We start from the raw sequence: 57,671 nt of genomic DNA on the forward strand, positions 1-57,671 counted from the left end.
CAGACTCTCGGTATATAGGACAAACATTAAGTGAAATATCGTTCCGAAATAATCACAACGTCTCCGTACTTGGTCTACGGCGCAAAGGGAAAGTCCTTTCATCTGAGCTGACAAAAATTAAGTTAAGCCACGGCGATGCCCTGTTGGTTTGTGGAAGTTGGGAAGATATCCATCAATTGAAGCAAGAGCGTGTACATTTCCTGCTTTTGACACTTCCGGAAGAGAGTTGTGAGGTTTTTCCTGCCAGACGGAAGGCTCCTTTGGCCCTCCTCATACTTATTGCCATGGTGACGGCAATGGCATTTGAAATCTTGCCACCTCCAACGATAGCCCTTCTGACAGCTCTTTGCCTTGTGTTTGCTAAATGCGTCGAGCTTACGACGATTTATCGAAGAATCAGTTGGCCTACAATCGTGCTCGTTGGCGGTATGCTACCGATGGCGACGGCCCTGACAAAATCAGGAGCATCTGATTACATCGCAGTGCATTGGGTCAGTCTACTGGGCCAATTGGCACCGATGAACATGTTGGGAGTGCTATTCTTTTCAACAGCCATGGTTGGCTGGTTCTTACCAAGTGCGGCCACCGCCGTACTGATGTTGCCCATCGCTATCGAAGTTGCCACGGAGCTAGGGATGCCTCCACATGCTTTTGCAATGACTTCCGCGATTGCAATAGGATGCGCTTTTGTTTCGCCAATATCATCCCCGACCAACCTGCTAACAATGGAAGCAGGTGATTATAGTCCCACAGACTTCATCAAAACAGGCTTCCCGCTTCTTTGCCTTGCGTCCGTCATCACGGTTTCACTCATGAGTTTGATTTATTTATGAGCCCAACAGTTCAAAACTGCTCGTGACTACCAAATAAAAGGACTTAAGAATAAATTCTTAAGTCCTTTTTACCTTTATGTTTTAGGGATGGAAAGCTAATCCATAGCAAGCTTATACCAGACGTTCATTGACTCAAGGCGCCCGCTGATATTCGTATTATTAAGCAGTCTACCCGAAAACTCATAGCCCCCCTTTGAGAACAAAGAATTAATTCCATAAGAGCAGGCCCGGGCAATGGTAAAAAAGCACCTGATTCCGGACTTAAAACAATCTTCTTCAAGGGAAGACAAAAGGACTCCTGCAATTCCGGCTTTGCGATACTCTGGATTGACCGCGAAATCAGTCATTTCTGCACTGTTTCCGTCAGCAGCCACTTCAGCAGAAGCAGCCCCCACGAGGATATCCCCATCATATACGCCTATAAAACGCACATCATCACCCATTTCCTGACAGATAAAATCAGGGTCAGTGATGGGGAACGGATAAGTTTGAAATGTCTGACCGTAAAGATGCGCAAGCGTGTGCGCATCTTCCGGTCCTAGCCTGCGCATCAGAAAACGACTTGGCAGACTCGAAGGGTTACCCTTCCCCTTTTTGCCGCCGGCAACGGCAAGGACCTGATCAAGCTCTTCCCTATCGCTCTGCTCCTTACGCCAAAGATGGCGATAAAAGCTCAGAAAAACACCATCGTCATCATCAAACATATTCGGAACTTGCGCCTCTTTCTCAAAACCGCAAGACAAAAAATCCAGAGACTGCGACTTAGGAACCTTGGCAAAAATTTTCGAAAGATCCTCAGACACGGCCATGTTGATAATTTCATCAACAATATCCGGACCGTCTTCTGCTGATAGGGACATCAAATAAATGCGGTCATTGTATGGCCCCATCTGTATCGTGCTGTTCCCCACAGTCAGAATGGAATCATGCAACATGCGAATTACGCTCCGCCCTTTCGTTATCTTCAGGGGTCAGGCTGAGAGTATCATCCCAGTCGGAAATAAGCTTCTCAATACCGATAGCTTTTTCCTCAGCTCCGTCTTCCTTAAGCTGAAGATTACATTCAGCGCAATTCCGGTCACAGGAGTTGCATTCGTATGAATCAGGCTCGGTGTAAGTGGTGATCACCCCTTCATAATTTCGCAGTACGACCTTATTGGTAGCCCATGAAACAATGTAATTGGGCATGACCGGAATCTTACCGCCTCCACCCGGAGCATCCACAACGTAAGTCGGCACAGCAAAACCACTGGTATGCCCACGCAGGCTTTCAAGGATTTCAATCCCCTTGCCCACAGGAGTGCGAAAATGACTCAAACCCTCAGACAGGTCACACTGATAAAGGTAGTATGGGCGAACCCTGTTCTTGACCAGTTTCTGATTCAAAGTCTTGATCAAGCGCGGGCAATCATTAACCCCTGCCAGTAGCACACTCTGGTTACCAAGAGGAATTCCGGCATCGGCAAGCTTGGCAAGAGCGCGGCGAGATGAATCAGTCACTTCCCTTGGATGGTTGAAATGGGTGTTGATCCAGAGTGGATGATGCTTCTTGAGCATATTCACCAGATTGTCGGTGATGCGGTAAGGCAAGACAACCGGCATACGGGTCCCAATGCGGACAACCTCTACATGCTCGATTTCACCGAGTTTGGTCAGTATCCAATCCAACTTCTCATCTGAAAGCATAAACGGATCACCGCCGGAAAGAAGCACATCACGCACCTGCGGGGTATTGCGGATGTATTCAATTCCCTGCTCCAGCTGGCTGCGGGAGGGGATCGAATCTTGATCCCCAACCTTACGTTTGCGGGTGCAATGCCTGCAATACATGGAGCAGAGATTACTGATATGGAAAAGTACCCGGTCCGGATAACGATGAGTAAGTCCGGGAACAGGACTATCTTCATCCTCATGCAACGGATCGGTCATATCACAACGTTCAATCTTCAACTCTTCAGGACTGGGAAAAGATTGTAAAAAAACTGGATCGTTCTCGTAATCTTCCACATCAATAAGCGAAAGATAATAAGGAGTAATGGCCAGTGGAAACTTTCGCAGGGTCAGCTCATGTTTTTTACGCTCAGTATCACTAAATTTAATGCCTAAAACTTTTTCAAAGCCGGAGACAGTCCTGATTGCATTGCGGATGTGCCACTTCCAATCAGTCCAGTCAGACCTTGAAGAGTCGTCATCAATCACACATGCCAATGCTTCCTGTCGCTCTGTGTAAACAGTCATAATTTCCTGTATCTTTTTATAAAAGTTTAGAGAGACTCGCTCACAATCAGGAAATCCATAACGATTAAGAGCGTGAACTCTATAAGGTATAAGGCGATAAAGAACCGAAAAAAATCACTCTACATACACGTATTATCTTTCTGGGTAGGCACTCTTATATATCATTATATAAGGTGATGAAGTCATTTTTTTAATCTCACTGCGATGCACATACGAAAACAAGAGAAAGAAGAACAATGCAACAATCGAGAAAACAATAGCGACGATTGCGTATCGCAAGTTATCATTTGCTATATCATCAGGTTTCATTTGCGTGTAGATAGGTTGAAAAGTAAATTAAAGTTCTCTGTCGTTGCTCCGGACAATACAGACTTACCTTCTACCCACAAGGCGATCAATTGGGTACTCATTGGGTATAGAGTATACCCAATACTTTTAAGAACTAAGTTGGTGCTTGAGATAAGAAATCAATGAAATATTCTTTCCCTGAATGCCAAGTTTACGGCGAATATTTTTCCGGTGGGTGCGAACAGTATCGGCAGTAATTGAGAGGAGTTCGCCAATTCGCTCAGTACTTTTACCGGCCTCGATATACCGGCATATCTCCACTTCTCGGGGGGTAAGCTTCAGAAGCAATTCTTCAAACTGATCCCCGGTCTCCCCGGCCAGCGCGGAAAGCCTTTCTTTGATAAATCTTCCAAAACTCCTGCGCATTTGCGGGACAGGTTCTTTAATCATCCGATCAAGGGCGGGCATAATCTGCTCGCGAACCTGTATGGCGAAATCCTCATGCATGTCCTTTTTTTCTTCTTCAACAGATTCAATAACCGTACGCAAAGCCACATTCATGCCGTCAACCTGCTCGCGGGTCTCTTCCAGACCGGTTTCAAGCCGCTGGATGTCAGTCATATCCCGTAATCCAATATGAAATACAGTGCCGGACTGAAGACGCACTTTGTGCATGGTCAGCTCAACAGGAATTTCTTTTCCAAAACAATTTCGTGCCGTAAGTAATTCATCAAAAGGGACAGGAATATCGGTGGTGCAAGTCTCAAAATGGTCCCGGACTATCTTGGATGATTCCGCACTGAAAATACTCAGGCAACTATTACCTGAAAGAGTGCAGCTTCGTCCGAAAAGCCTTTCTGCTGCGGGATTGGAAGTAAGAATACGAAAAGCTGAATCAGCCAAAATAGTCGGGTCCTGCGCGGCCTCAAACAAGGCATTAAAAAGGGCAACACTATCATCAAGGGCAGCAATATTGTCCTCAATGCGCTCCTCATAAGATTCATGCAATTCTACAAAAGGAGCGTTATTAGTGACTACGGCAACATAACCTTCAGAACAATAAGGCCCCGCAAGGGGAATCAATCGCAGAGAATAACTCCCCCCGCTCTCACCGTAAGGAATTTCATGTACCCCAGCCACAGGATAAGCTGAAATAAATTCATCAATACCGGAAGCTTCTACACCTAGAATATCCCAAAGCTGTCGCCCTTTCAGAGGGCAGCCAAAGAAATCAACTACCCGGGCACTGGCCGAACAGATACAACCGCCACCGTCAGTAAAGAGGATAAAATCGGAAAAGGATTCAAAAACTTCGGAAATGGGTTCAGGGAGACGTTCAAAATTGTCGTCTGTATTTGAGCTCACGAGGGAGTTCCTATGCTTAATGATTAATTCAATAGGAAATGATCATTAACAGGCATTTTAAATGAGTTCAAATCTGCGGCGATAAAAAAGGATTTACATCTACAAACAACATTTTTTGTTATTTAGAACCAACCAGTCTGTTCAAAGTCTCATTCATCGTTTCCTGACCGAATTTCATTTCAAAACGAATCATGATGCCGGGATTTGTACGCCAGTCATACTCTTTTTCCCAAGTTACCTGCGGGACAATTTCGCAGAACAACCACTCCTTGAGGAATCTACTCCGAAATTTGGTAGATAATTTCATTGAAGAAAAACTGCTGGAATCATTAGAGTATTCAAAACCATTCTCCCACCTGTACTCAATGGCCTGATCTTCATTCAATGGCTGGAACAAACGCAGATTGATGTTGCTGTTGAATTCACTATTTCGATCCTCGTAATAATTTTCCAAGTCTGTAGTGAAAAAAAGGTGCCCAACCTGTCGTTCAAAACTCAACCCAACTTTTGTTTCATATCCTCTGGCTGTATATTGCCTGAAACGAGCTGAAAATTTGCTCGCCCAATCATCGGTAATATCGAATTTGTAGCGGTAGCGGATTTGCCCCATCAGCTCGAGGTTATTCTCATGAAAGGACACCCCCGCATGAAGCCCAAGGTTGTTTTGAACCCCTTGAACCAAAAAATATCGTAACCCTACCGTACTTTCCCCGCTATTTTGGGTTTCGAAATCACGAACGGCTTTATCTACTCCGGTAAGGCCGTCATCATCAGCATCAAGCATACTAGTGACAACAAGCTGCATGCGGTCTTCAGTATTAGGCAAATTCAAAAACAGGGACAAATCTGACCTTGACTCCGGCACAGGATTTTCAAACTCAGTGAACATGCCCAAACGAAGACGGAGAAAAGTTTTATTAATCTCCTCAGTATAATCCTCATCTGCCAAAAAAGCGTCCATCCATTTGGCTGAAGCCATAAGTGGCTTACTCAATTGTACTTGAACGGTATCCAGCAAATCCGCATCGCTATCCTTCAGAGTCTCTTCGATTTCCTCGTCCGACAACTGCGGTGAAGGCAAAGTGGAATTGGATTCCTTTTCAGGTTGTATTATTTCCTGCTGGGCCAGGACAGGCAGGCCGGAGCAGCACAACAACAAAAGAGCGAGAACTGCTAAAACGTAAAAGGACTTATGCAATCGGTTTATCATTATTCTTTTCAGATAGAAGATTCAGTCGAAATATTTCGCAAGTCCATATCACGCAGCATTGATTTTTAATATTCTGCCTCGGGATCACCGGGAGTATATTTGGAAAGTTCTACAGAAAAATGACCGACTGACACTTCACTTTGCACCTTTACGGGAATGCGCAATTCATCAGCTGTAAACCACATCTTAAGTGTAGCATCCGGGCTTTTCTTAAAAACACCGCCAAGATCCTTGATTTCAGGCTCAACCACAAAAGTATCGTACTCTTTACCCCCAACTTTGATGGTTTCCCTTCCCGAAACCATAGCCCTGCCGATAACCGATTTTTTGCCATCTGTTATCGGGCAGACAAATTCATACCCTTCTTCCAATGGCTGGGTTCGGAATGAAAAAAGAATGGATAAAGGATCAAACTCACCGGGATAGATGGGTAATTTCTGGCGGAAAGTCCCGTCAGAACCATATCTGGTGACCGAAAAAGTATTCCAGTCAAAGCGCAAAGTTATGTCCCTATGATAGTCGCCTTCGCGTTGTTTCTTGAAATAATACAGTGCAGAGTCCATCCCCGGAGTTGTGATCGATTCGATACGATTTCTCACCTTGTAAAACACATCTACAAAATCATTTGTGCGGGCAGTAGCATTGAATATGGGGCCGGATGTTCCATTGCCAGTAGATGTGGTCAGTTCCGCGTATCCGGCATGAAACACAGTCCAGTAAAGATTATATTCTATTTTTTCTCCGGGACGGAACGGAAGCTTCGACTCCGCAAATGCTGAACAGGAAAGGATAAAAGTAAATGAAACACCTAAAATCAAGGTGATTAGCAAATGCCTGACCATGTGATTGTAAAAATATTTTACCATGTTTAAAAATCACATTTGAGTCCAGTGATGTCAATGCAAGAATCAGATATGCAAGTCTTTCTTATACTGGCTGGGAGAAAATCCGTGAATGGCTTTAAAGCTGCGGGAGAAATGAGCCTGATCAGCAAAACCTGCCTGCAGGGCGGCATCGACAAGAGAGCACCCTTGATCCACAGCCCTGCGGGCCAGATAAACACGACACTGCATAAGGTAGGCATGAGGCGGAAGCCCGGTTATGGCCTTGAACTGTCTCAGAAAATAATATGGGGAAAGCCCTGCCACAGCAGCAATATCATTTACAGTAATGTTCTCAGACGCATTCTGCCGGATATATTGTACAGCTTTCTTAACAGCATCTTTGTTCCGTACAACCGGACAGGGTGATCGCCGTTCATCGCCATGGCGCAAAAAGACCTCCGCAACAACCTGCATCATCAAGCTCTCGGCTGCCAACATATTCTTTTGCGTCCCTTCCATAAATTGATGGGCATGAAGCAAGGCTGAAGATACATCACTATCGAAAAGAACCGGGGATTTAAAATAAGCAACCCGCTGCCTGTCGCCATAAAGCCCGAAAAAAATGTCGCTGAGCAACTCATCATTGAAATAAGCGACCCGGTAACGGCATCCGTCCGGGACTGCTGATTCACCGTCATGGACTTCACCGGGATTGATGGCAATCATTGCTGAAGACGGAGCAACGCGTTTGGCTCCACCTAGGCGGAACTGCTGAACGCCATCTTCGATAACACCCAGTGCATAATTTTCATGACTGTGCTTCTTAAATGAGAATTGCTTAAATTGAGCCTTGTAAAGTGACACCCTGCTTTCTTTTACAGGCTTCCACAATCTGGCCCAATCTTTCTTACTTTTCTCCATTATCTTCAATGCCAAACTATCGGTCCATTTCCGGTTAATTTAAGATAAAATTTGCCCCAAAATCAGAAGCAAATATATTCAGTACTATTATGACACGCAAGGACCAGTTCTGTTCTATCAAAACCAGCCTTCTCCCCAAACCTTGCGAAAATTACCGTTTACTGCTATTTAGCCCTACTCTTTTCCGGATTTCTCTTAAAATCCCACATATTTTTTCGATAAATGTAATTTTATTTATCTGAAAATTCTTTTTGAGCACATTCTTAACTTACATCAGGAGGGAAGATGTTTTCTTGGTACTTCAAAAGTAACTTGTTAATTCGAATCATTATCGGTCTGGTATTAGGGGCCATTGCAGGACTTATTTTAGGCCCTGAAGCAAAAGTACTGTCTCCGCTGGGAGATATATTGGTCCGTTCGCTGAAGATGATCGTAATGCCTGTAATCGTCTCCACTATCATCGTGGGCGCAGGCAGTGTAAAACCCAGCCAGCTCGGTAAAGTGGGCGCTAAGTGTATGGGCTTTTACATGCTGACCACCGGATTCGCGGTTGCAATCGGCCTCTTTTTCGGAAACATCCTCCAGCCCGGTAACGGTCTTGAACTGGCAGCAGAAGGCGCTACCCTCAAAGTAGCAGCTCCCAAGGCAACATCCTTTCTCGATATCCTGATCAACATCATTCCCAAAAACCCGTTTGCCGCAATCACTACCGGTGATGTTCTCTCCACCATCTTCTTCTGCATCATCACAGGTATCGCTATTTCCATGCTGCGCCACAGTGAAGACGCACGCATCAAGAATGCCGGGGATTCCCTCTTCTATCTCTTCGAAGGTCTTGCTGAAGTAATGTACATCATCATCGACTGGGTTCTTCAGTATGTACCCATCGGTGTTTTCGCGCTTATCGCCGTTGTTTTCGGTGCTCAGGGTTCCAAAGCCGCAGGCCCTCTGGGTGTAGTTGTAATTGCTACCTATCTTGCTTTTGCCTGCCACATCTTCCTCATTTACGGTGGTGGCCTGCTGCTCTTTAAGATCAACCCCATCAACTTTTTCAAAAAAGTTAAGACCGCTTCCATTGCCGCATTTGTAACCCGCTCCAGCAGCGGAGTGCTGCCCATCAGCATGGAAGTAGCTGATAAGGAGCTGGGCGTAGACAAAAGCATCTACTCCTTCTCCCTGCCCCTCGGTGCAACCATCAACATGGACGGTACCGCAATCTATCAGGGTGTATGCGCCCTGTTCATCGGTTACGCCATCGGTGAACCCCTGACCGCCAGCCAGCAGATGACCGTCATCGGAACCACTGTTCTGGCTTCCCTCGGTACCGCAGGTATTCCCGGCGCAGGCGCAATCATGCTCATGATCGTGCTCAACTCCGTAGGTCTGGAAATCACCGCCGGTTCTCCCACCGCACTGGCCTATGCCATGATCTTCGGTATTGACGCCCTGCTCGACATGGGCCGCACCTGTACCAACGTTACCGGTGACCTCGCTGTTACCTGCGCAGTAGCCAACAGCGAAAATGAAATTAATCAGGAATGCTGGGAAGCCCGCGAGGCAACACAGCAATAGAATCCTGTTTCCCATATTACAAAAAAGAAGGCCGATTCCATTTGGAATCGGCCTTCTTTTTTTGCTTAATAGTCTTAAATACCAGTCATGCATTCTGCGGATAATCGGTAACCAGTCCGGTCACGCCCCACTTAGTGAGCCGCTTCATGTCTTCCACTTCATTGACGGTGTAGGGGGTAACAGCCAGTCCAGCTTCCCGTGCAGCCTGAACCTTCTCTTCGGTCAGAAAACGGAATCCCGGATGCCAAGCGTCAGCGTTAGCAATGCGGGCCGCTTCTAGCGGGTCTCCGGCATATTTATGCTCGGTCAGCACTCCGGTGAGGATGTGGGGAGCGACTTCTTTACTCCTGCGCACGTAATCGTGTTTAAAAGAAGAAACCACTACCTGATCATCCATGGACTGTGCCCTGATAATTCCAAGCACCTTTTCCACTATATCCCCGGCAAGATAATCTGGAACTGCTTTACTGAGATCCTTGATCTCTACATTGATCCACATATCCAGTTCCCTGCTGAGTTTCAGGGCCTCGACCAGCGTGGGAATACGTAAATCAACCGGGAGATTTTCCGGCAGTTCCCGCCATGGCTGCTCAATATATTTAGGCGGACAGAAGCGGCGCGGAAAAACATCCGCGCTAAGCTCTTTCAACTCAGCAAGGCTGAACCTCCACGGCAAAGCCGGAGGATTACCGACGAACAAAGGATGGACACTCGCATTTGTGGAACGCAGCAGGTTAAGGTCATGAAGAATAATTACTTCCCCGTCCTTGGTAACCTGCACATCAAGTTCCCAGCCATCCGCTCCGGCTTCCTTAGCCTTGCGTACTGCTGCCAGTGTATTTTCAGCCGCAAGGGAACGCCCCCCACGGTGCGCCCAGATCAAAGGACGACTATTTATTAAAGATAACGACATTATATATTAATCCTAATGATTCAAAATCTGCTCAAGAAACATGCGGCTGCGTTCTTCTTTGGGCGCGGTAAAAAAGTCCTTCACCGGAGCATATTCCACAATCTGACCTTTATCCATGAATACCATGGTATCAGCCACTTCACGGGCAAAACCCATTTCATGGGTAACACAGATCATAGTCATGCCCTGCTCAGCCAGCTCACGCATTACATCAAGGACTTCTTTGATCATTTCCGGGTCAAGGGCTGAGGTTGGCTCGTCAAAAAGCATAATCTTGGGCTGCATGGCAAGGGCACGGGCAATGGCTACACGCTGCTGCTGGCCCCCGGAAAGTTGTCCGGGAAACTTATTGGCCTGCTCGGCAATTCCAACCCTTTTAAGATAGGAATGAGCTAGATCAACAGCCTGTTTACGCGGCATGTTGCGCACGTGGATAGGACCGGAAATGACATTATCGAGGATGGTCATGTGCGGAAAGAGGTTGAACTGCTGAAAAACCATGCCCACCTCACGGCGGACGCGCTCAATTTGCTTCACATCGTTGGTCAGCGGCGCACCGTCGACCACGATGGAACCTTCTTGGTGTTCCTCCAGCCTGTTGATGGTCCGGATGAGGGTAGATTTACCTGAACCGGACGGGCCACAGATAACCACTTTTTCCTGCTGGCGGATTTGAAGGTTGATTTCCTTAAGTACGTGAAACTGCCCGTACCATTTATTAAGGCCCTGTATGTCGATCACAACCGGGCTGTTTCCCAGATGGGTTGCGGTATTTATATGTGCGGTTGTCATTATATATTTCTCCTCTATTTACTTGCGGATGGCATCTTGCGTTCAAGGTATTGGCTGTAGCTGGAAAGGGCGTAGCAAAGAATCCAGTACCAGAAGGCAATGAATACATAAGCTTCCTCCAGCCTGCCGAACCATTTGGGGTTGGAAGTGGTGGCGAATGCAATCTGCAAAAGGTCCACCAGCCCCACAATGCCCACGAGGGAGGTATCTTTCAGAATTCCGATGAAGTTGTTGACCATGGGCGGGATTACGATACGCAGAGCCTGCGGCAGGATAACCACGATGGTCTTCTTCCAATAGCTCATGCCCAAGGCATCCGCAGCCTCGTACTGGCCTTTGCTGATGCCCTGCAAGCCGCCGCGGATGTTCTCCGCAAGGTAGGCGGAAAAGAACATGGTGATCCCCACCAAGGCACGCAGGACCTTATCCAGCTCCATCCCCGAAGGCAGGAACAAAGGCAGAACAACAGAAGCCATGAACAGGATGGTAATCAGCGGAACCCCACGAATGAGTTCAATATAGGCCACGCAAAATGGCTTGGCGATTGGCATATCCGAAGTTCGGCCCAATGCGAGCAATACGCTGATGGGAAATGCCGCCAGCATGGCAACAATGGAAAGCATGATGGTCAGCATCAACCCACCCCAGTAGTGGGTTCCCACCACGGGCAGTCCGGTGATTCCGCCTCCGTAAACCAGCGCGAAAACAACTATGGGAGATACAAACCAGAGAATCTTAAGCCAACGGCTACGACGAAATGAAGCCACAAGACTGAGGCTGACCAGAATGACCACAATGCATAAGGCAATGAGCGGACGCCAACGCTCTTCAGCCGGGTAAACCCCGGTCATGAACACGGGCCACATATCACGGATAAAGCCCCATGCCGCCCCGGTATGTTCCTTGGCCGCAGCAGGATCGAGAGTGGTGGAGGCATTGGTAACCGCCCACTCCCAGAAGGGAGCCGCCGCCGACCAGATGGCCCAGCAGGAAACAATGGTCAGCACGGCGTTGTACCACGGGCAGAGCAGATTCTTGCACACCCAGCCGATTACCCCCACCTGAGTTGCCGGGGGCTGTCTGTCAGGAATATCTTGAACCATTATCTACCTCTCCACCAACGCCACTTTGCTGTTGTAAATATTCATTCCAAAAGAAATCAGCAGGGAAATGCACAGGTAAACCCCCATCCAGATACCCACAATCTCTACCGCCTGACCGGACTGGTTCAAAATTGTTCCACCGACACTGACAAACTCGGGATAACCGATAGCCACCGCCAGTGAACTGTTCTTGGCAATAGCCAGATATTCACTTGTCATGGGCGGTACAATGATACGCATGGCCTGCGGCAGAATAACAATGCGCATGACCTGACGCTCATTCATTGCCAGAGCACGAGCAGCCTCGCGCTGTCCCTTGGAAACTGCCTCAATGCCGGAACGGATGATCTCGGCGTTAAAAGCCGAAACATAGACTGTCAGCCCGACAACCAATGCGGTGAATTCCGGGGTAAGCCCGGTACCGCCTTTGAAGTTGAAACCCTTAAGGACAGGAAAATCGAGGGTAAAGGGTTGTCCACCAGCCAGCCATGCTAAAGCGGGAAGGCCGATCAGCACAGCAAGGGAAGGAAATAAAATTTTAACAGGAACACCTGTTTCGTCGAGAATACGCTTTGCCCGCCTGCGAATTACCCAAATGGCGGCTAATCCAACGACAATAGACGCACAAAAAAGCCATGCCCCCTGCTGGGGTACCAATGCAGGCAGATAAAGTCCGCGCTTGTTGAGGATCAGCCAGCCGCCGATATCAATGGATTTGCGAACATTGGGCAACTGCTGCAGTACAATGAAGTACCAGAAAAAGAGTTGCAGCAGCACAGGCAGGTTACGGTTAAGCTCCACATACCAGCGACAGATATTGGAAAGCAGCCAGTTGGGAGAAAGACGTCCGAGCGCCACCAGCAGGCCGAGAATGGTCGAAGCCACACAGCCGATGACCGTGACCTTCAGGGTATTGCCCAGCCCGGTGAGCAGGGCCATGAAATAGCTTGAAGATTCGGTATAGTGTGCGATTTCAACGCTGTCCCGAAAGATATACAAGGTCAGCATGGGCAAGCCGATGCTGAACAACAGACAGACCGAGAGCCACTTGCTGTTCATGGGCTGCTCGGACTTGCTTTTCAAATGACGGGAAATAAGCTGGGATATAACAAGCCCGGACATAAGGCTGAGCAGAAACCAGAGCAATCCGCCCTGCGGCAGGGGAATCCCGGTTACCTCACCGATGCGGAATCCGGCTTCATTACCCAAAAAGCCAAAACCGGAACTGATACCACGGGTTTTCAGGTTGACCAGTGTATTCCGGTACATGGAAACTGCCAGCCAGAGAAAACCACCGACCATGCAAAGCTGGAACATCCAGGCCCTTCCCTGCGGACTGCGCCAGAAAGGGACTTTTTCCTGCGGTGCTAAACGTTCGGACATAAAAAAAACCTTTTATTAGAATAAAAAAACGCGCCGGGAAAAATCCCGGCGCGAATACTACAATATAAAGACCTAGCGGAAAGGCGGTGCGTAGATAAGGCCGCCTTCATTCCACTGCTTGTTGAGTCCGCGATCCATGCGCAGGGGAGTCTTGGGGCCGAGGTTACGGTCAAAGATTTCACCGTAGTTACCAACGGTCTTGATGATGCGTACGGGTGCACCTTTATCAAGGCCGAGGTCAGTCCACAGGGAACCGGTTTTGCCCAGCATACGCTGTACTTCGGGATCTTTGCTCTTGGCGTACATTTCTTCAACGTTAGCCTGAGTGATACCCTTCTCTTCTGCAGCCATGGTCAGCCAGATAGTCCAGCGGACAATGTCGGACCACTGGTTGTCGCCGTGGCGTACAACAGGACCAAGGGGTTCCTTGGAGATAACTTCGGAAAGAATGATGTGGTCAGCAGGATTCTTCATCAGGGAACGCTGAGCTGCGAGACCGGACACGTCAGTGGTATGTACGTCGCAACGACCAGTATCGTAAGCTTTACGCACATCAGGCTGCTTATCGAAAACAACGGGAGTGAAGCTCATACCGTGTTTGCGGAAGTAATCGGAAATATTCAGTTCGGTGGTGGAACCGGTCTGCAGACAGACAGTTGCGCCGTCCAGATCCTTGGCATCGGTAATACCGAGTTCCTTGCGGACCATCATACCCTGACCATCGTAGAGAGTAGTTACGGTAAAATCGAGACCGAGCTTTACATCACGGCTCATGGTGTGGGTGGTGGTACGGGAAAGAAGATCAATCTCACCGGACTGCAAAGCAGGCAGACGCTCTTTGGAAGTGAGCGGGGTGTATTTGATTTCAGGAACATCAACAGCAGCGGCAACTGCGCGAATAAAATCAACATCAAAACCTACACGGTTACCATTGCTGTCCAAAGCGGAAAAACCGGGGTTTTCAATGTGGGTACCGGCCTTGAGGAATCCGTCTTTCTTGACGTTCTCCAAGGTGCTGGCCTGAGCAATTGATGCCATGGCCACAATCAACAGACAAATGAAAGAAGTACGAAAAAGAGCCATCTGACTACCTCCACCCTCAAAACTTCACAACGCAATCTTGTGAGGGAATTCCAGTCCGTATATCAAACAATACGGTTTTGCGCTGCACAGATATTCCTGAACACCTGACACGGAAAAAACCTTTCCGCAACCGGGGCCAGTCATCCCTAATCATCCATTGTGCTGGCCCCTTCTACACTGTTGCCAAACACACCTCAACTGGTTTAACCCAGATTTCAGAAAAAAAGTTACAAATCCGTGATGACTCTGTATAAATTTTGTGTCAAAAAAAAACTTGAACCTTTTAAAATCAAGCTAAACACTCCATGGAAAAAACCAGATATTATCAAATAGTACAGAACCTAATCCTGAAACGGCTGGCTTCAGGAGAACTAAAACCGGGAGACAAACTTCCCTCTGAACGAACCCTCTGTGCCGAGCTGTCCTTAAATAGAAACACCATCCGCCACGCCCTGCTCAAACTGCAACGGGACGGAAAAATCTTCAGACTTGAGAGAAAGGGCTGGTATGTAAATCCCATCCGCATGGTATACAACCCGGCAAACCACGTTAACTTTGCTCAATTGGCCGCATCACAGGGCCGAAAAGCAGATTGGACCACCGAAGACAACGGCATCATCTCCATAAAAGAAGACATGGAAACATATACAGAAGATGGTTTTGCTGCCGGGACGAAAGTTTATTCCATGGAAAACACCTTTTTTATCGACGGCCAGAAAGTGGCCCGCACCCTGAACTATCTGAATGTGGAAAAGCTGACAGGAATTGTCCCCAAGACTGCCGAACGGGCCATGACCCAGGTTGTGGAAGAAGATTACGGACTGAGGTTGAAACAAAGAAACCTCCTGATCAGACCGCTCCTGCTACCGAGGGACGTAACCTCTCAGCTTGGAATTACTCACGGCTCTCCGGGAGTTTACGTGCGTCGAATCAAAACAGACGGTAAAGATACCGTACTCACAGTGGAACACGAGTATTGGCGCTTTGATGCCATTGAATTGCGCGTGGATCAGAATTAATTTTCCTGCAAAAACAAAAAGGCCCGCAATTTCTATCAAGAAATTGCGGGCCTTTTTTTTAATAAAAATATTTATTCCCCTGCGGCGTGCTCTTCCATTACTGCAAGTAACTGTCCGGTCTTTTCAGCTTCTTCAGCCATGCCCATTTCAGTGAATCCCCGAAAAGCCTCGCGCACCACAGCCAATCCATCCTGCCGGTTGCCGGAGACAAAAAGAAGCTGCCCAAGCAATTCTCCGGCAAAGCAGTGGCCTTTTGACTCGCCCAGCTTCTGAAACCTAGAATAAGCTTCCATCAACATGAGCAAAGCCTGTTCCTGATTGCCTTTGCTGATTTCAAGCTTCGCCATTTCATAGAGGGTTTCAGCCTTACCCTTGGAATCTCCGCTCTGTTCGTATTCCTTGAGCTTTTTTTCGTATTCCGCTTTCAAATCTGCTGACTGATCCATATATTCTCCAAGATTGTTTTAAAATTTGAGCGCTAGAGATATTAACGCTTCTTTCAAAGGTCAAGATACGTCCTCATCTTGCCCAAAAAATACATATACTGTAGCTGAAATAATATTAATGCATGGAGGAAAACATGAGACTCATTCCACTGGAAAATGATCCGGGCTGGTGGACCGCCCGTTACATAGCGAGAAAAATAAAGATTTTTTCTCCAAGCAAAGAAAAGCCCTTTGTGTTGGGACTGCCCACCGGAGGAACCCCCATGAGCATGTACCGGGAACTCATAAACCTGCATCGCGCCGGAAAGGTCAGCTTTAAACATGTTGTAACCTTTAATATGGATGAATATGTCGGCCTACCGGAGGAACACCCTCAGAGTTATCATTATTACATGCATGAAAACTTTTTCAACCATGTTGATATCCCAAGAGAAAACATAAACCTGCTGGACGGCAACGCCCCCGACCCGGAAGCTGAATGCAACTCCTACGAACAGAAGATTGATGATTACGGCGGAATTCATATTTTCGTAGGTGGGGTCGGAACCGACGGCCACATAGCTTTCAACGAACCGGCATCCTCCCTTTCCTCGCGCACAAGAATCAAAACCCTGACCATTGAAACCCGCATGGGCAACTCCCGCTTCTTCAATAATAACATGGAAGATGTTCCTAAATATGCACTAACTGTAGGTGTGGGAACCCTCTTGGATTCAAAAGAAATGATCATCCTTGCTTCCGGCTTGAACAAGGCTCTGGCCGTATCACACGCAGTAGAACACGGGGTAAACCACCTCTGGACCGTCTCAGCCCTGCAGCTGCATCGCAAAGGCATCCTAGTTTGCGACGAAGACGCGACCATGGAATTGAAAGTCAAAACGCTTAAATACTTCAAGCAGATAGAAGCAGACAACCTGCACGACCCCAAATAAATCCGGTCAAAATAAACAGCTCTCGGGGCAGAAATATTTAATCGAATACTTAAAATGGCTTCCATTTACCAAACATCCAACACTCAGGAAAAAGAGAATGGAAAGCCGCCCCACAGTCAGAAAAGCATTCACCGGAGACCATGTACAACAGTATGACCAGAAATCTATGCAAGCCAACTGGCTGGACCCGGATATAGTATTCGGACTCGCCTACCGTTATGTAGACAAGGGTGAAAGCATTCTGGATGTTGGTATCGGCACCGGGCTGTCCTCAATCCTTTTCCACCAGAGCGGACTTGAGGTGCACGGCCTCGATTTTTCCAGTGAGATGCTGGAAGTCTGCGCAGAAAAATCTTTTGCAGCCAGCCTTAAGGAACATGACATCAGCATAGCTCCCTATCCATTGGAAACCTGTTCCGTAAACCATGCCGTATGTACGGGCCTAACTCATCTTTTCAGTAATCTTGAAATTATTTTTTCAGAAGTAAACCGGGTAATGAAAAAAGACGGAATTTTCGCCTTTGTGGTTGCTGATGCTGATGCCGGAGAAACGCAAAACTTTGCCTCCAGTTGCCAGAAAAATAGAAGTTCAAAAATAAAGTTTCATTGTCATTCACAAAGTGATCTAGTCCAACTTTTTGAAACTTGCGGCTTTGAACAGCTCAACTCTCTGGAGTACAAATCATCGTCCATTGGCAGGCAAAAACGGACTTACCGGGCTTATGTTGTTCAAAAAAGTTAGAAACAACTATCCGCCGGCACCAACACGGATAGGCAAACGAATGATAAACTTGGTTCCTTCTGCAGGATCAGATTCAACCGCCATATTACCATTGTGTTGGTCGGTGATGATGAAATAGGAGACGGAAAGTCCCAGCCCCGTTCCCCTACCAACCGCTTTGGTTGTGTAGAAGGGCTCAAAAATACGTGAGCAGGTAACTTCATCCATACCGGGACCGTTGTCTTCTATTTCAACTACAGCCATGCCTTTCTCCTCATAAACCCTGCAGTGAAAAGTGGGAGAGGTGTCGCTGTATTGTTTTTCAGTCATGGCTTCTGCACCGTTCTTAAACAAATTCAAAAATACCTGCTGTATTTCATTACCATCGCAAAATACCCGTTTCATTCCGGGCTGATATTCGCGAATTATTTTTATCTGCCTGAAATCATAAAATTTCTTCAGGTTGTAATCATTGGCGGCCAGCTCAAGGGTTCTATCCATAAGAGAGGAAAGATCGAACAATTGCATCTGCCCGTCACTCTTACGGCTGAAACTGAGCATATTATCAACAATGGCAGCCGCGCGCTTGCCGCTCTCCTGAATTGAATCAAGCATCCGGTCTACCTTTCTCTTCCTCAGGTATTCCTGAACAAGTTCAAGGTGGACACCGCATTCATCCGCAACGCTCCGGTTGGATTTCAAATCACTGAACACACGTTTTTTGATGTTAAAAGCACTTCCGAGTATCCCGGCTAAAGGATTATTGATCTCGTGGGCCATACCCGCAGCAAGCCCTCCCACGGACATCATCTTTTCAGACTGAACTAAAACCTGTTCCAGATGCACCCGTCCAGTAACATCATCAATACGGATAACGGCCCCCTCAACACCGTTGGCTATCAGAGGATAAACTGTGACATCCTCATAATGCACATCTCCATTCTCCCGGCGTATACGCTTGGACTCAACCTGAATGGTACGCGATTGAATTGCCTTACGTACCTTTTCCATTTCATCAGCCAACCGGGGTGCTATCTGTTCGACATTTTGGCCTAAAGCATCTTCCTTTGAAATTCCAAAATCACTTCCGGCACCGCTATTCCATTGCGTAATTATGCCCTCAGGGGTGACCCCGACTATCTGTGACGGCATGGAATCAATAACATTGGACAGATAATTGCGCAGCTTCTCCACTTCCTGTTCCGCCTGAATGCGCACTTCAATTTCCTGCTTCAACTTGGCGGTCCGCCTGTTAACCACCCCTTTCAATCTGGTACTGAAAAAGAGCAATCCTATAAGAGCCGCCACGCCGGAGAACAAAGCACCTCCGATGATGGATATGTCAAAAAGCTCATCGCCTAACGGAGCTCTGACCGAAATTACAGCTCTGATAACTCCTAATTCCTCATTATAGCCCCCGGCCCCTTTATATCTTTCCCGCAACTGGGCCGGAGCATCTTCGCACTTACCATGGCAGGTCAGACAGCCCTTGTTATTCTCCAGAAAGGGAATGGCGACATACAGATATTGAGTACCATTAATACTGACCACATCCCGGTATTCTTTTATCTCTCTGTTCTTGTTGAACATGGTGATCAGGTTTTGCTCAAGCAAATCCGCTTTATTTACTTTGTTGCGTGGATTATTGGCCGCCATCTTATAGTATAGTTCAGCCTCTCCGGAGGCATTTTTTTCCTGATTATAAAAGCCGTGTAAATTCCTGATGATGAACGAAGAAGAAAAAAGTTCAGGAGCATAAAAATCTTTCTTTATCTCGTTGTCGTTTTTATATTTGTAAAGTGCCGGGTGCATGATTTCCTGCACATAATGGTGCATACCTTTATGGACCAAAAGAATCTCTTTGATTTTATCCTCAGCCTGACTGACCACATACTGCCGCGCAACATAAAAAAGTATGACCCACACGACCATGGTAATTAGCACAAAGAGTCCCGCCACCTGCAAAAACTTTTTTTTGCCGGAAGTAGCAGATCGGGAATCATCTGGTAATCTCATGCAACAACCACCTCTGATTAATTAACCGAACACGACCCATTTAAAAAATGCTATTAGTACATTAGACAATTTTTAAGTTTAATGTCTAGCAACAACGGCCAATCCGCCTGTCTCCGTCTTATAATATCCCCTGCACTATTTACATTTAGAAAAACAAGACTATACTCAAGAAAGTGCCGCCTATCCCGTTTTCCGGGCGGCATTACGAGGAGGTTACATGAAATTAAAACGCTATATTGGATTACTTGCTCTCATTACTGTACTCATCCTGCCCGTATACGCTCAAGCGGACGGGCTGCCTTCCTTTGTGGAACTGGCTAAAAAGTGTGGTCCCGCTGTGGTCAACATCAATACTGTGAAAATGTTCGAAGTGGGCAATCCCATGGAAGACTTTTTCAAATTCCACGGCAAGGGCGGCAACAACCCTTTCGAGGAGTTCTTCAAGCAGTTCAATAACCGCGGTAACGGCAAGCAGCCAAAACAAAAACGCAAAGCAGGTTCTCTGGGCTCCGGCTTCATCATTTCCAAAGACGGATACGTGGTCACTAACAACCATGTTGTCGCCTCTGCGGATGAAATCACGGTCAAGCTCCAGAATGACGGACACGAATACCCGGCAAAGATCATTGGCCGTGATAAAGAAACCGACCTTGCCCTCTTAAAAATAGAAGTGAAAAAAGACCTGCCCTTCCTTGAATTCGCAAACTCGGAAAAAGCCGAAGTAGGCGAATGGGTACTGGCCATCGGTAATCCCTTCGGTCTTGGACACACCGTGACCAAGGGAATTATCAGTGCTAAGGGCCGTATCATCGGCGCCGGACCTTTTGATAATTTCATCCAGACTGATGCCAGCATCAACCCCGGCAACTCCGGCGGACCGCTCATCGACCTGAAAGGTAGGGTCATCGGCATCAATACCGCTATCATTGCCAGCGGTCAGGGAATCGGCTTTGCCATCCCCAGCAACATGGCTGAAAACGTCATCTCCCAGCTCAAGACCGACCACAAGGTCAGCCGCGGCTGGCTCGGCGTAACCATTCAGGACGCTGACGCAAAAACCGCCAAGGCTCTCGGACTTAAGGAAGAAAAAGGTGCGCTGGTCAACTCAGTCAATCCCGGTGACCCTGCGGATAAAGGCGGCATGAAGGTCGGCGACGTTATCCTCAGGATTGACGGCGAAAAGATCGACGACACCAACGACCTGCTGCGCACTGTAGCTGCCCTGCCCCCGGGCAAGGCCGTAAGTGTAAAAGTATGGCGCAAGGGACGTGAAAAGAACCTGCGCATCGTGCTGGGCGAACGCAACGGCAAGAGCGTCGTAGCTGAAGCTGAGAAAATGTCCCCCAAGGCTGCGGAAGAAAACCTTGACGACCTCGGACTGGTGGTCCGCAGGGTTAACCGCAAGGCGGAAGCTGACTCTCTCGGCCTCGACAGACCCGAAGGCCTGCTGGTCATCGAAGTAATGCAGGGAACCCCGGCAGAAGAAGCAGCCATCGCAGTGGGTGACGTTATTCTGGAAGCCAACCAACACAAGGTAAACTCCATTAAGGATCTCCAGAAGATCATCAACACTGAAGGCAAAAAACGCGGACTGATCATGCTGCTCCTGAAACGTCAGGGACATAACATATTCCGCACCATTGAACTGAAAGACAAATAGTCTCCCGACTGTTGTCAGCTCTCAATTGCCCCGTCCTGATGCGCATCAGGACGGGGCTTCCTAATTCAGACTCTTTACGTTATTAGACTGCCCATGAACAAAACAATTCTTACCGCCCCGGCTAAGGTCAACCTTTACCTGAAAATCGTCCGCAAAAGAGAAGACGGCTACCATGAGCTGGATACCCTCTTCCATCCTTTCCCGGCTTTGTCCGATACCCTTGAGGTTACTGAGACCGGAGAGGGTTGCACCATCCACTGTGCGGATTTCGACCTTCCGGCGGAAGATAATCTTATTTATAAGGCTTGGGATAAATATGCTGAAGCAACCGGATTCCGTCCGGGACTGCATATTGAACTGACCAAGCGCACTCCCACTGGAGCCGGACTCGGCGGCGGCAGTTCCGATTGTGCATCAATGCTCCGTTTTTTGAATGAACACCCGGACAGTCCGGGTCTGGAACACAGCAAGCTGAACGCACTGGCTGCGGGGCTTGGCGCGGATGTTCCCTTCTTTTTGCTGGACGGTCCGGCATGGGCAAAAGGAATTGGTGAAATTTTATCGCCTTCAGAGGTTGACCTTTCCGGCCTGACCGCGTTATTAGCCTGCCCGGATGTGCACGTGAACACCGCATGGGCATATAAGGCGTGGTCCACCCGTGACCAAAGCACTAATTTGAAAAAAAGTGACGCCTTTGACTTGACAATGTCAGCCAGCGGTAATAACAGAACGGCCTCCAAAACGAGGGTGACTTTGTTCAATGACTTTGAAGAGGTTGTCCTTCCCGAGTTTCCCAAAATCAGGGAGACAAAGGAATATGTGTTGAAAAATGGAGCCTGCGGAGCTGTCATGAGCGGAAGTGGGGCAAGCGTAATATCTTTCTTTAAAGATAGGGACGCAGCAGAAAAAGCTGCAACCGGCTTGAAAGCTATTAATGTCGACTCTGTTCTTCACACGTTTTGAAAATTTTAATATAGTATATATTTCACATAATCTGTGCAGGGATGTCGCCAAGTTGGTAAGGCACGTGGTTTTGGTCCACGCATTCGCGGGTTCGAGTCCTGCCATCCCTGCCAAATTCATTTCTCATCCGAGAGGTCAAGTTGGAGACCGACATGAACGGTGAACTCAAGATTATCAGCGGCTCGTCAAATCTGGCGCTTTCAGAAGCAATCTGTGACCATCTCGGCAGCACACTTACTCCCTGCCTGCGTGAAAAATTCAGTGATGGTGAAATCCGCATCGAGATTCAGGATAACGTACGCGGCTGCGATGTTTTCGTAGTTCAGTCTACCTGTGATCCGGTGAACTTTCACTTCATGGAGCTGTGCCTCATGCTGGACGCTCTTAAAAGAGCAAGTGCCCGCCGAGTAACCGCTGTTGTTCCTTATTATGGATACGCCAGACAGGACCGCAAGGTTTCCCCCCGCGCTCCCATCAGTGCAAAGCTCTGTGCCGACTGCCTGACTGTTGCAGGCATGCAGCGTCTGGTCACCATCGACCTGCACGCAGGCCAGATTCAGGGTTTCTTCGACCTCCCGGTAGACAACATTTACGCAGCACCCGTCCTGCTGGACGAACTGCGCACCCGTGAAGAAGACATGGTTATGGTTTCCCCTGATGCAGGCGGAACCGAGCGCGCAAGAGCATACGCCAAACGCTTGAATGCTGGCCTTGCTATTGTTGACAAACGCCGCGACGCTCCCAACCAGGCTAAAGCCATGCACGTCATTGGCGAAGTAAAAGATAAAGTCTGCGTGGTCATGGACGACATGATCGACACCGCAGGCACCATGTGTCAGGCAGCCAAGGTTCTCATGGACCACGGCGCAAAAGACGTAATCGCCTGCGCAACCCACCCGGTTCTTTCCGGACCGGCTATCGACAGGCTGGCAGCAGCACCTTTTTCCGAGGTGATTGTAACCGATACCCTGCCTGTTCCCGAAGAAAAGCTTGCTAACTGCAACGGTAAGATCAAAGTCAAATCCGTTGCCGGTATCCTCGCCAAGTGTATCCACAACGTGCACTCCGAGTCTTCCGTAAGCGTACTCTTCGTATAAAACTGCCTATTCCCACCCTCTGCCGGTCTTTTTGAGCGGCAGCAGGTTAACCATAAGGAGAAAATAATGTCTGAGAAAGTAACTTTCAAAGCTGAACTGCGTACCAAAACCGGTAAATCCGCAAACCGTCAGCTCCGTAACCAGGGCATGGTTCCCGTTGTCTTCTACTCTCAGGAAGGCGAAAACCTGATTCTGTCCGTTAACGAAATCGACTTCGTTAAAATGTTCCGTCAGGTTGGCACCACCCGTATCTTCAGCCTCGAAGTTGATGGCAAGACCTACGACACTCTGGTTTGGAAAGTACAGATGGACCCCGTCCGTCCCCGTCCCAACCACATCGACTTCCTCGGTGTTTCTAATGACCGCACCATCAAAGTCGACGTTCCCGTTGTAACTGAAGGTACCGCTCCCGGTGTTAAGCTCGGTGGCCGCATGGCTATCTACCGTGAAAAACTCACCGTTGCTTGTACCGCTGCAACCCTCCCTGCTCAGATCGTTGTAAACATCGACAACATGGAAGTTGGTGACACTGTATTCGTAAACGAAATCGAACTCGGTGAAGGCGCTTCCGTACAGTACGACAGCAACTTCGCACTCGTCCGTTGTGCCGCTGGCCGCGGTTCTGCTAAAGGCGACGAAGAAGGCGAAGAAGAAGCAGCAGAAGAATAGGCTCTTACAAGTAGACTCATTTTCGGGCCCCGGTTTATCCGGGGCCTTTGCCGTTTGTAAAGCAGGGATATAATCATGGAATACAAAGCACTTATAGTAGGACTGGGGAACCCCGGACCGCAATACGCCAAAACCAGACACAATATTGGTTTCATGGCTGTTGATGCTTTGGCTGAAGTGGCAGAATCCCGCAAAAGCATGCGCTACAAGAAAATGGGGATTTCCGGCGACTTCGAACTTTTCAGCCTCAATATAGCCGGAAACAATGTGCTGGCAACCAAACCGCTCACCTATATGAACCTGAGCGGCAAGGCTGTTGCGGCCATCTGCGGCAAATATTCTATTGCCGTATCTGATGTCTACGTCATCCATGATGAACTGGACCTTCCCTGCGGAAGGATGAAATTCAAAAAAGGCGGTGGCAACAACGGCCACCGGGGCCTTGAATCCATTCAGGAGAAAATGGGGTCTCCTAATTTCTTCCGCTTAAGGGTTGGTATCGGCCGTCCGGAATTTTCCTCTCAGGTCAAAGACTATGTACTTGAGGAATTCAATACGCAGGAACTTGAAATCGCAGCCCAGATGTCACAGGCAGCGATAAAAGGGCTAAACCTGCATTTCAGGCGCGGTCAAGGAACGGCAACCCAGTTTATGAATAGTTTCATGCCTGATCTTCCTGAAACCGAACCGTAGACTATTTTTTACAATTCAGTTATAATAATTTTTCGTAGCAATTCCCTCTAAAGAAAATAAATATCAATTAGAGGGTAGAAGAAATGGGAAAGGCCTGTAAACCCGTTTTCAGCTAATCCTGAATTCCACGTAACCGCGCCATCACCATCTCGGGTTATCCCCGAAATTCGCACCGACCTTTCCAAACATTTCTTTAGCAAGTCCAAGGAGCCATGAGTGTTTGAGCTAGACCAGTTGGTTGTCTACCCTTCGCAGGGCGTAGGCAAAGTAGAACGTATTGAAAGCCAGGAAATCGGCGGAGCAACCGCTGAATTTTATATTGTCCGCATTTTAAGTAACAATGTTACGCTCATGGTTCCGGTCATGAACGCGCATAACGTGGGTCTTCGCGCTGTCTGTGATAAGGACGCGGGCATGGAAATCTTTGAAAGTCTCAAGGACAGATCTGACTTCACCGGTTACACCGGACAGAACTGGAACAGACGCTACCGTGAGTACTCTGAAAAGCTTAAGAGCGGCGATCTTCAGGATGTTGCATACGTGCTTAAAGAGTTGTTCCTCATCGGACGCGACAAAGAACTTTCTTTTGGTGAACGCAGACTCCTTGAACAAGCTATGGGCTTAGTTTCAATGGAGCTTTCCTTTGCTCTCGACCTTGACCAAGAAGAAATCAAGGATGAGATCAATGCTCTTTTCAGTGACGTTCTGGAAAAGCAGGAAGAGGAATCCTAAAAATCCTGTTCAAACGACTTGTCATAAACGATTCTTTCAGTTAATGCCCTATCAGTTGCACGTTTTAGAATGTGGCATGTTTTTATCAGAAACAACCAACGTAGCATTTCTATAAAAAAAGACTGCAACTAGGGTGGAGCAAGAATCAAAGACAATTCAAAGTCGTTGTATTCGAACAGATAAACAGCCCCTCACTCAGGAAAATCCAATATCATTTCCATCATCTAGTTAAGGATAAAGCATTCCGACAAATGCATGAATACATAATGTGTGCATTGCGGTTGTTTTCCGTTAACTTAAAAATATTTTTTAAACTTTTTAAATCCGGTTATACAGTATGGGCCAAGACAAAAAAATACAAAACCTGAACCTGACTGAACTAAAACAGAAGAAGATGTCAGACCTAATGGATCTGGCAGCTAAATTCAAAGTTGAAAACCCCAGCGGCATGCGCAAGCAGGAACTGATCTTTGCACTGCTTCAGGGTTGCGCGGCGCAGAACGGACAGATTTACGGTGAAGGTGTACTGGAAGTCCTTCCCGACGGTTTCGGTTTCCTGCGTTCCCCCACTTACAGCTACATGCCCGGACCGGATGACATCTATGTTTCTCCCTCCCAGATCAGAAGATTCGGCCTGCGTAAGGGTGACATCATCTCCGGCCAGATTCGTCCTCCCAAAGAAGGAGAACGCTACTTTGCACTGCTCAGGGTTAATGAAATAGGTCTAGAACCGCCGGAGCATTCCAGAAATCTGGTACTTTTCGACAACCTGACCCCCGTATACCCGGACAACCGTTTCAAAATGGAAAACGGCCCCAAGAATTTTAGCTCCCGGGTAATCGATATTCTTTCCCCCATCGGTCGCGGCCAGCGCGCACTGCTCGTTGCTCCGCCCCGTACCGGTAAGACCATGATGCTGCAGAACATCGCAAACTCCATCAACGCCAACCATCCTGACGTTGATCTCATCGTTCTGCTCATCGACGAACGTCCCGAAGAAGTTACCGATATGGCCAGAACCGTTAAGGCCGAAGTGGTCAGCTCCACCTTCGATGAGCCTCCGCAGCGTCATGTGCAGGTTACCGAAATGGTCCTTGAAAAGGCCAAGCGTCTTGTTGAGCGTAAACGTGACGTAGTCATCCTGCTCGACTCCATCACCCGTCTCGGCCGTGCATACAACGCCGTGACTCCTTCCTCCGGAAGGGTTTTATCTGGTGGTCTGGACGCCAACGCCATGCAGCGCCCCAAAAGATTCTTCGGCGCAGCCCGTAACATCGAAGAAGGCGGCAGCCTGACTATCATCGCCACTGCCCTCATCGATACCGGCTCCCGCATGGACGAAGTTATTTTTGAAGAATTCAAGGGTACCGGTAACATGGACCTCTACCTTGACCGCAAGCTTGCTGAAAAGCGCGTCTTCCCGGCTATCGACATCAACCGTTCCGGTACCCGTAAGGAAGAACTCCTTCTTGAGGACGGAGTTCTCAACAAGGTCTGGATCCTGCGCAAGCTTCTTGCCCCCATGAACTCCATCGATTCCATGGAATTCCTGCTGGACAAGATGAAAGGCACCAAAAACAACGAAGAATTCTTCGATATGATGGGCAAATAAAAAATCTACATCACTCTGGCAGACAGCTTAGAAAGTGCCAGATGCAAGAAACAAGAAAAAGGCTGGAACGATGCGTATAAAACATACGTGAGTTTCAGCCTTTTTTGCTGTGACGCCGCAGATGGTGCTTTATAAGCTGTCTGCGGGGTTTTCTTTTTGCTATCTTTCTTTACAACTGCCAGTTCTAAACTTACTCTCTTCATATAAATTCAAATTCCCAACACGATCTATAAATCCAGTAAACATTAGCATGTCCATCAGAAATAAAATATTCCTCCAAATCACCTCATTAATACTGATCTTTTTTTTCAGTTTCTGGATGACCCCGCAGGCTACTGCCAATTCTCTTTTCGGAGAATTCACGATCAAGGACGAAATCAGACTGGGTAAAGAGTTCGACAAAATGGTCCGCAGCAGGCTTCCGGTTATCCTCGACCCCCAAATTGAAGGATACGTAAAGCATCTTGTGGCAAGAGTTGCCGAACATATTCCGCCGCAGCCTTTTCCCATTACTGCTACTGTTATCCGTAACAACGCCATGAATGCCTTCGCTGTTCCGGGCGGTTATGTCTACGTTTATACCGGATTGATCCTGAACATGAAGCATGAGGCTGAACTTGCGGCAGTTATCGGCCACGAACTTGCTCACGTATCCTTGCGCCATGTGGCCCGACGCATGGAACAAATGAAGATGGTCAACTTCGCCAGTATGTTGGGGACTCTGGCCGGGATGCTGGTTGGCATTGCTGGCGGAGGAGGAAGCATGGGCAACCTCGGTACCGCCATCGCCATGGGTTCCATGGGCGGGGCCACAAGTGCATACCTAAACTATACTCAGGAAAACGAAAGGGAAGCCGACCATCTTGGGATAAACTATCTTGTTGCTGCCGGTTACAACCCGCAAAGCATGGTTGACGGCTTCAAGGTCATGAAGCAGCGCCAGTGGAATCTCAGCAACACCAACATCCCGACTTATCTTTCCACTCACCCCGGCCTCGATGCCCGTATCGGCTACCTTGAGGACCGTTTCAAGCGCATGCCCCCGGAATATTTCCAGCGAAAAAACAATGATGCAGCCTTCTTCAAGGTTCAGACCCTGATCCGGGCCAGACTAACCTCACCGGACGTCGCCCTTGCCTATTACTTGGCAATTCCTGAAGAAAAACGCACATGCCTTGATCATCTAGGACTTGGAATTGTCTACACCCGCATGAAGCAATACAAGAAAGCCGAGCTGGAGTTCAATCAGGCACACGAGCTTTGCCCTAATGACACCCTGATCCTGCGCGAACAGGGACGCTTCTACTTTACCATCGGAAAAATGGATAAAGCCTCTCCCTTGTTGCGCGAAGCGTACATACGCGAACCTCGCGATGCCATGACTCTGTTCTTCATCGCCCGCATTGAAGGCGCGAGAAAGAATTACAAACAGGCCATCCTGACCATGCGCCGGGTAGCTGAAATGGTTCCTCACGACAGGGAAATACACTACCACCTAGGACGAATGCTCGGCGAATCAGGACATTATTTTGAAGCCCATACCCAACTCGCCTATGCAGCTCTGTACGGCCACAACATAAAACAGGCTCAGTTCCATCTCCGTAAGGCTGAAGGGCTGGCAAAAACCAAGAAACAACGGGAAGAGCTGACTAAACTGCAGGAAACAATCAACCCGAAACCGCCCGAGGAAGAGGGCAAGGGAAAGCTTGAATGATGCAGGCTTTTGAGGTAACGGTTTTCGTTTCTAAAATTCTATCTCCAATTAAAAAGTGAAGCGAATATGATCATCGCAAAATCAATAGATGAAATTATCAAGCCTGAACAAGGCGCATGCGTAACAATCGGAAACTTTGACGGGGTCCACAAAGGCCACCAGAAGCTGATCAGCAGCACCTGCAAGAAAGCACGGGCCAACGGCCTTGCCAGCGTTGTAGTAACCTTTGATCCCCATCCGCTGCGGGTACTGGTTAACAGCAAGACCCCGCCCTTCATCACCCTTACCTCACAAAAACTTGAACTCATCGCTCTACACAAGCCGGACATAATTCTGGCCCTGAATTTCACCAAAGAAATGGCCGCCCTTTCTCCGCAAGAATTCATACAGCAATACCTAATCGATCCGCTGGGAATGAAAGAAATGGTCGTGGGCTATGACTATGCATTGGGCAAGGGACGCAGTGGCAACTACGAAACCCTCGTGGAACTTGGCAGCAAGCTGGGATACGGCATTGAACGCCTCGATCCGGTCATCCTCAAAGACGCAGTGGTCAGTTCCTCCCGTATCCGCGACCTGGTCAGCGAAGGTAACGTCTGGGATGTGCGCCCGCTGCTGGGACGTTTTTATCAGGTCCGAGGCGAAGTTGTGCACGGCATGAACAGGGGCGGCAGGCTGCTCGGTTTTCCCACCGCCAACATCAAGCTTGAAGATGAACTTTTCCCCAAGAAAGGGGTCTACGCCATCCGCGTGGAAATTGAAGGCAAGGTGCTTCCCGGTGTTGCCAACATCGGCAAGAACCCCACCTTCGGTAATGAAGCCCTTTCCGTGGAAGCTCATATCCTCGATTTTTCCGGCGATATTTACGGCAAGGACATCCGCGTACATTTCATTCAGCGAATCCGTTCCGAGAAAAAATTCAACGGACTGGATGAACTCAAGGAACGCATCGGCATTGATATCGGTCTTGCCAGAGAAATTCTTTCATACCCTGAATCACAGGTCCGTCCCGGACTGCATCTGAGCGAATCAGAATCAGGAGCAGAATAATGAGTCCTTTTCTCAGTCTGCATACATGGAAAGACCTCGTCCGCTCTTACCGCAACGTCAGTCACTTCCGCTGGCTGGTACTCGGTATTGTAGTCGGTATCCTTTCCGGTATCGTGGCCGTACTTTTCTTCGGCGCTGTTGAGCTCGGTAAACACATTTTCATGAGCCAGTTGGCCGGTCTTTCCCTGCCCGCTCCCGAAGGTGAAGAGCTTTTCCATGGGCATGCCGGAGAACATCTGCGCACGTGGACCATCCCCATCTGCCTGACCATCGTCGGTCTGGTTACCGGATGGCTGGTCAACAAATATATCCCGGAAACAACCTCCGGCGGAACTGACGGCACTGACGCCACCATTAAATGTTTCCATCAAGGCGGCGGGCTCATGAAGCCCATCGTGCCCATCATCAAAGGGATCACCTCAGTCTTCACCATCTCCTGCGGTGGTAGTGCCGGTCGAGAAGGTCCCATTACCCAGATGGGAGCCGGGGTAGGCTCATGGCTGGCCCAAAAACTGAAGCTTTCCACCAAGGAACGCCGCATCCTGCTCCTCTCCGGTGCAGCTGGCGGTCTAGGTGCAATATTCCGTGCCCCGCTAGGCGGCGCGCTCACCGCTATTGAGGTAATCTACCGCGAGGACTTTGAATCCGAAGCAATCCTGCCTTCAGTCATATCCTCCGTAGTTTCATATTCACTGTTCACACTTTTCTACGGCACAGAGCCGATCTTCGGTATTCCGCGCTTTGTTTTCCACGATCCGCGAGAGCTGATATTCTACGTTGCTCTGGCCTTTGCCTGCACCTTAGCGGGCTGGATGTACATCCGCACTTTCCGCTTCATCAAGTTCTCTGTATTCAACCAGATCAGGGACCGGGTCAGCCTCATGTGGGCCACAGCGCTCGGCGGACTCATGATGGGTATCATGGGTATGTTCTTCCCGCAGGTTCTCACCGGCGGCTACGGTTGGCTGGAAATGGCAATCATGGGTGAAATCCCGCTCATGATGATGATCGCCATTGTGATCGGAAAAACCATCGCAACTTCCATGACCATCGGTTCCGGAATGTCCGGCGGTATGTTTGCACCCGCACTTTTCGTAGGCGGCATGTCCGGCGGTATCGTAGGCCAGATTGCCGGGAAATATTACCCGGATATCGTCACCCAGCCCGGAGGTTACGTACTGGTCGGCATGGCCGCATTCTTTGCCGGGGTGGCAAAAGCCCCCATCGGCCCGCTAATCATGGTCTGCGAACTCACACAGGGTTACGGCCTGTTGGCTCCGCTCATGCTCGCCTCTGCGCTGTGCATCGTGCTGGGACGCAGTTTCTCCCTCTATGAGCATCAGGTGGAAAGTAAATTCGATTCCCCGGCCCATATTGAGGATAAGACCATCAACATCCTTGAGGGTCTGCACGTGGATACCCACTACAAACCGGGGCGCGTAACCACCCTTGAAGAAGGAACCACGCTCAAGGCGTTGACCGACATCATCGCCAACACCAACGAGCTATACTTTCCGGTCAAGAACGAGGAAGGGGTAATTACCGGAATCCTGACAATTCAGAATGTCCGTAACCACCTCTTCAACCCGGATCTCTTTGACCTCATCCTAGCCAAGGACCTCGCCACCAAGCCGGCGACCCTCAAAAAGGATGACGATCTCTACACCGCCCTGCTCAAGTTCGTGGATACCGACTACGGGCAGATTCCGGTTGTAAGTGCTGACGATCCCAACTCAATCATCGGGATCATCAACAGGGAGAACGTGTTTAGAGCTTACGCCAAAGCTGTTAAGGAATTGCGGGAAGCTGCGGAGTAGTTGATGCGCTTCGCGTTTTGATGAACTGATTTCGCCTCCGGCGGCTTAAAACCTTTTGCAAAAGGGTTTAAAAATTCCAAAACCTTTTAGTTGGCTTCGCCGTGTAAAGCGATAAATTATCATAGATAAAGAAAGCTCCCTCTTGCTCTTGCAGGAGGGAGTTTTCAATTTTCGGATCAAATTCAATTTCTAAACAACTTCATCAACATAAGTTCCCGGCGGCGGGACAGGCCCGACAGAAGCACTGCCTTCCACGGTCTGGGTAGATTCTCCATTCAGTTCGACTTTCTTATCACCATCCGGAGTCACTGTACCGGCAGCCGCCACAGCACTCACCTGTTCAGCTGCCTGAATATTCCCGGCAACTGTCTGAGGTTCATCCTGCTCGTTGCCTTTTAAAATCTTCTCACCCTTGGCTTCAGTAGCCTCTTCGACCTTCTCTGCGATTTCCTCAGTAAGCTCCTCAGGGTCAGGGTCGGCATCCAGAACCTGCTTGGCGCCTTCAGGCATGAGCTTCTCTTCGATCTTTTCCTCGACCTTCTCTTCCTGTTCTTTTTCTTCTTCCTTACGCTCAGCTTCAATCTTCTCTTCGAGCTTTTCCTTAGTATAATTTTCAGCCTTTTCTTCTGCTGCCCTTTCCGCCTTCATGCCCGCAAGCAACATTTCTGCCTTATTTCCCGGCGAAGCAGCAGCGGCGATAGCAGCATCAATCTGCCCGGATTCTAGCACACTCTGCATCTGGCTGCGGAATTGATCCGCGACAGCATAGGAAGTCATCAGCCCGTTGATGTAACGAGACTGTTCACGGTCCTGCTGAACAAAGTTCCCTGCCATCATATTTCTGGCAGAAAAAGAATGTCCCTGCGGCTCTTTTTCTACTACTGGCTGATGAGTTGAATTTTCTTCTTCAGCTTCAGCAGCTTCCTTCTTCATGTTGAAAACATTAAATTTAAAGCCCGAAGATTCATTGATTCTCATGGCTGGCCTCAACTATTTATATGGTTTTATTTAGAGGATTAATCGCGTATCAATGTTATTTTCGGACTAAATTAATATTTCTTTAGGTTGGAAATGAAGTTTCCCCTCCCCCCTTGCCATCCCCCCCACAGGTATTATGTTCTGGTAACCAAAAATTTCACGCCGCTATTTAAAAATACCCCTCGGCGTAATTATTGAATTCATAACCAAATTGAACTCAATCCGTCATATTGAAATAGATGAATCAGGAGATGAACATGGAAATGAGAGGAACAACCATTCTGGCCGTTAAGGACGATAAAGGCACTGCCATGATCGGTGACGGTCAGGTCACTATGGGACAGGCTGTGGTGATGAAACACTCCGCAGTGAAAGTCCGTACCCTTTACAATGATCAGGTCATCGCCGGATTCGCCGGGGCGACCGCTGATGCCTTCACCCTTTTTGAACGCTTTGAAAAGAAACTCAAAACCTACTCCGGCAACCTTGTGCGCTCTGCCGTTGAAATGGCTACTGACTGGCGCACAGATAAATTCCTGCGCAAGCTGGAAGCAATGATCATGGTCGCTGATGCCGAGCATATCCTCATCATCAGCGGTAACGGTGATGTTATCGAACCTGACGACGGTGTTGCCGCCATCGGTTCCGGAGGTTCCTACGCCCTTTCCGCAGCCCGTGCGCTCATGCGCAACACCGAGATGCCTGCCGCGGACGTCGCTCAGAAATCCATGGAAATCGCCAGTGAAATCTGCGTTTACACCAACGACCATTTTGTTCTCAAAACCCTTGAAAAATAAAATTTCGCGAGCCTGAAAAAATGAGCAATCTTACACCTAGAGAAATCGTTTCTGAACTGGATAAATTCATCATCGGCCAGTCCGATGCAAAACGGATGGTCGCCATTGCCATGCGTAACCGCTGGCGCCGTCAGCAGCTTCCCCCGGAACTGCGTGACGAAATAGCACCGAAGAACATCATCATGATGGGCCCCACCGGGGTTGGTAAAACTGAAATCGCCCGCCGTCTGGCTAAACTTGCCGGATGCCCGTTCTTCAAGGTCGAAGCCACCAAATTCACTGAAGTTGGTTACGTGGGCCGCGATGTTGAATCCATGGTCCGCGACCTGATGGAAATCGGCATCAACCTTGTGCGCAAGGAAGAAATGGAGAAGGTCAAAGTTAAGGCTGAAAAGCACGCTGAAGACGCACTGCTCGACATCCTGCTGCCCTCCTCCAAACCCAAACAGGCCGGCATGGGATTCTTCAATCCCGCTGCACCGGAAGAACAGGAAGAGCAGCCCTCAGCAGACCAGTCCTCTACCCGAGAGAAATTCCGCAAGATGTGGCGCGAAGGCAAGCTTGATGATCGTGAAGTCGAAATCGAAGTTTCTGTACAGGGCGGCGGCGTGGAAATCATGTCCATGCCCGGCATGGAAGACATGGGCATGCAGGTCAACGACATGATCGGCAAGATGTTCCCCAACAAGAAAAAAATGCGCAAGGTCAAAATCCGCGAGGCTTACGATATCCTCATTCAGCAGGAATCCGACAAGCTCATCGACATGGACAACGTGGCTGAACTGGCCCGTGAACGTGTTGAGCAGGGCGGTATCCTCTTCCTTGATGAGATTGACAAGATCGCCGGAAATCAAGAAGGCGGAGGCTCTGCAAACGTTTCCCGCGAAGGTGTACAGCGCGACCTGCTTCCCGTTGTTGAAGGCTGCGTGGTCAACACCAAATACGGTATGGTCAAAACTGATCACATCCTGTTTATCTCCGCAGGAGCATTCAGCTACGCCAAGCCATCTGACCTGATCCCCGAACTTCAAGGCCGTTTTCCCCTGCGTGTGGAACTGACCTCCCTCGACAAGGATGACTTCTACCGCATCCTTACCGAGCCGCAGAATGCCCTGACCGTTCAGTACAAAGCTCTGCTGGAAACTGAAAACCTGACCATTGACTTCAGCCGCGAAGCCCTTGAGGAAGTGGCCCTCAACGCCCAGAAATTCAATGAAGAGACTGAAAATATCGGAGCTCGCAGACTCTACACCATTATGGAAAAGATTCTCTCCGACCTTTCCTTTGAAGCCCCGGACCGTTCCGGTGATTCCATTGTAATTGATAAAGAATACGTACAGGAACAACTGCAAGACGTAACCGAAGACAGGGATCTTTCACGTTACATCCTGTAGCATCCTTTATATTTATATTAATTTAACAGTAAAGCGGGACAGTTGTAATATTGTCCCGCTTTTTTACTGTTTTTAGAAATTGAGGCTTATACGGATCTGTGCTATACGCTCAATGGATATCTGGCTGGAACTATTTCAATAATATATTCTGAGACATAAGAGACAAAACAAACAACATGACTACAGGCGCTACTCCCATGCCCAAGATAAAGGGCACCTTTTCCACGAAACTGATACAGGAAATCGGGACCGGGACTACTAAAAGAAAAGTCATCCAGTCTTTCCTGTATTTTGCGGAGGAAAAAGATAACGGAGAAGTAGGCTTGCGGGTGCTCAATGACAATGATGTCCCTTCCGGTGAAGAACAGATTATCAGCAAAGAAGAGTTACTGGAATCATTCACTCCGGAAGTTGAACTTTATACATCCACAGTATTTCCTGCCATCCAGAAGCTGAATAAGACCCTTGCCAAGGCTGACCGCCAGCGTCAGGAGGGCAATACCTTCACTGCTGAAATGGAATACGGCAAGGCTTTAAATATTGATGAAGAAAACATCAGGGCAAATTTCGGTATCGGTCTCTGTTACCTTGACCGCAATGAAGCCGAAAAAGCCACAGATGTGTTCAGCAGACTGATTGATCTGGATGCAGCCTTTGAGCGGCGGCATAAACACCTTTTTAATGATTTCGGCATCTCCCTGCGTAAGAACAAGATGTTCGACAAAGCCGTTAACTTTTATTCCAGAGCATTGGGGCTGACCGATGACGACGAGAACCTTTATTTCAACATAGCGCGCTGCCTGTATGAAAAAGGAGATCGCAAAGGGGCGTTGAAGAATGCAGAAAAATGCCTTGAAATCAATCCCGATTCAGCTCCGGCCATGAAGCTTAAGAAGTATTTGAAAAAGAAAGTTGCTGTCTGATCCAAAATTTCCAACGTTATTAATCCACTTCCTAAGGTCCCTCTTAATATTTTGTTAAGAAGGACTTTTTTTCCGCCTTTTTCCAAATAGACCTAACAAACCCTTGATATTGCTTAACACAAACTTTAGGCACGCCCCTTGCTTAAGTACAGGTGACCGGATTTTTATTCCGGGCCACAGGTTAAACAGGTGCAGGCGGAGTCACAATTTTAGTGCCGCACCTACCAAGGAGTTAAGTCATGGGTTTCAGCTCAATGTATACAGCCGCGACGGGCGTGAAGTCACACGGGGTGCTGCTACAGCAAATCGGTGCCAACCTTGCCAACGTCAATACCACTGCCTACAAAAGCGGCGACACATTTCTTGAAACACTCGCCAGCCAGAGTTCGGGCAAGGCAACTTCCGGTATTGTTTCCGGCGGAATCCACACCCCGGGACAGATCGGGCTGGGAACAAGGGTTGCGGCCACCAGAATAAATTTCAAGGAAGGCTCTTTTGAGACCACTAATTCCAGCACTGATATTGCCATTGGCGGCCAGGGTTTTTTCCGTGTAGCCGACCCGGCATCAAGCACCAGCTACTACACCCGTGCGGGAAGTTTCCACTTTGATAAAAACGGTCAGCTCGTAGATTCTCACAACAATATCCTGCAGGGCTACAAGATAGACGATAATGGTAACATTGGTACCACCTCGCAAAATATTGTACTGCCCATGAAAGATGAGACTGATGCATACGGAAACACTGTAAAGGTTGTAAAATCAGACCCCAGAGGTACTGACGCCGTAACCATGCGCACCAACCTTGACTCCGGTGCCCCTGACAACAGCAGCAGTACAGACGCCCCCTTCTTTTCACTGCTTCAGGAATGGGACGGCACCAGCGACACACCGCTGACTGCCGACAAATATGAGTACAACAGCTCCATACAAATTTATGATGAGAACGGTAACAAGCACGATCTGGTCGTATATTTCGACAAGGTTGTAAATGACGGCGACAGTTCCGACAAACGGCACTGGGAATACATTGTAACCGTTCCCCCCGGAAACGATGCCGGTTCACTGACCGGGACTTCCGGTGCAGGACTGGTCATGGCCGGGACACTCACCTTCTCCGGTGACGGGGCCCTGCTCAACCAGAGTGCCTTCACCCTTGCAGCAGGCTCAACTGACGGCAAGGATCTCAACAATTGGGAACAGGCAACCCTGAACAGCAACGGACAGCCGACTTTCAGCGTGACTCTCTCCGGCGCAAGCGGAACAGCAGCGGCCCAGACCATATCACTTGATATGGGTATCACTTCCGGAACAGACTCATGGGATACAACCGGAGTTACCGCTGCGGACGTAGGCAGCAATGCCTCCTCACTTCCGGGAATGAATGACGGTAAGCTCAACGCCCTTGCCACCACAGACTACTACGGATCATCATCAACCATCAGCCAGTCGCAGGACGGATTCGGGGAGGGCTACCTCCAGAACGTGTCCTTCAATTCCGATGGGATTTTAAGCGCCCTGTTCTCCAACGGGATGAGCCAAGACCTTTATCAGGTCAACCTGTACAATTTTAAAAATGAGTACGGGCTGCGCAGGGAAGGCTCCAATTACTTCAGCGCCACAACAGAATCAGGAGCTGCAATCCAGGGCGTGGCCCGCAAGGAAGGTCTCGGATCAGTAGTCAGCAACAGCCTTGAAACCTCGAACGTTGATCTGGCGGATGAATTTGCCTACATGATCCTGACCCAGCGTGGTTTTCAGGCCAACTCCAAAGGTATCACCACCACGGATTCAATGATCAACACCGCACTCGGAATCAAGAAATAACCAGCATATCCATAACAAAGACAAAGCCCCCATTGGAAAATCCAATGGGGGCTTCTTAATACCTTAGCAGCTTGAAACTAGCTCAGTTTCTCAGCCAGCATGCGCAGATGCTTGCGTTCTTCGTCGATACATTCTTCAACGAATTTACGTTCTGAATCGGGAACCATCCTTTTCAACTCAGTGAAAAGAAGAATGGTGTCCTTTTCAAAACGCATGGCAGCTCGCACTGCCTGCTCAAAATTGAAAGCCTCATCCTTGAAAGCCGCAGTGTAGTCAAAATTGAATACATCGTGGGAATCAACAAGGGCCATCACATACTGGGTATATTCTTCATAGTCGCTTCCCGGGGGAACCTCGATGGAACCGATGCGGTCACGCATGTCACGGAAAAAAAGTTCATGCCGGGACTCTTCCTCAGCGAAGAATTCGAAAAATTCCTTTGCGCCGGGATCTTTTGCTTCATCTGCAGCCAACAGGTAGAAAGCCTGTCCTTTCTGCTCAATACGCATTGCAAGTTCTGCCACTTCATTAGCACTAAAAAAGGTTACCATATGTACACCTCGTAAATTAAAAACTTCCTGTGGAAATCGATTTTTTTATGATTTATCTTTGGATAAATCCGCCAAATCTCTGCAAACAGATGGTCATTGATTTTTAATATTAACCAGAGTTCTCAAAAGCGCAACCGTAATAAGTTATATTTTTAGCGAACAACCTTTGCCATTTTTATCATTCAAGAATATAAAAAGATAATGGATTTCTTCTAAAAAAAATTGCACAAATATCTTTTAATCGACAAGCTGAATCTAGGTTACCGGGTAATATTGTAACCCTAACCATCTTAAATAAATATGCCAAAGGTGAAAAAATGACTGATGATTTACAAGAAGATGTAGCCCTGCAACATTTCGTGGAACAATCTCTGGAAAAACTGGACCAGATTGAAAATGTACTTATTGAGATGGAGAAAAGTTCATCCCCTTCTGCTGCCTCAGTTGCACAGGTATATGGAATACTTGTCTCCCTCAAAGAAAGCGCTTCACTGCTTGAACTGAACAACATCAGTCGCGTGGCCGACAAAATCGGCAAAGTCCTTGATCAAGTCTTTAAAAATGAGATTGAGCTCAGCAATGACCTGCTGAACATCATCATAGATTCATTCGACAAACTTAATGAAATAGTCAGTAACACTACCCTGAGTGACGATTTCGACATACGCATAATTACCCTGCCACTTGAAATGTATGCCAAGCCTGTAGCAGAAACAGCACCTGCAGAAAAAAAAGAACAGGACGCCCCAGTCAAGACTACGCCTGTACCCGAACCTACTCCAAAGCCGGAACCTGTGGCTGAAGTCAAAGAAGTTCCCGTCGAAGAGATTCAGGAAACCGCCCCTCCTGTAAAGGAAACGAAACCCGGCAAAAGACTCAGCGCTGATGCTTTTCGCAAAAAATTCGGAATTAAAAAAGAGATAGATCTTGCCAGTAACTCCAACCCGCTGGGAGTTTCAAAAGCTGTTTCAAATGCCATCGTCAACATGGCCAACAACTGCTCCGCCTTTGAAAACGGTTCTGCGGACAGCCTTAAATTCGGCCTTGCAAAACGGCATGATGTTCCGGAAGAATGCGTGCTCGTGGCCGGAGGAGCTGTTGAGATTCTTGATCTGGCCCTGCGCTTGACCGCCATACCGGGCGTCGACCATGTACTCAGCTACGAATACGGCATGCCGGAATACAGCAGCGTCGCGGCCTTATGCGGAATCGAACTGCTGCGCCTGCCCAGAGGGCGTAACTACTCACCTCCCCTGGACCAGTTAGTAACAACAGCCAACGAAAATACTGCCGCAGTCATCATCACCAACCCGGATGAACCATCCGGTTACGGCCTGCCAGCTGAAGAATTGGCAACCATGGCTAACCTGCTGCCGGAACGGACCCTGCTCATTGTTGATGAAAGGTCAGTGGAATTTTCATGGCCTGAAGATGACTACTCCATGATCAATTTTCTGGAAAAGGCACCTAATCTGGTCATCCTGCGCAGCTTCTCATGGTCCTTCGGACTCAAGGGAGTCCGGCTTGGATACGCACTTATGAACAGCGAAAGAGCCAAACAGTTTGAAGAATCCAGACTTCCCACTCCCATCAGCCCCTTGAATGTCGGAGCGGGACTGGCAGCCCTCAACCACAACGAATTTTACTACTCCACCATAGCCCTTATCATCAGGGGCAGGGAACGCGTTCAGAAGGGACTGGAAGAACTGGGTTGCACAGTCTACCCCAGCCAGAGCAATTTCATCATGTTCAGCGCTCCTGTACCGGCAAAAAAACTGTCTACAGAAATGTTGGCCCATGGATTCAAGCTGAGGACACTGAATGATTTCGGACTCCCGGACATGCTCACCGTTTCCATTGGCAACAATTCCCGCAACCGTATGTTTCTCGCAGCCTTGAAAAACATTTTATAGACTTGGAGGATTTCATGCTGAAAAAAGTTTTTCTGAGCAGCATCATGCTTCTCGCTCTTGCAGGATGCTCAGGACACACTACAACCATGCAGGACGTCAGCTCATTTTGCAGATCACTTGCCACGGAAGAAATGTGTGGAACTCAGGATTCCATGTGTGCAAAATATTCAGAAATCACACTGGCTCCTTATAAATCAGCCGAGGAATGCCGCAAGAGCTGTGAAAGTGTGCGGATGAAAATGAACTCCAGCCCCGACCAGCAGGATTGCCTGCAACTGCTCCAGAGCGTGGAAGAAAAGTGCAACGAGTTCTGCGACTCAAATTACGAATAAGCCCCTTTCAATTCCCACGCGCCTTGCAAGTCAGAACTCTCTGGCGTATTGACTAATCAAATATACAGGCAGTGCTTCTATAAAAGGAGCACTGCCTATGATTAATAGTTAAACAAACAAAAGGATTTTTTGCGCCATGCTGAAACGGTTTACTGTCGGACAAAAAATATTCTGTAGTTTTATTGTTGTTTTCGTCCTTTTTGGAATTGTGAGCATGGAATCTATGCTGGCACTGCAAAAATCATCTTCCGGCTTTACTGACTACCGTGACTTTGCCAAGGATTCAAATCTGATCGGCAAGATTCAAGCCAGCATACTGCAAGGCCGTACCCACGTAAAAGATTACATTATCACTGGCGATAAGAAGTACAGCCGCAAATATTTTGAAAATGCAAAAACAATTTTCCCCCTGCTTGACCAGGCCGAAACAGAATTAGCCTCGGAAAGCCGGGTCAGACTCATAAAAGAAGTTAAAACGCTTCTCACAGATTACGATGCCAGCTTTGCCGAAGTGGCAAAAGCCCAGCTCGAAAGAGACAATCAGGCATATTCCATACTGGTCCCGTCCGGCGACCTCATGGAGCAGAATTTTGCACACATAATCAACAACCTCGGCAAATCCCAAAGTAATTCCGCCGCACTTTACCACTGCGCCAAGGGAGTCCGTCACCTGGTTCTTGCAAGACTATATACCACTAAATTTATTGAAAAAAGCTCAGAATCACACCAAAAAAGAGCACTGACCGAAATGGGCTCAGTAAGCGAGGAACTTATCCAGCTAAGCTCTCTCTTAAAAGGCCAGAATCTGCTGCTGCTTAATGAAATCAAGCAGGCAAAGGAGACATATTCCAAGAGCCTCAGCGAGCTGTTTTCACAAACAGCAACCCGCGATAAACTGCTCAACACAGAACTGGATGTCATGGGTCCCAAAATGACAACTCTAATCGAGCAGGCCAAATCATCTGTTATTTCAGATCAGGAAAAACTCGGCCCCTCCCTGCAGGCACGCAACGACAGGGCCATCATGAACACATGGGTCTTCGGGGTCATCGCATTTGTCCTTGGAGTTGCCGCTGTTGTAATCGTAGGGCGCAACATAACCTTACCCTTACGCAAGGTTGTTGATGCTGCCTACCGCATTGCTGAAGGAGACATGAGTACAGCAATCAAAGGAACCGATCGTCAGGACGAACTCGGCTCACTGGCCCGTGCTTTCAACAAAATGACCGAGTCTCTCAATCAGATGGCCGGAGCCATGGAAAGGGTCGCCAACTCCGACCTCACAGTGGAAGCAAAGCCGCGCTCTGAGAATGACACCATAGGCAAAGCCCTCGCAACCATGGTTGAAACCCTTAAAGGTGACAGCCAGCGAATTCATGAAGCAGTGCGCACCCTCTCATCATCACTAAGCCAGATTTCAGCAGCGTCCGCAGAGTTGACTGCCAGTGCCGCTGAGACCGCAAGCGCAGTTGCCGAAACAAATGCCACCGTAGAAGAAGTAAAGCAGACCGCCCATCTCTCAAATGAGAAATCAAGACAGGTAGCCGATGTTGCCCGTAAAGCGGTCAGCACTTCCCAGCAAGGAAAGAAGGCAGCGGAAGACGCGTCTTCGGGCATGAAAGATATCCGCACCCAAATGGACACCATTGCCCAATCTATAGTGAAGCTCTCCGAGCAGTCGCAACATATCGGTGACATTATATATGTAGTGAACGACCTTGCGGACCAGTCCAATATTCTGGCTGTGAACGCTTCCATTGAAGCATCCAAGGCAGGAGAAGAAGGACGCGGATTCACCGTAGTGGCCCGGGAAATCAGAAACCTTTCCGATCAGTCCAAACAGTCCGTGGCCCAGATCCAGTCAATCCTTGCCGACATCCAGAAGGCAACCAGTTCCGCAGTCATGATCACCGAGCAGGGCGGTAAGGCGGTTGAAACAGGCGCGACCCTCTCCTCTCAGACCGGAGAAGCCATCCTCAACCTGAGCACGGTCATCAACCAGTCTGCCCAGTCCTCAGCCCAGATCGCAGCTTCCAGTCAGGAACAGCTGGCCGGGCTGGATCAGGTAGCCGTAGCTCTTGGTTCTATCAAACAGGCCGGAGAGCAGAACCTTGAAAGTTCACGCCAGCTAGAAGAAGCAGTGAAGGACCTCGACCAGCAGGCCCGCTCCCTCAAAGACATGATGGACAGATTCAAACTTTAAAAGCTACACTTTATCAAGAACATAAAGCCCCTTAATGTTTAGCATTAAGGGGCTTTACTTTTTTCGAAGAGCATTGACTGGATAATCATTCAAAAACTGTCAAACTGTATATGCACACTAACTACATATATTCATTCAACTAAACAATCTACAATCACATTACAACCTTCAGAAGAATGGAATAACAACACTACAATTGTATTCCAACCCTACTTCCTAGACCTCAATTTTTCATTTTTTCTAAAATTTACCCCACTATTTTTTTGAAATAAAAATATGAGCTATAAATTTTAGCTATTTTACAATTTTATACCGAACAATCACTCAAATCCAATTTTAAAGAAGAGCACCCTCAAACACCAGCACCACACTAAAACAGATAAAGAACTGTTTTTATTTAATTTTACAGTCTTCAAAACAAAAATCGCATTATTTAATATATAAACCATATAGAATAACACAACAAAAAGCATATGTACAACAATATGAAATAAAAGAACTTTATTCATTATTGGTGCTTTTTTGCAAAAATGTCTTTTTAATTTCTTCCATTTGCGATATTTTTTTTAAACTTAACGACAAATCCAGAATTTCCAATGAACACTTCAGGAGGTAAAGAATGAAAAAATTGATTCTCAGGTCACTTCTGGCCCTCATGGTACTCGGGCTGGCTCTGATCGTTGTCAGCGGCTGCTCTAAACAGGAAGAAAAAATCAAGATCGGCTTCAACATTCCACTCACCGGGGATATCCCCAAAGTAGGTGAGGCCTCCAAGAACGCGGCAGAAATGCTCCTTGCTGACATTAACGGACAGGGCGGCCTTGAAGTAGGCGGCAAAAAGATTCCTCTTGAATTCTTTTATGAAGACAACGAGTCCAAAGCTGAATCCGCTGTTAACGTTGCCCTCAAACTCATCGAGCAGGACGGCGTCGTCGCAATCATCGGCCCCAACTCCTCCAAGCAGGCTGTGCCCGCAGGCGGAACCTGCAATGACAACCGAACCCCCATGGTTTCACCATGGTCCACCAACCCGGATACTACTAAAAACCGTCCTTGGGTTTTCCGCGCAGCCTTCCTCGATCCCTTCCAAGGTCCCGTTGCTGTAAACTTCGCCACCAAGCAGTTTAAAGCAAAAACTGCTGCGGTACTTTTTGATATTTCCAATGACTATTCCAAAGGTCTTGCTGAAATCTTCAAGGAAGTATTTGAAAAGAAAAACGGCAAAGAATCCATTGTGGCCTTTGAATCACACGGCACCAAGGATCAGGACTTCTCCGCACAGCTGACCAAAATCATCAACTCAAATCCCGACTTCATCTTTGTTCCCGACAACTACAATCAGGTTGCACTTATTGTTAAACAGGCTCGTGACCTTGGCTACAAAGGTCCCTTCATGGGTTCCGACGCCTGGGGTTCCGCTGAATTAATGAAGCTTTGTGGTGATGACTGCAAAGGACAGTTCTTCTCCACCCACTACGCCGCAGCTGGCGCCAAAGGTGCGACCAAGGAATTCATCGACCGTTACGAAGCTAAATACGGCGAAACTCCTGACGATGTTGCAGCCCTTACTTGGGATGCCACCCGCCTCGTACTGCAGGCTATTCAGGACGCCGGCTCCTATAGTTCCGACCTTAAAACCGAACGTAAGGCAATCCGCGATTCCCTGAGTTCCATTCGTGAATTCGCAGGTATCACCGGTTCCATGAAGTTCGACAGCCAGGGCGACCCCATCAAATGCGCCGTTGTTGTACGCATTGACGAAAACGGTAATTTTGTATTCGCCGAATCCGTCTGCCCCTAGTTCATTGAAATAGTCTCAGGCGGCGGATTTGATCCGCCGCCTGAGAGAATCCCCCAACAGCCCTAAAAAAGAGGAAAGACGGAAAGTGGATATCCTCATCCAGAACCTGCTCAATGCCCTGCAGTGGGGCAGTTTTTATGCTCTCATTGCGCTGGGCTACACCCTTGTTTACGGTGTTCTGCTCCTGATCAACTTTGCCCACGGCGATATTTTCATGGTCGGAGCCTACATCGCATTTTTCGTTGCCACCGCCCTGCTTGGCTTTCTTGATTTTGCCCCGTGGATGGTATTGGCCCTGACCGTACCACTGACCATGGTCCTCACAGCCGGGGTCGGGGTAACAATTGAACGCATTGCCTACCGCCCCTTACGACGAAAAGGAGCGCACCGGCTTTACGTGGTCATCACAGCCCTTATGTGCGGCTTGATCTTAGAAAACGGCAACCTCGCCCTGCTGGGCGCCAGTCGTAAAAAATTTCCCGAACTGCTTGATAAGGTTGTCTACACCTTCGGCAATGTATCGGTGACCAACCTGAAGATCATTGTAATCTTCGCGGCTATCGCCGTATTCCTGCTTTTGCAGTTCATTGTCACCAAGACAAAGATCGGCATGGCCATGCGTGGCATTTCCTATGACAAGTTCGCCATCCCGCTCATGGGTATCCCCATTGATAACGTGATCGTGTTCACCTTTGTGCTCGGTTCCGGCATGGCCGGACTGGCAGGTTTGCTATTTGCCATGTCCTACCCCATCCTCGAGCCTTACATGGGTGCGCTCATCGGCTGGAAAGCCTTTATCGCTGCGGTTGTTGGCGGAATCGGAGATATTCGCGGGGCCTTTATCGGCGGCTTCCTGCTCGGCTTCATCGAGGTCGGGGTTGTTGCCATATTCCCCTCAACTTTCCGGGACCTGTTCGCCTTTTCCATCCTGCTTATCATCCTCTGGATGAAGCCCACCGGAATATTCGGCGTTGCCAAGACAACCAAGATTTAAGGCGGATACAGAATGCAGAAGTACAGTTTTAATATCGGAATCTGGGCCATGGCCGGAATTGTTGTGGCCCTATCCCAGTTCGGCGCGCTCGATCTCTATATCCAGTCGGTAATCATGTTCATCGGCATCAACATCATCCTTTCCTCCAGCCTGAATGTGGTTAACGGATACATGGGTGAATTTTCCTGCGGTCATGCCGGGTTCATGTGTATCGGAGCCTACGTTTCATCAGTTCTAAGCGTTATGTTCTTCGCGCAGGACAAGATCTTCGGTGCCCCAATCCTGCCCCCGGAACTTGCCCCGCTGGGATTTCCCATTGTGATCCTCATTTCGGGACTGGTTTCAGCTGTTGCCGGATTGATCGTGGCCGTCCCCTCTTTCAAAACAAGGGGCGACTATCTGGCCATCATTACCATCGCCGCCAACTACATGGTTATCTCAGCCATTGAGAACATGGATGTCATCGGCGGTCCTCGCGGATTCATGGGCATGAAACGGGTGGTCAACGCCATGGAGGATGTAGTCGATATCCCATGGATGATGATCTGGGTAATCCTCGGAACCTTCATGTCCATCTGGATGATCCGCCGCTTTGTTTCCTCCACTTACGGAAAGGGGATCATGTCCATTTGTCAGGATGAGGTTGCCGCCGAGATCATGAGTGTGGATACCAACAAGATGAAAATGGCCGCCTTCATGCTTTCCTCCGGTCTTGCCGGAGTGGCGGGTGCGCTATTCGCCCATGTGCTGGGTTACGTAAACCCGCAGTCTTTCAACATCATGAAATCCACCGAATGTCTGGTCATGGTTTATCTCGGCGGCATGGGATCGCTGGGCGGCTCAATACTTTCGGCCATATTCTTCACGGTAATGCTCGAACTGCTGCGCTTCATCATCCCGGCCCTCGACACCGGAATGCATTTCCTGAACCTGCTGCCGGACACCTACCATCTCAGTCAGGTCTGGAAATGGGTACTCATCCCGCTGACCCTGATTTTGCTCATGCAGTTCAGGCCAGAAGGAATCATGGGTAACAAAGAACTGCCCGACCTGTTCCCGCGGCTCAAGAAATTCTACAAATTCAAGTAGGCGAACACCGCGAGAAAAGGAGATAAAATGTCGCTTTTACAAATAGATGGACTGACCCAAAGATTCGGAGGGCTGCAGGCCGTATCCGATTTCAATATCGAGCTTGAGGAAGGCTCCCTCACCGGGCTGATCGGCCCCAACGGTGCGGGTAAAACCACCATCTTCAACCTCATATCCGGATTTTACCAGCCCACAGAAGGGACCATAACCCTCGCAGGGAAACCCACACGCGGTCTTAAACCGCATCAGGTCACAGCCCAAGGTGTAGCCCGGACATTCCAGAACATCCGCCTCTGGCATGACATGAGCGTCATGGACAACATCCGCATCGCCCAGCATTATCGCATGGGCTACGGATTTTTCGATGCCGTCATGCGCACCAAAAACTACTACCTGCGGGAGAAAGAAATCGAGCGCATCTCAACTGAATTGCTCGAATTCATGGATCTCAAGCAGTACGCAGAGGAATTGCCGACCAACCTGCCCTACGGATTACAGCGGCGAGTTGAAATTGCCCGGGCCATGTCCATTCAGCCCAAGCTACTGCTCCTTGATGAACCAGCTGCAGGTCTCAACTCATCTGACGTTGAGGGGCTGATCAAGCTCATCAAATGGATTCACGATGAATTTGACATAACCATCCTCATGATCGAGCATCAGATGAAGGTGGTCATGACCCTTTGCAAGTGGATTAAATGCATTGATTTCGGCGCCACCATCGCCGAAGGAACACCTGAAGATATCCAGTCCAGCGAGACTGTTATCAAAGCTTATCTGGGAGATGATTCAATCTGATGAATACTCTACTTGAAATCAAAGATCTCCGCGTAAAATACGGCAATATCGAAGCCCTGCACGGCATCTCTTTCAACGTCAGTGAAGGGGAAATCGTTACCCTTATCGGAGCCAACGGCGCAGGTAAAACCACTACCCTGCTATCCATCAGCCGCCTTCCCCCGCCGGAAGCCCCCAAGGTCGTTTCCGGTGATATTTCATGGAAAGGTAACTCTATCCTCGACATGCCCCCGCATAAGGTCATTTCCGACCTGCACTTGGCCCTTGTCCCGGAAGGACGCCATATTTTCGGCAACCTCACTGTGGAGGAAAACCTCAAGCTGGCAACCTACGCCCGCAAGGATTCCATCAAGGACATTCATGGGGACTACGACCGCGTTTTCGCCCTTTTCCCGCGCCTTGCAGAACGCCGCAAGCAGCGCAGTGAATCCCTATCCGGTGGAGAGCAGCAGATGCTCGCCGTGGGACGCGCGCTCATGTCCAAATGCAACTTCATCATGCTCGATGAGCCGTCCATGGGTCTCGCTCCTCTGCTTATGTACGATATGTTCCGCACCCTTAAGGAATTGAACGAACAAGGACTCACAATCCTTCTAATCGAACAGAACGCGAACCTCGCGCTCAAGTTCGCCCATCGCGGCTACGTGCTCGATACTGGCGAAATTGTGGCTCAAGGTTCGTCTGCTGAGCTTATGGATGACCCAGAAGTAAAGAAGGCATACTTGGGTGGATAATGCCTCCGGCGGCTTAAACCCTTTGAAAAGGGTTTAAGAATCCCAAACTTTTTTAGTTTGGCTTCGCCGCTTTGGTTTATAGATTGTGCTAGAAAAAGGGCTGGTTTGACATCTCATCAAACCAGCCCTTTTTTTATTTATATTTATGAAAAAGTTATTTCAAACGACCTTTTGCTGTGGCGTGCTCGATATTGATTTTGATCACCCGAGTCTTGTCTATATCATTATGAATATACTTCTCACCTGCGGGAATATGATCAGGGGAAAACCTGTGCACCAGCGCGAGCAGAGCTTCTTTTTTTTCATCTCCGGAAACATCTTCAGCCTTGCCGAAAGCCACAACCGATTTGAATTTGATGCTGAACTTTGAAGGCATCAGTTCTGTCTCAACGTAAACACAAAAAGAAACTTTCGGGTTGAATGCGATATTATCAAGCTTATGTCCGGTCAGAGCACAATGAAAATAGATGGCTCCGTTGTGGTAAACATAATTAAGCGGTGTGGCATAAGGATAGCCGTCTTCACCACAGGTAGCTAAAACACCCTCTTCTCCGGCCTTAAGAACTTCCTCAACCGCCCCTTCGGGCAGTATCTTCTTGGTATTCTGAATTTCTCTGAACATAAACTCTCCTAAATTGTTCAAGCTATAGGCGAAGCCTCGCCAAAAAGTTTTGAAGAGTCCAGAGAAACTTTTTCAAAAGTTTCTTTGGCCGCCGGAGACATAAAAATTACCTACTACGACCGCCAACTCTGACAAATTCACCGGGAGGCCCGAGCCGAATGTCAAAAATAACCGCTGCTCCGCGTAGAACCAGCGTAGCCATGAATCCCGATGCCATGGCGACTTCCGGCTGCACATGCAATTTCATCATGCCCACGTTAACAAACGCTCCGGCGAGTGCAGCCACTGCATAAAGCTCACCGCAAAGGATCATGGGCCGATTCCCGGTCAGGACATCACGAATTACCCCGCCTCCGGTCGCGGTCATGACTCCCATGAACACTGCAACTGTCCACGGAACCTGAGATTGCAGAAATGCGACAGTACTTCCGGTAACGGCAAAGGCACTCAAACCTAAGGCATCAAACCATGCGGTAGCCTTGTAGCGATCCTTGATCTCCAGACGACAGAAATATGTAAAAAGAGTCGCCATTATACACAGATACAACTCCACCGGCTCATGAGTCCACCAGACAGGATGATCCAGCAGAACATCGCGCAAAGAACCACCGCCAAGGCCGGTAATGGTCCCGATCAGCACGTACCCGACAATATCCATTCTCCGCCTACCCGCAGCCAGCGCTCCACTGACCGCAAAAACAATGTCCCCGAAATACATAAATCCATGGATTGCCGACTGAACTACTTCGCCGTTTAAAACACTCATATCAACCTCTGAAGCAGGCTGGCTGCATTTATTTTCTAAAGATTAACTTTTCTTTAAAACGAAAATCGAGCCTGAAATAATTACTGGATCAATAGTTGTAAAGGTGTTTTTTAATAATTTCGAAAAATATAATTCGTATTTTAAAAACAACAAACAGAATTCATTTTTTAAGCTTGCTGCTTTGGCTTGCCTGCCATGGGCTGAATTGTTAAAAGAATTCCCTTTTTTGGAATTAATTTTATATTTTTATCGAGACAAACAATGACATCATCAAGAGAATCAACAGCATATTTGACTGTATCCTGTAAGGACAGACCCGGAATCGTTTCTGCGGTTTCCGGTTTCCTGTTTTCCAAGAATGCCAACATCATCCATTCCGACCAGCATTCCAGTGACCCCGTTGGCGGGCGTTTTTTCCTCAGAATGAAATTTCATATGAACGGAATTGAAGACGGCCTGGAAGAATTCAGACAGGAATTTGCTGAAAAGGTCGCTGATAAATTTGACATGGAATGGAACATCAATCCTGCATGGATAAAGAAAAAAACAGCTATCCTCGTCTCCAAATTTGACCACGCACTTATGGACCTGCTCTGGAGAGCCAAGCGCGACGAACTTCACACTGAGATCACCATGGTCATCAGTAACCACGACGACCTGCGTGAAGCTGTTGAATCCTTCGGGGTACCCTTCCATCACGTTCCGGTGGAAAAAGGCAACAAAGAAGCATCTGAGGACAAAATCCTTGAACTCATGGAAGGCAAGGCCGATCTGGTTATCCTCGCCCGCTACATGCAGATCCTGACTCCCAAACTTATCGATGCCTACCCTAACAGGATCATCAACATCCACCACTCCTTCCTGCCCGCATTCGTAGGTGCAGATCCCTACCGCAGGGCTGGTGAACGCGGCGTTAAGCTTATCGGAGCTACCGCCCACTATGTTACCGAAGAACTGGATCAGGGACCGATCATCGAACAGGACGTTATCCGTGTCTCTCACCGCCACGACTACGAAGAACTCAAAGTCCTCGGCCGTGACATTGAACGTCAGGTACTCAGCAGGGCCGTTAAATGGCACCTCACCGAAAGAGTACTGGTGGACGGCAACAAGACTGTAGTATTCATTTAATATTTATTGATCTGAAAACAAAAAAAGCTCTCCTTGCCTGCTGCAGGGAGAGCTTTTTTATTGCTTGTAATAAAATTCTATTTAGCCGGAGTCGATAATTTCTTGGCAAGTTGCTCATCACTCTGCTCACCGATACCGAAACGCATGAACAGGTCGTTAAGTTTTCCGCGAATATCCTTGGTGGCTTTGGCAACAGCCTGCAAGCTGATGAAAACAAGAAATTCGACCTTGTGATCGCCCTTCTCAAAAATCCGCAAAATTGAGGTTGCCAACTCTTTTTCAAGGGCAAGCAACTGCATTTCCTTGATCAATTCTTGAGCAGTGTTCTGCTTGAAGATCAGCCAGTTCTCATTTGAAGAATCCTTAAGCCAAAGTCTGGCCATACGGATGCGGGTCATTCCGATTTCATTAAGCGCCAAGACATCCTTGGTTGATGCACGCCTGCGTTTAAGCACCCGCAGTTGCATCTTGCTTTCCTCACCCTGCATTTTCTTCTTCAGCAAGCCGGAAAATTTAACTTCGGTCAGGTAGAAAAAAAGCTTGTCCAGAGCATCAACCCCGAACCTGCGCAGGTAGAGAGTAAGCACTTTTTCATCGCGCTGGGTAAAATTTTTCAGGCCCAGCAGGAATTCACGAACCACAATATCAAGGGTAATGCTGACCCCGATGGCACAGGCTCCGATCTGGTCCTGCGAAAACTGCATGTTACGGGCCATTTCAGCTTCTTTTTCAGCATTGTCAGCGGAGTATGCAGATTCACGCAGGGCTTCCATTGCCGTATCGTAATCCTGCTTGAATTTAGCAGTGGCCGGATCAATACAGACTATGCGGGCAATCCGTTCAACAACATCATTACCGACCGGCTCTTCACCCTGAACAAGTACCCCGCTCTCCTGCAGAGAGTTATAAGTCATTTTCAGGACTTCCGCGGATTCCTCATCCGCACCGACCTGTTCGAATGCATTTTGAATTCTGGTTTTATCAATAGCAGGAAGATCGGCAGAAAAACGCCCGGTCACATCATCAAATGGGAACCGCAGGATAACGTAATTTTTATCCCTGGTAAGGGTGTAGCGTTCTTTGGTGATTATATCGTTAAGCGAAGATTCAACTTCCTGAGTTATGAACTGTTCAATCAGGGCATTCCAGAAATCTTTATCCATTTCATACTGCTCAAGCAAAGCATTATACTTCTTGAGAGCAGGCTCGCCCAGATGGCGCAGGGTGACTTCCTCAAAGTTATCGGAAATAAGGCATGAAGCGTAAACTACACCCTGAACAGTCTTGATCAGCAATGTTTCGGCATTGATCAGCCGGGAACGTATGCCATCCAGGGCATCCTTATCCTTGCCATCTTTAAGCTTACTGAAACGGCCGATCATCAGGATGAATTCACTTAAAATCTTCTTGATATACTCATGGGCAGGAAGATCAATGGAACGGTGACACAAAAGTGCGATAATCCCGCTCTGCTGCTTTTCCAGCAAAGGGAATTCATTAATGCGGTTATTATTGTACTTGATAAATTCGAGGAAAACCTCACGCTCAAGCACTTCACGCAGGGTGCTGCGCTCCTTGAGGCGCGCCAGAACCTTCAGGTAAAAATCAATCCGCTTATCTTTATCAGGAATCTGCGCACTTTCCTGGGACACGTCATTCATGAAAACTCCATCCACAATTTCTTAATTATTTGCATGAAAATGTCTCAATTCAGCTATAATAGTCAAGAAGTTTAGAATTATAAGCCTTAACATACACTACTTGTACAACAAATATAATAAGAATCGTCTAGAACTAATGGTACTTTTCTTGCTTAAGTCTGGTAAATAAATAAAATATTGACGTTGTCACATTTTATATTATTTACCAGAACCATCCAACACCAAAACCGGCAACATAATTAAGGGATTACAGTTTAATGATAACCTGCAACAAATGCGGACAAAAAAACAACAACGCGGCAAAAGCCTGCTCTAAATGCGGCCACAAACTGCAATCCGGCCGCAAACGGCAGGAGACAGACATTGCCCAGCAGGAACGCCGGGACATGTTCCACCTTAAACTGGAAAAAGAAAAACGCTTTTCCAAACATGGTGAAGCATGGGTCTACTCCCTTTTCCTGCTCGGTGCCGTAATTTTTTTCACCTACAACCAAATATATTGGCCCCTGTACGCCCTGACCCCTGCTATTGCTCTTCTGGCTTGGTTTCGGAAGATTTAGAGGTCTTATTCTGCAATTCCTTAAGAGCTTTTTCCTGATCTTCCTTCAGCAAATCAGGAACAGAACGCCCCCAGAACTCTGCTTCCTTGTCAGCCTTCAGTTCTTTCTCAGACTTAGGAAAACAACATTTAATAACTGAACGCTTGGTGCAGGAAGCGGGATAATACTCTATGATCCCGCACTCATTCTCATCAATATAGTAATTCACACTGCGGCGGAACTTCTTATTCCGGGACACGATAGTTATTTCCCCGCTATCTATTTTGCAAAAAAAGTCCCTATATTTAGCCCCATAAAAGGAGTTGTAGATATATATATTTCCCCTTTGCTTTCCTACGTAGCTAAATTCATGCGGATCTTTGCATTGCGCCCGGGCAAGGGCATTTCTGGTCAAGCAGAGGGCCCGCTCTTCTTCCATGCTTCTGGCCTGTGCCTGAGAAGGGACATGGCAAAGAACAGTTAATATAATAATGAGCAAAAGACTTCTCATAAGACCTCACAAAAAGGATGTGTTTTCAGATATATAATTTTTCGGCCGAAAAGCAGGCCGGCTTTAGACTTAAAGTGATGCTGCAGCGTGCAATGATTTCAAATTTCACCATAAAATTTCTTTTCAAATCACATGCTGCTATGCTAAAAGAACTGATCATTTTGTGCAACCGCACAACCTTCCTTACTATTTTCCCATACCTTGTCAAAAACTGATTCCCGACATTAAGAACAAGTTTTTTTTCTAAACTTTGTTTAGAAAAAGTCCTGTTTTTTCGTACTCTTTGAAGGTTATGAACTTGTGGAAAACTTTTCCATTTTTTCTCTATTTAGTAATATTTGGATATAATCACCAATAACGACAATGTAACAACAATTTTTCTCTAACCCCCCTGTACAAAACTCAGTCCCTGAGTTAGTATTCTTTCCGAAGTTGATTCAGCCCATAACCCACGGGGCCTGAACCAAAATACGGGCAAAAGCCCACTCTAAAAAACACATAATTCTGCAAAAAATATCATGACCAAACTATCTTCTGGATGGAATCATCTTCGCGGTATTGAACCGCTCAGTCTGTGCGACTGGCCCGGCCGGTCCAGCTGTGTATTCTTCCTCGGCGGCTGCAATCTGAACTGCCCCACCTGCCATAACTTCGACATGGCGTGGAATATGGAGCGACTGCCCCTCCTGTCCAGAGAGGATATGAAATCTTTCCTAAGGAACCGAGCAAAATGGCTTGACGGGGTCACAATCACTGGTGGCGAGCCTACAACGGTACCTAACCTCGGAGAAATTCTTTATGAAATCAGGCAAGTATCCAAGCTGCCCATCAAAATGGACAGTAACGGAATGCTTCCTGACATTTTGGAAGATATTCTCCAGCAGGGATTGGCGGACATGTTCGCCGTTGACGTTAAAGGACCGTATGAGAAGTATCCTGCCCTGACCGGGCAGGCCGTTACCGCTGAAGCGGCACAGAAAAACCTTGAAAGGATTTTCGAGCTTGCCGAAGCCAACCCCAAAGCCTTCTATTTTCGTCTGACCAAGGTACCCATCCTTACAGACGAAGATGTCGAAACTGCCAAGAGTTATCTTCCGGATGGCTTTGACCTGACCATCCAGAACTACATTCCTCCAAGGAGAGAGCATGCCCACGCAGATCATGAAGCGAGACGGCCGGTTGGAGACCTGGTCGACTGAGCGTATTGCACAGGCCATTTTCAAAGCACTGAGCGCCAGCGGAATTAAAGACCCGCTCATGGCCAAACGTATGGCCAGAAAAGTCGAATACAAGCTCGAAGGAGTCGACATTCCTGAACAGGAACATGTTCAGAATATGGTCGAGGAAGTGCTTATGGATTCCCGTCTGCACCACGTTGCCAAAAAATTCATTCTCTACCGCGACAGCCGCCGCAGGCTCAGAAACCAAAAAGACGCCTATCTCGACATCAAGGAAACCATCGACGAATACCTTGAAAAAAGTGATTGGCGCGTGGCTGAAAATGCCAACATGACCCATTCCTTTCAGGGGCTTATGCTTCATCTCTCCGGAACAATCCAGGCCCGTTACGCCCTTGAGAAATACCCTGAAGAAATCAGACAGGCTCACGAGCACGGCTATTTCCACATCCATGATCTTTCCTACGGACTGGCCGGTTACTGCGCCGGATGGTCCCTGCGCGACCTGCTTTTAGAAGGCTTCAACCTTGAAGGTCGTTCCTGTGCCGGACCGGCACGGCACTTTGACGCCGTGCTCGGCCAGATGGTCAACTTTCTCGGCACCCTGCAAAACGAATGGGCAGGCGCTCAGGCATTCAACAACGTTGATACCTACCTCGCCCCATTCATCCGCCATGACGGCCTCAGCTATGAAGAAGTACGTCAGGCCATGCAGAAATTCGTGTTCAACCTGAACACCACCTCCAGATGGGGAGGCCAGAGTCCGTTTACCAACCTTTCATTTGACCTTGTCCCGCCCAAGCATATCGCCAAGGAAGCGGTAATCATCGGCGGAGAACTTCAAGACTCCACCTACGGTGAATATGCCGAGGAAATGGAAATGATCAACCGCTCCTTCCTTGAAGTTATGGTCAACGGAGATCAGCACAACCGCATTTTCTCCTTCCCCATCCCCACTTACAATGTCACCGAAGATTTTCCTTGGGATTCCAAGATCGGACACACCCTGCTCGACCTGACCGCGAAATACGGTGTTCCCTACTTCCAGAACTTCATCAATTCCGACCTCAATCCCGAAGACGTGCGCTCCATGTGCTGCCGCCTGCAAATGGACCTGCGCGAACTGCGCAACAAAGTCGGCGGACTCTTCGGAGCCGGAGACCTGACCGGGTCTATCGGCGTAGTCACCCTCAACCTGCCCAAACTGGCTTATCTGGCACAGGGTGAAGAGGATTTCCTCGACCTCATTGAGGAATACGCCATTCAGGCCAAAAACTCCCTTGAATTTAAGCGTAAGCTGATCCAGACCAACCTTGATAACGGTATGTTCCCCTGGTCCCGCCGCTACCTCAAGAACGGCTACAAGGGGCATTTCTCCACCATCGGGTTGCTGGGCGGACACGAAGCCTGCCTGAACCTGCTGGGCAAGGGAATTGAGACTCCTTCCGGAGTAAGGCTCATGACCCGGGTTCTCAACCACCTGCGAGACCTGACCTCGCAATTCCAGGAAGAAACCGGCAGCCTGTACAACCTTGAAGCCACCCCGGCAGAAGGAACCAGCTACCGCCTGGCCAAAATCGACAAGTCCCTTTACGCGGACATCCAGACCTCCGGTAACGGAACCCCCTACTACACGAACTCCACCACTCTTCCGGTAGGTGTTTCCGAAGATGTGGTTCTGGCCCTCACCCACCAGAACAAGCTGCAGCCCCTGTACACCGGCGGCTCGGTGTTCCACACCTTCCTTGGCGAATCCACAGCTGATCTTGATGCCTTAAAGAGTTTTATCATCAAGGCCTTCCGCAACACCAAGATCCCATATCTCTCCATCACCCCGACCTTCTCTATCTGCAAAGAACACGGCTATATTCAGGGCGAGCACCATACCTGCCCCGAATGCGGTTCTGAATCGGAAGTATACACACGCATCGTCGGCTACTACCGCCCGGTGAAACAATGGAATGAAGGTAAAAAAGCGGAATATAAAGACAGACAGGTATACAACACCTTCTGCTGCTAACATCCTGCTACCTAATTAAAAAGCAAAAGGGAGATCGTTAAAAACGATCTCCCTTTTTATTTTGATACAAACTCAACTTTACTCTCATTTTCGTTGCCAATAAAAATACATTGCATTATGCTTAATGATGAAAATAAGATAAGTCTGAAATTAATTTCCTTAGGCTTCAGCACAGATGAGATGGAGAATATATGCGAATTCTGGTTGTAGATGATGAGCAGATGGTCAGGGAAAACCTTGTCGACTACCTTGAAGATGAAGGTCTGGATGTGATTTCGGTAGGGAGTGCCGAAGAAGCCCTGACTCTAATGAAAACCGAGCATGCCGATATCGCCATTGTAGACATGCGCCTTCCGGTGATGCACGGTAATGATCTCATCATTCATCTAAAAGAACTGCACCCGGATATGGATTTCATTATCCATACCGGATCAGTGGACTACGCTGTTCCGCCGGATGTCCGGGCTTACGGAATTTCTTCTGATAACGTGCTGCTTAAGCCTGTTGCGGATATGGATATGTTCATCCAGAAAATCAGAAGCCTGTTCGGAACAAAATACGATATTTAACAGATATATTTCTAAAAAAATAACCGCCGTTTCTTTTAAAGAGGCGGCGGTTTTTTATTATATTCCACGCATTTTACGGTAAAGTAGAACCGCGCCCATATGTTCGGTGGCAAAACGATCAGTATGTCCGGCCAATGTTTCAGTAGCCCCAAGCATTAAATATCCTTTATCCGGCAACAAATCGTGAATACGGTGCACAATATCAATCTTGGTCGCATCATCAAAATAAATCAGCACATTACGGCACATGACAAAGTCAAATTGTCCCAGAGACCTGAAGGAATCAAGCAGGTTGAATTTCTTGAAAGTAACAAGGGACTGTACAGAAGGTTCTACCTTCCAGCGGCTGCCACTCTTTTCGAAATACTTGTCGTAACCGGGAGGCAATCCTCTTGATTTCTCAAGGTTGCTGAAAACCCCTTCTTTGGCCCGCTCAATTACTGCCCCGGATATGTCTGTGGCCAGAATTGAAAAATCAGCCGGAGATATTTTCCCTCCCCCAACGGTCCTGGTCCACTCGTGAATGAGCATGGAAAGAGAGTAAGGTTCCTGCCCGGTGGACGAAGCAGCACACCAGATTTTTATTTTTGCACCCGGTCTGCGTTTCTTTAAAAGCTCAGGCAGAACCTTATTTCTGATGGATGTAAAGGGGTGGTTATCACGAAAAAAACTAGTTTC

At 48.2% G+C, this 57,671-nt stretch carries 52 protein-coding genes and 1 tRNA gene (2 of these 53 running past the window's edge); 33 read left to right on the plus strand and 20 right to left on the minus strand.

What is annotated here, in order from left to right:
* Positions 1–833 carry the 3' end of an SLC13 family permease gene (locus ACO05Z_RS14825; protein ID WP_421902959.1) on the plus strand. Its footprint begins 1,003 nt before the window's first position, so the window shows 833 of its 1,836 coding nt (coding positions 1,004–1,836); its start codon lies off the left edge, out of view; its stop codon occupies positions 831–833.
* Positions 834–928: 95 nt separating this feature from the next.
* Here ACO05Z_RS14825 and ablB read toward each other — a convergent pair whose 3' ends face one another.
* The 6 genes from ablB to ACO05Z_RS14855 all read right to left on the minus strand — a co-directional run bounded on the left by ablB (position 929) and on the right by ACO05Z_RS14855 (position 7,679).
* Positions 929–1,768, minus strand: coding sequence for a putative beta-lysine N-acetyltransferase (gene ablB / locus ACO05Z_RS14830; RefSeq protein ID WP_421902960.1), 840 nt, complete (start codon positions 1,766–1,768; stop codon positions 929–931).
* Positions 1,758–3,071: a lysine 2,3-aminomutase gene (gene ablA / locus ACO05Z_RS14835; RefSeq protein WP_421902961.1), complete on the minus strand. Its 1,314-nt coding sequence runs from the start codon at positions 3,069–3,071 to the stop codon at positions 1,758–1,760. Before ablA ends, ablB begins: the two co-directional genes overlap by 11 nt.
* Positions 3,072–3,506: 435 nt before the next feature.
* Complete coding sequence (locus tag ACO05Z_RS14840; RefSeq protein ID WP_421902963.1) at positions 3,507–4,724, minus strand: LuxR C-terminal-related transcriptional regulator; 1,218 nt, start codon at positions 4,722–4,724, stop codon at positions 3,507–3,509.
* A gap of 118 nt (positions 4,725–4,842) precedes the next feature.
* The gene (locus ACO05Z_RS14845) at positions 4,843–5,934 is read right to left on the minus strand and encodes a hypothetical protein (RefSeq protein WP_421902964.1); all 1,092 of its coding nucleotides are present in this window, start codon (positions 5,932–5,934) and stop codon (positions 4,843–4,845) included.
* A 65-nt stretch (positions 5,935–5,999) separates the two neighbouring features.
* Complete coding sequence (locus ACO05Z_RS14850) at positions 6,000–6,800, minus strand: DUF3108 domain-containing protein (RefSeq protein WP_421902965.1); 801 nt, start codon at positions 6,798–6,800, stop codon at positions 6,000–6,002.
* A gap of 42 nt (positions 6,801–6,842) precedes the next feature.
* Entirely contained in the window at positions 6,843–7,679 is an 837-nt protein-coding gene (locus ACO05Z_RS14855; protein ID WP_421902966.1) for a helix-turn-helix domain-containing protein, read from the minus strand.
* Positions 7,680–7,964: 285 nt separating this feature from the next.
* Between ACO05Z_RS14855 and ACO05Z_RS14860 the strand changes: the two genes are divergently transcribed.
* The gene (locus tag ACO05Z_RS14860; protein ID WP_421902967.1) at positions 7,965–9,251 is read left to right on the plus strand and encodes a dicarboxylate/amino acid:cation symporter; all 1,287 of its coding nucleotides are present in this window, start codon (positions 7,965–7,967) and stop codon (positions 9,249–9,251) included.
* 85 nt (positions 9,252–9,336) lie between these two features.
* Here ACO05Z_RS14860 and ACO05Z_RS14865 read toward each other — a convergent pair whose 3' ends face one another.
* The 5 genes from ACO05Z_RS14865 to ACO05Z_RS14885 all read right to left on the minus strand — a co-directional run bounded on the left by ACO05Z_RS14865 (position 9,337) and on the right by ACO05Z_RS14885 (position 14,525).
* Positions 9,337–10,164, minus strand: a complete 828-nt coding sequence (locus ACO05Z_RS14865) for a glycerophosphodiester phosphodiesterase (RefSeq protein ID WP_421902968.1) — start codon at positions 10,162–10,164, stop codon at positions 9,337–9,339.
* 12 nt (positions 10,165–10,176) lie between these two features.
* Positions 10,177–10,956: an amino acid ABC transporter ATP-binding protein gene (locus ACO05Z_RS14870; protein WP_421902969.1), complete on the minus strand. Its 780-nt coding sequence runs from the start codon at positions 10,954–10,956 to the stop codon at positions 10,177–10,179.
* 14 nt (positions 10,957–10,970) lie between these two features.
* Positions 10,971–12,059 carry an amino acid ABC transporter permease gene (locus ACO05Z_RS14875; RefSeq protein WP_421902970.1) on the minus strand — a complete coding sequence of 363 codons (1,089 nt, stop codon included), beginning with the start codon at positions 12,057–12,059 and terminating at the stop codon, positions 10,971–10,973.
* 3 nt (positions 12,060–12,062) lie between these two features.
* Entirely contained in the window at positions 12,063–13,442 is a 1,380-nt protein-coding gene (locus ACO05Z_RS14880) for an amino acid ABC transporter permease (RefSeq protein WP_421902971.1), read from the minus strand.
* A 72-nt stretch (positions 13,443–13,514) separates the two neighbouring features.
* A complete protein-coding gene (locus tag ACO05Z_RS14885; RefSeq protein ID WP_421902972.1) occupies positions 13,515–14,525 on the minus strand; it encodes an amino acid ABC transporter substrate-binding protein in 1,011 nt (336 codons plus the stop codon).
* Between the two features lie 305 nt (positions 14,526–14,830).
* Between ACO05Z_RS14885 and ACO05Z_RS14890 the strand changes: the two genes are divergently transcribed.
* Positions 14,831–15,544 (plus strand): GntR family transcriptional regulator, encoded by a 714-nt coding sequence (locus ACO05Z_RS14890; RefSeq protein WP_421902973.1) that lies wholly within the window; start codon positions 14,831–14,833, stop codon positions 15,542–15,544.
* A 71-nt stretch (positions 15,545–15,615) separates the two neighbouring features.
* Here ACO05Z_RS14890 and ACO05Z_RS14895 read toward each other — a convergent pair whose 3' ends face one another.
* Positions 15,616–15,990: a hypothetical protein gene (locus tag ACO05Z_RS14895; protein ID WP_421902974.1), complete on the minus strand. Its 375-nt coding sequence runs from the start codon at positions 15,988–15,990 to the stop codon at positions 15,616–15,618.
* A 134-nt stretch (positions 15,991–16,124) separates the two neighbouring features.
* On the opposite strand from ACO05Z_RS14895, the gene nagB reads away from it, so the two are divergent.
* A complete protein-coding gene (nagB, locus tag ACO05Z_RS14900; RefSeq protein WP_421902976.1) occupies positions 16,125–16,922 on the plus strand; it encodes a glucosamine-6-phosphate deaminase in 798 nt (265 codons plus the stop codon).
* A 97-nt stretch (positions 16,923–17,019) separates the two neighbouring features.
* Positions 17,020–17,664: a class I SAM-dependent DNA methyltransferase gene (locus ACO05Z_RS14905; RefSeq protein WP_421902978.1), complete on the plus strand. Its 645-nt coding sequence runs from the start codon at positions 17,020–17,022 to the stop codon at positions 17,662–17,664.
* 6 nt (positions 17,665–17,670) lie between these two features.
* Here ACO05Z_RS14905 and ACO05Z_RS14910 read toward each other — a convergent pair whose 3' ends face one another.
* Positions 17,671–19,659 (minus strand): c-type heme family protein, encoded by a 1,989-nt coding sequence (locus tag ACO05Z_RS14910; RefSeq protein ID WP_421902979.1) that lies wholly within the window; start codon positions 19,657–19,659, stop codon positions 17,671–17,673.
* A 217-nt stretch (positions 19,660–19,876) separates the two neighbouring features.
* Here ACO05Z_RS14910 and ACO05Z_RS14915 point away from each other — a divergent pair, with 217 nt between their 5' ends.
* From ACO05Z_RS14915 to ACO05Z_RS14965, 11 genes are all read left to right on the plus strand, one after another.
* The gene (locus tag ACO05Z_RS14915; RefSeq protein ID WP_421902980.1) at positions 19,877–21,319 is read left to right on the plus strand and encodes a DegQ family serine endoprotease; all 1,443 of its coding nucleotides are present in this window, start codon (positions 19,877–19,879) and stop codon (positions 21,317–21,319) included.
* Positions 21,320–21,412: 93 nt separating this feature from the next.
* Positions 21,413–22,282 (plus strand): 4-(cytidine 5'-diphospho)-2-C-methyl-D-erythritol kinase, encoded by an 870-nt coding sequence (gene ispE, locus ACO05Z_RS14920; RefSeq protein WP_421902981.1) that lies wholly within the window; start codon positions 21,413–21,415, stop codon positions 22,280–22,282.
* 37 nt (positions 22,283–22,319) lie between these two features.
* Positions 22,320–22,395 (plus strand) — tRNA-Gln (locus ACO05Z_RS14925).
* Between the two features lie 39 nt (positions 22,396–22,434).
* Positions 22,435–23,379 (plus strand): ribose-phosphate diphosphokinase, encoded by a 945-nt coding sequence (locus ACO05Z_RS14930; RefSeq protein WP_015852793.1) that lies wholly within the window; start codon positions 22,435–22,437, stop codon positions 23,377–23,379.
* Positions 23,380–23,445: 66 nt separating this feature from the next.
* Positions 23,446–24,048 carry a 50S ribosomal protein L25 gene (locus ACO05Z_RS14935; RefSeq protein WP_421902982.1) on the plus strand — a complete coding sequence of 201 codons (603 nt, stop codon included), beginning with the start codon at positions 23,446–23,448 and terminating at the stop codon, positions 24,046–24,048.
* 75 nt (positions 24,049–24,123) lie between these two features.
* The gene (pth, locus tag ACO05Z_RS14940; protein ID WP_421902983.1) at positions 24,124–24,741 is read left to right on the plus strand and encodes an aminoacyl-tRNA hydrolase; all 618 of its coding nucleotides are present in this window, start codon (positions 24,124–24,126) and stop codon (positions 24,739–24,741) included.
* Between the two features lie 216 nt (positions 24,742–24,957).
* Entirely contained in the window at positions 24,958–25,473 is a 516-nt protein-coding gene (locus ACO05Z_RS14945; protein ID WP_421902984.1) for a CarD family transcriptional regulator, read from the plus strand.
* A gap of 337 nt (positions 25,474–25,810) precedes the next feature.
* Complete coding sequence (gene rho / locus ACO05Z_RS14950) at positions 25,811–27,085, plus strand: transcription termination factor Rho (RefSeq protein WP_421902985.1); 1,275 nt, start codon at positions 25,811–25,813, stop codon at positions 27,083–27,085.
* 250 nt (positions 27,086–27,335) lie between these two features.
* Positions 27,336–28,799 (plus strand): M48 family metalloprotease, encoded by a 1,464-nt coding sequence (locus tag ACO05Z_RS14955; RefSeq protein WP_421902986.1) that lies wholly within the window; start codon positions 27,336–27,338, stop codon positions 28,797–28,799.
* Positions 28,800–28,865: 66 nt separating this feature from the next.
* On the plus strand, positions 28,866–29,849 hold the full coding sequence (locus tag ACO05Z_RS14960) for a bifunctional riboflavin kinase/FAD synthetase (protein WP_421902987.1): 984 nt from the start codon (positions 28,866–28,868) through the stop codon (positions 29,847–29,849).
* Positions 29,849–31,666 (plus strand): chloride channel protein, encoded by a 1,818-nt coding sequence (locus tag ACO05Z_RS14965; protein WP_421902988.1) that lies wholly within the window; start codon positions 29,849–29,851, stop codon positions 31,664–31,666. Before ACO05Z_RS14960 ends, ACO05Z_RS14965 begins: the two co-directional genes overlap by 1 nt.
* Before the next feature lie 189 nt (positions 31,667–31,855).
* Here ACO05Z_RS14965 and ACO05Z_RS14970 read toward each other — a convergent pair whose 3' ends face one another.
* On the minus strand, positions 31,856–32,644 hold the full coding sequence (locus ACO05Z_RS14970) for a hypothetical protein (RefSeq protein ID WP_421902989.1): 789 nt from the start codon (positions 32,642–32,644) through the stop codon (positions 31,856–31,858).
* 257 nt (positions 32,645–32,901) lie between these two features.
* Between ACO05Z_RS14970 and hslV the strand changes: the two genes are divergently transcribed.
* From hslV to ACO05Z_RS14990, 4 genes are all read left to right on the plus strand, one after another.
* Entirely contained in the window at positions 32,902–33,441 is a 540-nt protein-coding gene (hslV, locus tag ACO05Z_RS14975) for an ATP-dependent protease subunit HslV (protein ID WP_421902990.1), read from the plus strand.
* 20 nt (positions 33,442–33,461) lie between these two features.
* Positions 33,462–34,835, plus strand: a complete 1,374-nt coding sequence (gene hslU, locus ACO05Z_RS14980; protein WP_421902991.1) for an ATP-dependent protease ATPase subunit HslU — start codon at positions 33,462–33,464, stop codon at positions 34,833–34,835.
* 197 nt (positions 34,836–35,032) lie between these two features.
* Entirely contained in the window at positions 35,033–35,758 is a 726-nt protein-coding gene (locus tag ACO05Z_RS14985) for a tetratricopeptide repeat protein (protein ID WP_421902992.1), read from the plus strand.
* Between the two features lie 239 nt (positions 35,759–35,997).
* Positions 35,998–37,584 carry a flagellar hook protein FlgE gene (locus tag ACO05Z_RS14990; RefSeq protein ID WP_421902993.1) on the plus strand — a complete coding sequence of 529 codons (1,587 nt, stop codon included), beginning with the start codon at positions 35,998–36,000 and terminating at the stop codon, positions 37,582–37,584.
* 77 nt (positions 37,585–37,661) lie between these two features.
* Here ACO05Z_RS14990 and ACO05Z_RS14995 read toward each other — a convergent pair whose 3' ends face one another.
* The gene (locus tag ACO05Z_RS14995; RefSeq protein ID WP_421902994.1) at positions 37,662–38,135 is read right to left on the minus strand and encodes a ferritin-like domain-containing protein; all 474 of its coding nucleotides are present in this window, start codon (positions 38,133–38,135) and stop codon (positions 37,662–37,664) included.
* A 317-nt stretch (positions 38,136–38,452) separates the two neighbouring features.
* On the opposite strand from ACO05Z_RS14995, the gene ACO05Z_RS15000 reads away from it, so the two are divergent.
* The 8 genes from ACO05Z_RS15000 to ACO05Z_RS15035 all read left to right on the plus strand — a co-directional run bounded on the left by ACO05Z_RS15000 (position 38,453) and on the right by ACO05Z_RS15035 (position 47,996).
* The gene (locus ACO05Z_RS15000) at positions 38,453–40,048 is read left to right on the plus strand and encodes an aminotransferase class I/II-fold pyridoxal phosphate-dependent enzyme (RefSeq protein ID WP_421902995.1); all 1,596 of its coding nucleotides are present in this window, start codon (positions 38,453–38,455) and stop codon (positions 40,046–40,048) included.
* 14 nt (positions 40,049–40,062) lie between these two features.
* A complete protein-coding gene (locus ACO05Z_RS15005; RefSeq protein ID WP_421902996.1) occupies positions 40,063–40,380 on the plus strand; it encodes a hypothetical protein in 318 nt (105 codons plus the stop codon).
* 136 nt (positions 40,381–40,516) lie between these two features.
* Entirely contained in the window at positions 40,517–42,583 is a 2,067-nt protein-coding gene (locus ACO05Z_RS15010; protein WP_421902997.1) for a methyl-accepting chemotaxis protein, read from the plus strand.
* Between the two features lie 619 nt (positions 42,584–43,202).
* On the plus strand, positions 43,203–44,384 hold the full coding sequence (locus ACO05Z_RS15015; protein ID WP_421902998.1) for an ABC transporter substrate-binding protein: 1,182 nt from the start codon (positions 43,203–43,205) through the stop codon (positions 44,382–44,384).
* A gap of 85 nt (positions 44,385–44,469) precedes the next feature.
* Positions 44,470–45,378 (plus strand): branched-chain amino acid ABC transporter permease, encoded by a 909-nt coding sequence (locus ACO05Z_RS15020; protein ID WP_421904192.1) that lies wholly within the window; start codon positions 44,470–44,472, stop codon positions 45,376–45,378.
* A 12-nt stretch (positions 45,379–45,390) separates the two neighbouring features.
* Positions 45,391–46,467: a branched-chain amino acid ABC transporter permease gene (locus ACO05Z_RS15025; protein ID WP_421902999.1), complete on the plus strand. Its 1,077-nt coding sequence runs from the start codon at positions 45,391–45,393 to the stop codon at positions 46,465–46,467.
* 27 nt (positions 46,468–46,494) lie between these two features.
* Positions 46,495–47,262: an ABC transporter ATP-binding protein gene (locus ACO05Z_RS15030; RefSeq protein WP_421903000.1), complete on the plus strand. Its 768-nt coding sequence runs from the start codon at positions 46,495–46,497 to the stop codon at positions 47,260–47,262.
* Complete coding sequence (locus ACO05Z_RS15035) at positions 47,262–47,996, plus strand: ABC transporter ATP-binding protein (RefSeq protein ID WP_421903001.1); 735 nt, start codon at positions 47,262–47,264, stop codon at positions 47,994–47,996. Before ACO05Z_RS15030 ends, ACO05Z_RS15035 begins: the two co-directional genes overlap by 1 nt.
* A 154-nt stretch (positions 47,997–48,150) precedes the next feature.
* Here ACO05Z_RS15035 and ACO05Z_RS15040 read toward each other — a convergent pair whose 3' ends face one another.
* Positions 48,151–48,618, minus strand: coding sequence for a pyridoxamine 5'-phosphate oxidase family protein (locus ACO05Z_RS15040; protein WP_421903002.1), 468 nt, complete (start codon positions 48,616–48,618; stop codon positions 48,151–48,153).
* 106 nt (positions 48,619–48,724) lie between these two features.
* Positions 48,725–49,384 carry a trimeric intracellular cation channel family protein gene (locus ACO05Z_RS15045; RefSeq protein WP_421903003.1) on the minus strand — a complete coding sequence of 220 codons (660 nt, stop codon included), beginning with the start codon at positions 49,382–49,384 and terminating at the stop codon, positions 48,725–48,727.
* A 261-nt stretch (positions 49,385–49,645) separates the two neighbouring features.
* On the opposite strand from ACO05Z_RS15045, the gene purU reads away from it, so the two are divergent.
* Positions 49,646–50,515 (plus strand): formyltetrahydrofolate deformylase, encoded by an 870-nt coding sequence (gene purU, locus ACO05Z_RS15050; RefSeq protein ID WP_421903004.1) that lies wholly within the window; start codon positions 49,646–49,648, stop codon positions 50,513–50,515.
* Positions 50,516–50,592: 77 nt separating this feature from the next.
* On the opposite strand, the gene ACO05Z_RS15055 is transcribed toward purU, so the two are convergent.
* Complete coding sequence (locus ACO05Z_RS15055; RefSeq protein ID WP_421903005.1) at positions 50,593–52,176, minus strand: hypothetical protein; 1,584 nt, start codon at positions 52,174–52,176, stop codon at positions 50,593–50,595.
* Between the two features lie 257 nt (positions 52,177–52,433).
* Between ACO05Z_RS15055 and ACO05Z_RS15060 the strand changes: the two genes are divergently transcribed.
* Entirely contained in the window at positions 52,434–52,736 is a 303-nt protein-coding gene (locus ACO05Z_RS15060; RefSeq protein WP_421903006.1) for a hypothetical protein, read from the plus strand.
* Here ACO05Z_RS15060 and ACO05Z_RS15065 read toward each other — a convergent pair.
* A complete protein-coding gene (locus ACO05Z_RS15065) occupies positions 52,702–52,974 on the minus strand; it encodes a hypothetical protein (protein ID WP_421903007.1) in 273 nt (90 codons plus the stop codon). The two genes, ACO05Z_RS15060 and ACO05Z_RS15065, sit on opposite strands and share 35 nt — an antisense overlap.
* A 770-nt stretch (positions 52,975–53,744) precedes the next feature.
* Here ACO05Z_RS15065 and ACO05Z_RS15070 point away from each other — a divergent pair.
* The 3 genes from ACO05Z_RS15070 to ACO05Z_RS15080 all read left to right on the plus strand — a co-directional run bounded on the left by ACO05Z_RS15070 (position 53,745) and on the right by ACO05Z_RS15080 (position 56,993).
* Entirely contained in the window at positions 53,745–54,425 is a 681-nt protein-coding gene (locus ACO05Z_RS15070) for an anaerobic ribonucleoside-triphosphate reductase activating protein (RefSeq protein ID WP_421903008.1), read from the plus strand.
* Positions 54,373–56,424, plus strand: a complete 2,052-nt coding sequence (locus ACO05Z_RS15075; RefSeq protein ID WP_421903009.1) for a ribonucleoside triphosphate reductase — start codon at positions 54,373–54,375, stop codon at positions 56,422–56,424. The genes ACO05Z_RS15070 and ACO05Z_RS15075 overlap by 53 nt, the downstream gene beginning before the upstream one ends.
* A 191-nt stretch (positions 56,425–56,615) precedes the next feature.
* Positions 56,616–56,993, plus strand: coding sequence for a response regulator (locus tag ACO05Z_RS15080; RefSeq protein ID WP_421903010.1), 378 nt, complete (start codon positions 56,616–56,618; stop codon positions 56,991–56,993).
* A 57-nt stretch (positions 56,994–57,050) separates the two neighbouring features.
* Here ACO05Z_RS15080 and ACO05Z_RS15085 read toward each other — a convergent pair whose 3' ends face one another.
* Positions 57,051–57,671: the 3' portion of a CheR family methyltransferase gene (locus ACO05Z_RS15085; RefSeq protein ID WP_421903011.1), read on the minus strand. It continues 231 nt past the right edge of the window; only the last 621 of its 852 coding nucleotides appear in the window; its start codon lies beyond the right edge, outside the window — the gene reads right to left on this strand; the stop codon is at positions 57,051–57,053.

Origin of the sequence: Maridesulfovibrio sp. (assembly GCF_965230075.1) — a bacterium.
Classification (GTDB): Bacteria; Desulfobacterota; Desulfovibrionia; order Desulfovibrionales; family Desulfovibrionaceae; genus Maridesulfovibrio.

Coding starts and splice junctions, on each gene's coding strand:
- ablB (WP_421902960.1), bottom strand. CDS start 1,768: ATGTTGCATGATTCCATTCTGACTGTGGGGAACAGCACGATACAGATG.
- ablA (WP_421902961.1), bottom strand. CDS start 3,071: ATGACTGTTTACACAGAGCGACAGGAAGCATTGGCATGTGTGATTGAT.
- ACO05Z_RS14845 (WP_421902964.1), bottom strand. CDS start 5,934: ATGATAAACCGATTGCATAAGTCCTTTTACGTTTTAGCAGTTCTCGCT.
- ACO05Z_RS14850 (WP_421902965.1), bottom strand. CDS start 6,800: ATGGTAAAATATTTTTACAATCACATGGTCAGGCATTTGCTAATCACC.
- ACO05Z_RS14855 (WP_421902966.1), bottom strand. CDS start 7,679: ATGGAGAAAAGTAAGAAAGATTGGGCCAGATTGTGGAAGCCTGTAAAA.
- ACO05Z_RS14860 (WP_421902967.1), top strand. CDS start 7,965: ATGTTTTCTTGGTACTTCAAAAGTAACTTGTTAATTCGAATCATTATC.
- ACO05Z_RS14865 (WP_421902968.1), bottom strand. CDS start 10,164: ATGTCGTTATCTTTAATAAATAGTCGTCCTTTGATCTGGGCGCACCGT.
- ACO05Z_RS14870 (WP_421902969.1), bottom strand. CDS start 10,956: ATGACAACCGCACATATAAATACCGCAACCCATCTGGGAAACAGCCCG.
- ACO05Z_RS14875 (WP_421902970.1), bottom strand. CDS start 12,059: ATGGTTCAAGATATTCCTGACAGACAGCCCCCGGCAACTCAGGTGGGG.
- ACO05Z_RS14880 (WP_421902971.1), bottom strand. CDS start 13,442: ATGTCCGAACGTTTAGCACCGCAGGAAAAAGTCCCTTTCTGGCGCAGT.
- ACO05Z_RS14885 (WP_421902972.1), bottom strand. CDS start 14,525: ATGGCTCTTTTTCGTACTTCTTTCATTTGTCTGTTGATTGTGGCCATG.
- ACO05Z_RS14890 (WP_421902973.1), top strand. CDS start 14,831: ATGGAAAAAACCAGATATTATCAAATAGTACAGAACCTAATCCTGAAA.
- ACO05Z_RS14895 (WP_421902974.1), bottom strand. CDS start 15,990: ATGGATCAGTCAGCAGATTTGAAAGCGGAATACGAAAAAAAGCTCAAG.
- nagB (WP_421902976.1), top strand. CDS start 16,125: ATGAGACTCATTCCACTGGAAAATGATCCGGGCTGGTGGACCGCCCGT.
- ACO05Z_RS14905 (WP_421902978.1), top strand. CDS start 17,020: ATGGAAAGCCGCCCCACAGTCAGAAAAGCATTCACCGGAGACCATGTA.
- ACO05Z_RS14910 (WP_421902979.1), bottom strand. CDS start 19,659: ATGAGATTACCAGATGATTCCCGATCTGCTACTTCCGGCAAAAAAAAG.
- ACO05Z_RS14915 (WP_421902980.1), top strand. CDS start 19,877: ATGAAATTAAAACGCTATATTGGATTACTTGCTCTCATTACTGTACTC.
- ispE (WP_421902981.1), top strand. CDS start 21,413: ATGAACAAAACAATTCTTACCGCCCCGGCTAAGGTCAACCTTTACCTG.
- ACO05Z_RS14930 (WP_015852793.1), top strand. CDS start 22,435: ATGAACGGTGAACTCAAGATTATCAGCGGCTCGTCAAATCTGGCGCTT.
- ACO05Z_RS14935 (WP_421902982.1), top strand. CDS start 23,446: ATGTCTGAGAAAGTAACTTTCAAAGCTGAACTGCGTACCAAAACCGGT.
- pth (WP_421902983.1), top strand. CDS start 24,124: ATGGAATACAAAGCACTTATAGTAGGACTGGGGAACCCCGGACCGCAA.
- rho (WP_421902985.1), top strand. CDS start 25,811: ATGGGCCAAGACAAAAAAATACAAAACCTGAACCTGACTGAACTAAAA.
- ACO05Z_RS14955 (WP_421902986.1), top strand. CDS start 27,336: ATGTCCATCAGAAATAAAATATTCCTCCAAATCACCTCATTAATACTG.
- ACO05Z_RS14960 (WP_421902987.1), top strand. CDS start 28,866: ATGATCATCGCAAAATCAATAGATGAAATTATCAAGCCTGAACAAGGC.
- ACO05Z_RS14965 (WP_421902988.1), top strand. CDS start 29,849: ATGAGTCCTTTTCTCAGTCTGCATACATGGAAAGACCTCGTCCGCTCT.
- ACO05Z_RS14970 (WP_421902989.1), bottom strand. CDS start 32,644: ATGAGAATCAATGAATCTTCGGGCTTTAAATTTAATGTTTTCAACATG.
- hslV (WP_421902990.1), top strand. CDS start 32,902: ATGGAAATGAGAGGAACAACCATTCTGGCCGTTAAGGACGATAAAGGC.
- hslU (WP_421902991.1), top strand. CDS start 33,462: ATGAGCAATCTTACACCTAGAGAAATCGTTTCTGAACTGGATAAATTC.
- ACO05Z_RS14985 (WP_421902992.1), top strand. CDS start 35,033: ATGCCCAAGATAAAGGGCACCTTTTCCACGAAACTGATACAGGAAATC.
- ACO05Z_RS14990 (WP_421902993.1), top strand. CDS start 35,998: ATGGGTTTCAGCTCAATGTATACAGCCGCGACGGGCGTGAAGTCACAC.
- ACO05Z_RS14995 (WP_421902994.1), bottom strand. CDS start 38,135: ATGGTAACCTTTTTTAGTGCTAATGAAGTGGCAGAACTTGCAATGCGT.
- ACO05Z_RS15000 (WP_421902995.1), top strand. CDS start 38,453: ATGACTGATGATTTACAAGAAGATGTAGCCCTGCAACATTTCGTGGAA.
- ACO05Z_RS15005 (WP_421902996.1), top strand. CDS start 40,063: ATGCTGAAAAAAGTTTTTCTGAGCAGCATCATGCTTCTCGCTCTTGCA.
- ACO05Z_RS15010 (WP_421902997.1), top strand. CDS start 40,517: ATGCTGAAACGGTTTACTGTCGGACAAAAAATATTCTGTAGTTTTATT.
- ACO05Z_RS15015 (WP_421902998.1), top strand. CDS start 43,203: ATGAAAAAATTGATTCTCAGGTCACTTCTGGCCCTCATGGTACTCGGG.
- ACO05Z_RS15025 (WP_421902999.1), top strand. CDS start 45,391: ATGCAGAAGTACAGTTTTAATATCGGAATCTGGGCCATGGCCGGAATT.
- ACO05Z_RS15030 (WP_421903000.1), top strand. CDS start 46,495: ATGTCGCTTTTACAAATAGATGGACTGACCCAAAGATTCGGAGGGCTG.
- ACO05Z_RS15035 (WP_421903001.1), top strand. CDS start 47,262: ATGAATACTCTACTTGAAATCAAAGATCTCCGCGTAAAATACGGCAAT.
- ACO05Z_RS15040 (WP_421903002.1), bottom strand. CDS start 48,618: ATGTTCAGAGAAATTCAGAATACCAAGAAGATACTGCCCGAAGGGGCG.
- ACO05Z_RS15045 (WP_421903003.1), bottom strand. CDS start 49,384: ATGAGTGTTTTAAACGGCGAAGTAGTTCAGTCGGCAATCCATGGATTT.
- purU (WP_421903004.1), top strand. CDS start 49,646: ATGACATCATCAAGAGAATCAACAGCATATTTGACTGTATCCTGTAAG.
- ACO05Z_RS15055 (WP_421903005.1), bottom strand. CDS start 52,176: ATGAATGACGTGTCCCAGGAAAGTGCGCAGATTCCTGATAAAGATAAG.
- ACO05Z_RS15060 (WP_421903006.1), top strand. CDS start 52,434: ATGATAACCTGCAACAAATGCGGACAAAAAAACAACAACGCGGCAAAA.
- ACO05Z_RS15070 (WP_421903008.1), top strand. CDS start 53,745: ATGACCAAACTATCTTCTGGATGGAATCATCTTCGCGGTATTGAACCG.
- ACO05Z_RS15075 (WP_421903009.1), top strand. CDS start 54,373: ATGCCCACGCAGATCATGAAGCGAGACGGCCGGTTGGAGACCTGGTCG.
- ACO05Z_RS15080 (WP_421903010.1), top strand. CDS start 56,616: ATGCGAATTCTGGTTGTAGATGATGAGCAGATGGTCAGGGAAAACCTT.